The organism is Pseudomonas sp. G34, assembly GCF_031119625.1.
Lineage (GTDB): Bacteria > Pseudomonadota > Gammaproteobacteria > Pseudomonadales > Pseudomonadaceae > Aquipseudomonas.
The window spans coordinates 113205-169485 of record NZ_JAVHZV010000016.1 but is presented as its reverse complement, the minus strand read 5'-3'; the positions used below and the strand labels follow the sequence as shown (position 1 = coordinate 169485).

General features: G+C 64.1%; 48 protein-coding genes and 2 pseudogenes (2 of these 50 only partly in view). 26 read left to right on the top strand and 24 right to left on the bottom strand.

The features are described from left to right. A protein-coding gene (locus QYS36_RS10800) for a transglycosylase domain-containing protein (protein WP_308839479.1) crosses the window boundary here: on the bottom strand, window positions 1–1301 show its beginning. 1810 nt of this gene lie to the left of the window's left edge; only the first 1301 of its 3111 coding nucleotides appear in the window; it begins with the start codon at window positions 1299–1301; its stop codon lies off the left edge, out of view. A gap of 168 nt (window positions 1302–1469) precedes the next feature. Between QYS36_RS10800 and QYS36_RS10795 the strand changes: the two genes are divergently transcribed. Further along, entirely contained in the window at window positions 1470–2291 is an 822-nt protein-coding gene (locus QYS36_RS10795; RefSeq protein WP_308839601.1) for an aldo/keto reductase, read from the top strand. 195 nt (window positions 2292–2486) lie between these two features. On the opposite strand, the gene rapA is transcribed toward QYS36_RS10795, so the two are convergent. Then, the gene (rapA, locus tag QYS36_RS10790; protein ID WP_308839478.1) at window positions 2487–5330 is read right to left on the bottom strand and encodes an RNA polymerase-associated protein RapA; all 2844 of its coding nucleotides are present in this window, start codon (window positions 5328–5330) and stop codon (window positions 2487–2489) included. A gap of 175 nt (window positions 5331–5505) precedes the next feature. On the opposite strand from rapA, the gene QYS36_RS10785 reads away from it, so the two are divergent. From QYS36_RS10785 to QYS36_RS10755, 7 genes are all read left to right on the top strand, one after another. After that, a complete protein-coding gene (locus tag QYS36_RS10785) occupies window positions 5506–5802 on the top strand; it encodes an aspartate-semialdehyde dehydrogenase (RefSeq protein WP_308839477.1) in 297 nt (98 codons plus the stop codon). A 5-nt stretch (window positions 5803–5807) separates the two neighbouring features. Next, a complete protein-coding gene (locus QYS36_RS10780) occupies window positions 5808–6425 on the top strand; it encodes an alpha-ketoglutarate-dependent dioxygenase AlkB (protein WP_308839476.1) in 618 nt (205 codons plus the stop codon). Next, window positions 6422–6583: a hypothetical protein gene (locus tag QYS36_RS10775; RefSeq protein WP_177430838.1), complete on the top strand. Its 162-nt coding sequence runs from the start codon at window positions 6422–6424 to the stop codon at window positions 6581–6583. The genes QYS36_RS10780 and QYS36_RS10775 overlap by 4 nt, the downstream gene beginning before the upstream one ends. Window positions 6584–6937: 354 nt before the next feature. Continuing rightward, window positions 6938–7054 (top strand): cytochrome c oxidase subunit CcoM, encoded by a 117-nt coding sequence (gene ccoM, locus QYS36_RS10770; RefSeq protein ID WP_308839475.1) that lies wholly within the window; start codon window positions 6938–6940, stop codon window positions 7052–7054. A gap of 204 nt (window positions 7055–7258) precedes the next feature. Continuing rightward, window positions 7259–9244: an FUSC family protein gene (locus QYS36_RS10765; protein WP_308839474.1), complete on the top strand. Its 1986-nt coding sequence runs from the start codon at window positions 7259–7261 to the stop codon at window positions 9242–9244. Next, the gene (locus tag QYS36_RS10760; protein WP_027909621.1) at window positions 9231–9434 is read left to right on the top strand and encodes a DUF1656 domain-containing protein; all 204 of its coding nucleotides are present in this window, start codon (window positions 9231–9233) and stop codon (window positions 9432–9434) included. The genes QYS36_RS10765 and QYS36_RS10760 overlap by 14 nt, the downstream gene beginning before the upstream one ends. 191 nt (window positions 9435–9625) lie before the next feature. Beyond that, a complete protein-coding gene (locus tag QYS36_RS10755) occupies window positions 9626–10477 on the top strand; it encodes an efflux RND transporter periplasmic adaptor subunit (protein ID WP_308839473.1) in 852 nt (283 codons plus the stop codon). Window positions 10478–10659: 182 nt separating this feature from the next. Here the strand turns inward: QYS36_RS10755 and codA are convergent, their stop codons facing one another. From codA to QYS36_RS10725, 6 genes are all read right to left on the bottom strand, one after another. Further along, window positions 10660–11895, bottom strand: coding sequence for a cytosine deaminase (codA, locus tag QYS36_RS10750; RefSeq protein WP_308839472.1), 1236 nt, complete (start codon window positions 11893–11895; stop codon window positions 10660–10662). Beyond that, a complete protein-coding gene (locus tag QYS36_RS10745) occupies window positions 11892–13133 on the bottom strand; it encodes a PucR family transcriptional regulator ligand-binding domain-containing protein (RefSeq protein ID WP_308839471.1) in 1242 nt (413 codons plus the stop codon). The genes codA and QYS36_RS10745 overlap by 4 nt, the downstream gene beginning before the upstream one ends. Then, window positions 13130–14401, bottom strand: a complete 1272-nt coding sequence (codB, locus tag QYS36_RS10740) for a cytosine permease (RefSeq protein WP_308839470.1) — start codon at window positions 14399–14401, stop codon at window positions 13130–13132. The genes QYS36_RS10745 and codB overlap by 4 nt, the downstream gene beginning before the upstream one ends. 399 nt (window positions 14402–14800) lie before the next feature. Continuing rightward, complete coding sequence (locus QYS36_RS10735) at window positions 14801–15307, bottom strand: DUF1993 family protein (RefSeq protein WP_074883488.1); 507 nt, start codon at window positions 15305–15307, stop codon at window positions 14801–14803. Window positions 15308–15501: 194 nt separating this feature from the next. After that, window positions 15502–15972 carry a MaoC family dehydratase gene (locus QYS36_RS10730; RefSeq protein WP_308839469.1) on the bottom strand — a complete coding sequence of 157 codons (471 nt, stop codon included), beginning with the start codon at window positions 15970–15972 and terminating at the stop codon, window positions 15502–15504. Continuing rightward, window positions 15969–16931: an alpha/beta hydrolase gene (locus tag QYS36_RS10725; RefSeq protein WP_308839468.1), complete on the bottom strand. Its 963-nt coding sequence runs from the start codon at window positions 16929–16931 to the stop codon at window positions 15969–15971. The genes QYS36_RS10730 and QYS36_RS10725 overlap by 4 nt, the downstream gene beginning before the upstream one ends. A 294-nt stretch (window positions 16932–17225) precedes the next feature. On the opposite strand from QYS36_RS10725, the gene fadD2 reads away from it, so the two are divergent. Next, complete coding sequence (gene fadD2, locus QYS36_RS10720; protein WP_308839467.1) at window positions 17226–18935, top strand: long-chain-fatty-acid--CoA ligase FadD2; 1710 nt, start codon at window positions 17226–17228, stop codon at window positions 18933–18935. Window positions 18936–19411: 476 nt separating this feature from the next. Continuing rightward, a complete protein-coding gene (fadD1, locus tag QYS36_RS10715) occupies window positions 19412–21100 on the top strand; it encodes a long-chain-fatty-acid--CoA ligase FadD1 (protein ID WP_308839466.1) in 1689 nt (562 codons plus the stop codon). Between the two features lie 79 nt (window positions 21101–21179). Here the strand turns inward: fadD1 and QYS36_RS10710 are convergent, their stop codons facing one another. The 5 genes from QYS36_RS10710 to QYS36_RS10690 all read right to left on the bottom strand — a co-directional run bounded on the left by QYS36_RS10710 (window position 21180) and on the right by QYS36_RS10690 (window position 25502). Continuing rightward, window positions 21180–22205: a UV damage endonuclease UvsE gene (locus tag QYS36_RS10710; protein WP_308839465.1), complete on the bottom strand. Its 1026-nt coding sequence runs from the start codon at window positions 22203–22205 to the stop codon at window positions 21180–21182. Window positions 22206–22271: 66 nt separating this feature from the next. Continuing rightward, on the bottom strand, window positions 22272–23039 hold the full coding sequence (gene phnE, locus QYS36_RS10705) for a phosphonate ABC transporter, permease protein PhnE (protein WP_308839464.1): 768 nt from the start codon (window positions 23037–23039) through the stop codon (window positions 22272–22274). Next, window positions 23036–23863: an ABC transporter permease gene (locus tag QYS36_RS10700; RefSeq protein WP_308839463.1), complete on the bottom strand. Its 828-nt coding sequence runs from the start codon at window positions 23861–23863 to the stop codon at window positions 23036–23038. The genes phnE and QYS36_RS10700 overlap by 4 nt, the downstream gene beginning before the upstream one ends. After that, a complete protein-coding gene (locus tag QYS36_RS10695) occupies window positions 23857–24654 on the bottom strand; it encodes an ATP-binding cassette domain-containing protein (protein WP_308839462.1) in 798 nt (265 codons plus the stop codon). Before QYS36_RS10695 ends, QYS36_RS10700 begins: the two co-directional genes overlap by 7 nt. Next, window positions 24651–25502, bottom strand: a complete 852-nt coding sequence (locus QYS36_RS10690) for a putative selenate ABC transporter substrate-binding protein (protein WP_308839461.1) — start codon at window positions 25500–25502, stop codon at window positions 24651–24653. The genes QYS36_RS10695 and QYS36_RS10690 overlap by 4 nt, the downstream gene beginning before the upstream one ends. A gap of 241 nt (window positions 25503–25743) precedes the next feature. Between QYS36_RS10690 and selD the strand changes: the two genes are divergently transcribed. Both selD and mnmH read left to right on the top strand, forming a co-directional pair. Further along, window positions 25744–26778 carry a selenide, water dikinase SelD gene (gene selD, locus QYS36_RS10685; RefSeq protein ID WP_308839460.1) on the top strand — a complete coding sequence of 345 codons (1035 nt, stop codon included), beginning with the start codon at window positions 25744–25746 and terminating at the stop codon, window positions 26776–26778. Further along, entirely contained in the window at window positions 26778–27869 is a 1092-nt protein-coding gene (gene mnmH, locus QYS36_RS10680) for a tRNA 2-selenouridine(34) synthase MnmH (RefSeq protein WP_308839459.1), read from the top strand. Before selD ends, mnmH begins: the two co-directional genes overlap by 1 nt. Before the next feature lie 39 nt (window positions 27870–27908). Here the strand turns inward: mnmH and QYS36_RS10675 are convergent, their stop codons facing one another. Continuing rightward, on the bottom strand, window positions 27909–29069 hold the full coding sequence (locus tag QYS36_RS10675) for a cyanate transporter (RefSeq protein WP_308839458.1): 1161 nt from the start codon (window positions 29067–29069) through the stop codon (window positions 27909–27911). Further along, entirely contained in the window at window positions 29066–29968 is a 903-nt protein-coding gene (locus QYS36_RS10670) for a DMT family transporter (protein ID WP_308839457.1), read from the bottom strand. The genes QYS36_RS10675 and QYS36_RS10670 overlap by 4 nt, the downstream gene beginning before the upstream one ends. A gap of 85 nt (window positions 29969–30053) precedes the next feature. Between QYS36_RS10670 and QYS36_RS10665 the strand changes: the two genes are divergently transcribed. Together QYS36_RS10665 and QYS36_RS10660 are read left to right on the top strand one after the other, a co-directional pair. Then, window positions 30054–30551 carry a MarR family transcriptional regulator gene (locus QYS36_RS10665; RefSeq protein WP_308839456.1) on the top strand — a complete coding sequence of 166 codons (498 nt, stop codon included), beginning with the start codon at window positions 30054–30056 and terminating at the stop codon, window positions 30549–30551. 12 nt (window positions 30552–30563) lie between these two features. After that, window positions 30564–30860, top strand: coding sequence for a hypothetical protein (locus tag QYS36_RS10660; RefSeq protein WP_308839455.1), 297 nt, complete (start codon window positions 30564–30566; stop codon window positions 30858–30860). A 452-nt stretch (window positions 30861–31312) separates the two neighbouring features. Here QYS36_RS10660 and QYS36_RS10655 read toward each other — a convergent pair whose 3' ends face one another. Further along, window positions 31313–32206 carry a LysR family transcriptional regulator gene (locus tag QYS36_RS10655; protein WP_308839454.1) on the bottom strand — a complete coding sequence of 298 codons (894 nt, stop codon included), beginning with the start codon at window positions 32204–32206 and terminating at the stop codon, window positions 31313–31315. A 94-nt stretch (window positions 32207–32300) separates the two neighbouring features. Between QYS36_RS10655 and QYS36_RS10650 the strand changes: the two genes are divergently transcribed. Then, complete coding sequence (locus QYS36_RS10650) at window positions 32301–33470, top strand: MFS transporter (RefSeq protein ID WP_308839453.1); 1170 nt, start codon at window positions 32301–32303, stop codon at window positions 33468–33470. A gap of 111 nt (window positions 33471–33581) precedes the next feature. Here the strand turns inward: QYS36_RS10650 and QYS36_RS10645 are convergent, their stop codons facing one another. The 3 genes from QYS36_RS10645 to QYS36_RS10635 form a co-directional block, all read right to left on the bottom strand. Further along, on the bottom strand, window positions 33582–34133 hold the full coding sequence (locus tag QYS36_RS10645; protein ID WP_308839452.1) for a hypothetical protein: 552 nt from the start codon (window positions 34131–34133) through the stop codon (window positions 33582–33584). A gap of 215 nt (window positions 34134–34348) precedes the next feature. Then, window positions 34349–35722 (bottom strand): heavy metal sensor histidine kinase, encoded by a 1374-nt coding sequence (locus QYS36_RS10640; protein ID WP_308839451.1) that lies wholly within the window; start codon window positions 35720–35722, stop codon window positions 34349–34351. Next, a complete protein-coding gene (locus QYS36_RS10635; protein WP_308839450.1) occupies window positions 35719–36390 on the bottom strand; it encodes a heavy metal response regulator transcription factor in 672 nt (223 codons plus the stop codon). Before QYS36_RS10635 ends, QYS36_RS10640 begins: the two co-directional genes overlap by 4 nt. 146 nt (window positions 36391–36536) lie before the next feature. Here QYS36_RS10635 and QYS36_RS10630 point away from each other — a divergent pair, with 146 nt between their 5' ends. Next, complete coding sequence (locus QYS36_RS10630) at window positions 36537–37040, top strand: heme-binding protein (protein ID WP_374990441.1); 504 nt, start codon at window positions 36537–36539, stop codon at window positions 37038–37040. A gap of 13 nt (window positions 37041–37053) precedes the next feature. Continuing rightward, a complete protein-coding gene (gene uraH, locus QYS36_RS10625) occupies window positions 37054–37464 on the top strand; it encodes a hydroxyisourate hydrolase (protein WP_308839449.1) in 411 nt (136 codons plus the stop codon). A 201-nt stretch (window positions 37465–37665) separates the two neighbouring features. On the opposite strand, the gene QYS36_RS10620 is transcribed toward uraH, so the two are convergent. After that, window positions 37666–39786, bottom strand: coding sequence for a TonB-dependent siderophore receptor (locus QYS36_RS10620; RefSeq protein WP_308839448.1), 2121 nt, complete (start codon window positions 39784–39786; stop codon window positions 37666–37668). A 634-nt stretch (window positions 39787–40420) separates the two neighbouring features. Here QYS36_RS10620 and QYS36_RS10615 point away from each other — a divergent pair. Continuing rightward, window positions 40421–41446: pseudogene (locus QYS36_RS10615) on the top strand (PAS domain-containing protein); the annotation flags it as partial. Continuing rightward, window positions 41435–41719: pseudogene (locus tag QYS36_RS23985) on the top strand (methyl-accepting chemotaxis protein); the annotation flags it as partial. The pseudogenes QYS36_RS10615 and QYS36_RS23985, both read left to right, overlap by 12 nt. Window positions 41720–41733: 14 nt before the next feature. On the opposite strand, the gene QYS36_RS10610 reads toward QYS36_RS23985, so the two are convergent. Then, entirely contained in the window at window positions 41734–42150 is a 417-nt protein-coding gene (locus QYS36_RS10610; protein WP_308839446.1) for a VOC family protein, read from the bottom strand. Between the two features lie 394 nt (window positions 42151–42544). Between QYS36_RS10610 and QYS36_RS10605 the strand changes: the two genes are divergently transcribed. Beyond that, complete coding sequence (locus tag QYS36_RS10605; protein ID WP_308839445.1) at window positions 42545–43033, top strand: ProQ/FinO family protein; 489 nt, start codon at window positions 42545–42547, stop codon at window positions 43031–43033. 235 nt (window positions 43034–43268) lie between these two features. Here QYS36_RS10605 and QYS36_RS10600 read toward each other — a convergent pair whose 3' ends face one another. Further along, window positions 43269–43490 (bottom strand): hypothetical protein, encoded by a 222-nt coding sequence (locus QYS36_RS10600; RefSeq protein ID WP_308839444.1) that lies wholly within the window; start codon window positions 43488–43490, stop codon window positions 43269–43271. Between the two features lie 197 nt (window positions 43491–43687). Between QYS36_RS10600 and QYS36_RS10595 the strand changes: the two genes are divergently transcribed. Continuing rightward, window positions 43688–43906, top strand: coding sequence for a hypothetical protein (locus QYS36_RS10595; RefSeq protein WP_308839443.1), 219 nt, complete (start codon window positions 43688–43690; stop codon window positions 43904–43906). 25 nt (window positions 43907–43931) lie between these two features. Here QYS36_RS10595 and QYS36_RS10590 read toward each other — a convergent pair whose 3' ends face one another. Continuing rightward, a complete protein-coding gene (locus tag QYS36_RS10590) occupies window positions 43932–44714 on the bottom strand; it encodes a LuxR C-terminal-related transcriptional regulator (protein ID WP_308839442.1) in 783 nt (260 codons plus the stop codon). A gap of 139 nt (window positions 44715–44853) precedes the next feature. Between QYS36_RS10590 and QYS36_RS10585 the strand changes: the two genes are divergently transcribed. After that, a complete protein-coding gene (locus QYS36_RS10585; protein WP_308839441.1) occupies window positions 44854–45669 on the top strand; it encodes a carbon-nitrogen hydrolase family protein in 816 nt (271 codons plus the stop codon). A gap of 102 nt (window positions 45670–45771) precedes the next feature. Then, window positions 45772–47094: an APC family permease gene (locus tag QYS36_RS10580; RefSeq protein WP_308839440.1), complete on the top strand. Its 1323-nt coding sequence runs from the start codon at window positions 45772–45774 to the stop codon at window positions 47092–47094. 115 nt (window positions 47095–47209) lie between these two features. Here the strand turns inward: QYS36_RS10580 and QYS36_RS10575 are convergent, their stop codons facing one another. After that, window positions 47210–50017, bottom strand: coding sequence for a TrlF family AAA-like ATPase (locus tag QYS36_RS10575; protein WP_308839439.1), 2808 nt, complete (start codon window positions 50015–50017; stop codon window positions 47210–47212). A gap of 290 nt (window positions 50018–50307) precedes the next feature. Here QYS36_RS10575 and hrpA point away from each other — a divergent pair, with 290 nt between their 5' ends. From hrpA to QYS36_RS10560, 3 genes are all read left to right on the top strand, one after another. After that, a complete protein-coding gene (gene hrpA, locus QYS36_RS10570) occupies window positions 50308–54411 on the top strand; it encodes an ATP-dependent RNA helicase HrpA (protein ID WP_308839438.1) in 4104 nt (1367 codons plus the stop codon). 225 nt (window positions 54412–54636) lie between these two features. Further along, window positions 54637–55509, top strand: a complete 873-nt coding sequence (locus tag QYS36_RS10565) for an ornithine carbamoyltransferase (protein WP_308839437.1) — start codon at window positions 54637–54639, stop codon at window positions 55507–55509. A 93-nt stretch (window positions 55510–55602) separates the two neighbouring features. Continuing rightward, window positions 55603–56281 carry the 5' portion of a serine hydrolase domain-containing protein gene (locus tag QYS36_RS10560; RefSeq protein WP_308839436.1) on the top strand. The gene runs 242 nt beyond the window's last position, so the window shows 679 of its 921 coding nt (coding positions 1–679); it begins with the start codon at window positions 55603–55605; its stop codon lies beyond the right edge, outside the window.

The following is a 56281-nucleotide window of genomic DNA, read 5'->3' as shown; positions in this document are numbered from 1 at the left end:
GCGCGGGCTTGCAGATCGAGACGGTCGAGCTCGTAATAGGACAGATTGAGCAGCCCGGCCAGCCGTGCCCGCGCCATGCTGACGCCCTTGTCACTGTCGATGCGCTGCAGGTTGGGGTCGGTCTGCCAGTCGCGGTAGGTCACCTGCTGGGCCAGTGCCGCATCGCGTAGCCTGCTGTCCAGCACACCGCCGTTGGCCAGCAGGCGCAGGTGGCTGTCCACCAGCGCGGCCAGCTCCGCCCGGCCCTGGGCGAGGTAGTACGAGGGCCGGCGCTGGGCAATCATCAACGACAGCACCTGGCGCAGCGCCAGGCCACGTTCGGCCAGGCCCGCTTCGCTGGCCTGCTCGCTGTCGAGCAGGCCGTTGGTGGTGACGAAATCAACGCCAAACCAGATGCGCAGGCCGTCGGCCAGGCCATGCACTTCGCCATGGCCGGGGGCGGCCGAGAGTGGCACGCTGTTGAGGTAGTCGCGCACGATGTTCTGCCGCGCTTCGAGGGTCTGCGGGCCGCCCTGGTAGGCGCGCACGCTGGCGGAGACCATCTGCCGCAATTTCTCGGCGGGCGCATGGGTGATGCCGTCCGGCGAGTGACGGTATTTTTCCAGCTGGGTGGCCAGGGTGCTGCCGCCGGCGGATTGATCCTGCATGCCTGCGTACTTGCCGACCTGGGACAGCGCCGCCATCACGAAACGTGACCAGTTCACCGCCGGGTTGGCTTCGGCCGGCTCGGCGGCCAGCAACTGGCGGTCCTCGATGAACAGCAGGCTGCCGACCACCAGCGGCGGGATGGCCGCGAAGCTGGTGTAGCGCTGGCGTGGGTTGCGCACGGTATAGAAGGGCGTGCCGCGGCAATCCTCGATGTTCACGCCGGTTTGCGCCTTCTCGGCAAAGGGCGGGAAGAACCCGCGCTGTGTGTAGTCGCTCAGGGCCGGGGAGAAGCGGGCTTGCTGCAGCACCTCGAAACCACGGCTCTGCAGGCGCTCGATGAAGGTCGGCAGGCGGCTGTAGCCCTGGCGCTGATCGAAGGGGCCATTACCGGGATAGACGATGGCGTCGCTGGGGCCGTCCTTGACCTCGTAGGTGAGTGTGGCCGCGTAGCGGCTCAACTCGGTCGACTGGAAATGGGCGGTGCGCAGTTCGAAGACCGCCAGCCCGCTGACTCCCATGAGCCCGAGCAACAGCGTCGAGCCCACCACCCAGCGCACGCGATGCTTGCCGGGCCGGGGTTTGCGCGGCACCGCGGTCGCGACCTTATGTTCGCGAGCAGGCGGTGCGGAGTCGGATCGCCATAGTGCGCCCATGGTTGACTGGCCCTGGCTTGTCCTTTCCTCACAGGGTAGCCGCTCAAGCACGCGCTGTCCGACCGATCGGTCAAAAAAAGCCAGTCTTTACATACGCCTAGGTTTGTATCGTTGGCTTGAACCTGAGCCATGGGGGCGGGTCAGGATGCAATCACTGGAGGAAGCATGATGCGCACACTCGAATTGGCCGGCGTTCAGGTGCCGGTGATAGGCCAGGGCACCTGGCGCATGGGCGAAAACCGCGATCGGCGTAAAGATGAAGTCGCCGCGCTGCGTGAAGGTATCGAGCGCGGTTTGCGTGTGATCGACACGGCGGAGATGTATGGCGAAGGCGGCGCCGAGGAGGTGGTCGGCGAGGCGCTGGCCGGCCAGCGCGATCAGGTATTGCTGGTCAGCAAGGTCTACCCGCACAACGCCAGCCGTACGGGCGTCGCCGCGGCCTGCGAGCGCAGCCTCAAGCGCCTGGGCACCGAGCATATCGACCTGTATCTGCTGCACTGGCGTGGCCAGTACCCGCTGGCGGAAACGGTGGAGGCTTTCGAACGCCTGCGCGAGCAGGGCAAGATCGGCCGCTGGGGCGTGTCCAATTTCGACCTGGATGATCTGCAGGAGCTCGGCGATTCGGCCTGCGCCACCAATCAGGTGCTCTACAACCCCGAGGAGCGTGGCGTGGAGTTCGACCTGTTGCCGTGGCAGCAGCGCCAGAACATGCCGTTGATGGCCTACTGTCCACTGGGGCAGGGCGGTGCGCTGCTGGCCGATGCCGCGCTGCACCAGGTCGCGCAGCGGCACGGGGTGACCAGCGCCCAGGTCGCCCTGGCCTGGGCGCTGCGCCAGCCCAACGTGCTGGTGATCCCCAAGGCCAGTGACCCGCGGCACCTGGCCGAAAACGCCGCGGCCGCCGAGCTGCAGCTCAGCGCCGCCGACCTGCAGGCGATCGACAGCGCCTACCCGGCACCGACGCGCAAGCAGCGGTTGCAGATGGTTTAGGGCGTTTGCAGAAGAGGGCGAGCGAAGTCATTGAAGAGGCGGGGAAACCCTGATGGGTTTCGCCAGCCTCAGTGGGAGCGCGCCATGCGCGCGACAGCTTCGCGGGCATGGCGCGCTCCCACAAGTTAGCTCAATCCCCAGGATGTGGCTGAAACCCATCAAATGGCGATGGGCTCCACCTACCTCCGACTTGTCTCAACCGGCGACCAGCACCCGAATGGCTTCCAGGCGCAGGGCGGCCTTGTCGAGCATGGCCAGGCCTTGCTCACGCTGCTCGCGCAGGGCGTCCACTTCGCTGTCGCGTACACTTGGGTTGACCGCTTGCAGGGCGCTCAGGCGGGCCAGCTCTTCGTCCAGTTCGGCAGCCAGGCGGCGCTTGGCCTCGGTGACGCGTTCGACATGGCGCGGCGCAATCTTGGCTTCGCCAGCGGCGATCTTCGGCGTCAGGGCATCACGCTGGGCCTGCACGAACTTGTTGGCGCTGGCGCGGGGCACCGCTTCGAGCTGGTCGTTGAGGGTATCGAACGAGACCTTCGAGGCCAGGTCGTTGCCGTTGCCGTCGAGCAGGCAGCGCAGCGCGGCCGGCGGCAGGTAGCGGCCCAGCTGCAGATTGCGCGGCGCCACCACCTCGCTGACGTACAGCAGCTCGAGCAGTACGGTGCCGGGCTTGAGGGCCTTGTTCTTGATCAGTGCCACCGAGGTATTGCCCATCGAGCCGGAGCGCACCAGGTCCATGCCGCCCTGCACCATGGGGTGTTCCCAGGTGAGGAACTGCATGTCTTCGCGCGACAGCGCCAGGTCGCGGTCGTAGGTGATGGTCACGCCTTCGTCGTCGCCGAGCGGGAAGCTGGCATCGAGCATCTTCTCGCTGGGGCGCAGGATCAGTGCGTTGTCCGAATGATCTTCGCTGTCGATGCCAAAGGCGTCGAACAGCTGCTCCATGTACATCGGCAGGGCGAACTGATCGTCCTGCTCGAGGATCGCTTCGACCAGCGCCTCGCCTTCACCGGCGCCGCCGGAGTTGAGCTCCAGCAGGCGGTCGCGACCGGCGTGCAGCTCGCCTTCCAGGCGCTTGCGCTCGGTGGTGGCTTCGTCGATCAGCGCCTGCCACTGGCCGTCGTCGGCATTTTCCAGCATCGGCAGCAAGCGGCTGCCGAACTGGTGCTGCAGGGCATTGCCGGTCGGGCAGGTGGCCAGGAAGGCGTTCAGTGCGTGGTGGTACCACTGGAACAGACGCTCTTGCGGGCTGTTTTCCATGTACGGCACGTGCAGCTGGATCTTGTGCTTCTGGCCGATCCGGTCGAGGCGGCCGATACGTTGCTCGAGCAGGTCCGGGTGGGCGGGCAGGTCGAACAGCACCAGGTGGTGGGCGAACTGGAAGTTGCGGCCTTCGGAGCCGATTTCCGAACAGATCAGTACCTGGGCGCCGAACTCTTCGTCGGCGAAGTAGGCGGCAGCGCGGTCACGTTCGAGGATGCTCATGCCTTCGTGGAACACCGTGGCCGGGATACCGGAGCGCACGCGCAGGGCGTCTTCCAGGTCCATGGCGGTTTCGGCGTGGGCGCAGATCACCAGCACCTTGAATTTCTTGAGCATCTTCAGGGTGTCGATCAGCCATTCGACGCGCGGGTCGAAGCGCCACCAGCGCTGGTCTTCCTCGATATCGGCCTGGCCCTGGTAGCTGACTTCCGGGTACAGCTCGGCATGCTCGCCCAGCGGCAGCTCCATGTACTCGTCCGGGCTGGGCAGCGGGTAGGCGTGCAGCTCGCGGTCGGGGAAGCCTTGTACCGCGGCGCGGGTGTTGCGGAACAGCAGGCGGCCGGTGCCGTGGCGGTCGAGCAGCTCGCGTACCAGGCGGGCGCGGGCGTCGCTGTCGCCACCGTCGGCGGCGTCGAGCAGGTCGCGGCTGTCATCGCCCAGGAAGCTGCCGATGGCGTCGCGGGCCTGGGCGCTCAGCTGGCCCTGGTCGAGCAGCTCCTGCACGGCCTCGGCCACCGGTTGGTAGCTGGCGCTCTCGGCGCGGAAGGCTTGCAGGTCATGGAAGCGATTCGGGTCGAGCAGGCGCAGGCGCGCGAAGTGGCTGTCCTGACCGAGCTGTTCCGGGGTGGCGGTGAGCAGCAGCACACCGGGAATCACTTCGGCCAGTTGCTCGACCAGGCTGTATTCGCGGCTGGCCTTTTCCGGGTGCCAGACCAGGTGGTGGGCTTCGTCGACCACCATCAGGTCCCAACCGGCGGCGAACAGCGCGTCCTGGGCCTTTTCGTCCTCGCACAGCCACTCGAGGGCGACCAGTGCCAGTTGTGCATCTTCGAACGGGTTGCTGGCATCGCTTTCGATGAAGCGCTCGGCGTCGAACAGCGCCACTTCCAGGTTGAAGCGTCGGCGCATTTCCACCAGCCACTGGTGCTGGAGGTTTTCCGGCACCAGGATCAGCACCCGGTTGGCGCGGCCGTTGAGCAGCTGGCGATGGATCACCAGGCCGGCTTCGATGGTCTTGCCCAGGCCCACTTCGTCGGCCAGCAGCACGCGCGGGGCGATCCGGTCGGCCACTTCACGGGCGATGTGCAACTGGTGCGCGATGGGTTGCGCACGTACGCCGCCCAGGCCCCACAGCGAGGACTGCACCTGCTTGCTGGTGAATTCCAGGGTGCGGTAACGCAGCGAGAACCACGGCAGCGGGTCGATCTGCCCGGCGAACAGGCGGTCGCTGGCCAGGCGGAACTGGATGAAGTTGGACAGCTGGGTTTCCGGCAGGGTGACGGCCTGGTTCTTGGCGTCGAGGCCGTGATAGACCAGCAGGCCATCGACGTCGTCGACTTCGCGTACGGTCAGTTTCCAGCCTTCGAAGTGGGTGATCTCGTCGCCCGGCGAGAAGCGCACGCGGGTCAACGGCGCATTGCGGGCCGCGTACTGGCGGGTTTCGCCGGTGGCGGGGTAGAGCACGGTGAGCATGCGGCCGTCCTGCATGAGGATGGTGCCCAAGCCCAGTTCCGCTTCGCTGTCGCTGATCCAGCGTTGCCCCGGTTGATACTCCGCCATGCTGCCTGTCTCCACCTGTAAAAAAGCCGGCTATGTTACCGCAGGGCTAGGCTGAGCCAAAGGTGCATCACAGCTGTTTTGGCACTTACCGACGCCGGTCCGGTCAGACAGTGTAGTAACGCAGCCGTAAAGTCGCCCGCCGCGCTGCCGATAAAGCTGCAAAGAGAGGTCATCTATGTTGCCGCCGATTCCTCACAGCCTGGTTCCGGTTACCGCCCAGCAGGACGTGGTCAAGCCGCGCCCGGAGATCGCGCCGGTGACGCCGACTGCCGAGACGGCCCAGGAGGATGCGGTCGGCCTGGAAAAACGCCATCCCCAGGAAGTGGAAGAACGTTTGCGTGAGGAGCAGCGCCGCCGCCAGCGGCGTGGTTACACGGCCGCCGAGTTGGCCGAGGGCGAAGTCGACGAGGCGGATGAACCGGCCATCGACCAATTGCCGCGCCAGGGTCTCTGGGTGGACGTCGAGGTTTGACGCGCGTGGAGGCTCGGCAGGGCGGATTGTTCGACCAGGCGGCGCTGCAACTGGCGGATGCCGAACTCAGCTATCGGCCTGCCTGGATCGACAGCGCCACGGCCGATCACTGGCTGCAAACGCTGGTCGAGCAAACGCCCTGGCAACAACCCGAGGTGCAGCTGTTCGGCCGTCATCATCCGGTGCCACGCCTGCTGGCCTGGTATGGCGACAGCCACGCCAGTTACCGTTATTCCGGCATGACCCACCAACCATTGCCCTGGACACCCTTGCTCGCCGAGATTCGCCAGCGCCTGGTCGACGCACTCGGCCAGCCGCTCAATGGCGCGCTGCTCAACTACTACCGCGACGGCCAGGACTCCATGGGCTGGCACAGCGACGACGAGCGCGAGCTGGGAACCGAGCCGCTGGTGGCGTCTTTGAGCCTGGGCGGCGCGCGGCGCTTCGACTTGCGCCGCAAGGGGCACACGCGTATCGAACATTCGCTGCAGCTCGAGCACGGCTCGCTACTGGTCATGAGCGGCCAGACGCAGCATCATTGGCAGCACCAGGTGGCCAAGACGCGCAAGCCCTGTGCCCCTCGCCTGAACCTGACGTTTCGTCTCATCCGGACGCCGCTATGAGCAATGATGTGAAACTGATCGACTTCGCCGCAGAGCGCGACAAGCGCATTCATGACCTGCGCGACAAGAAGCTCGAAGAGATGCGCAATGCCTTCGAGCAAGCCCTGCCGCTGCCCAAGGGCAAGAAGAAGCCCAAGAGCAAACCGAAGAAACGCTAGGAACCTGCTCAGCGTCCTTGAGCTGGATTTCATCGATTTCGGCTGCAAAGTGGTGTTAGTGATCCGGTCGCGATCTCGTGGGAGGGGCCGGGCGGTGACCCGCTTTAGCCGCGAGCCCTTCGCACATCAAAAGCTCGCGGCTGAAGCCGCTCCTACCAATAGAACACGCTGCTCAGCGCATTGCTGCGTATCTGTCTGCGCGGCCCCAGACCTGTCTAAATTATTGATGCAGATCAGTCGCTGTCTGGCGCTGACGTTCGCTCGTGCCTGGCACTTGACCTGGGTCAATGGCGGGCTGCGCGTGGCTGTTAAGGTAGCCCCATACCCGAGCAACAACAGATGCAAGGAGGCAGCATGTTCCTGGATGTGGTGGTTCTGGCCGGTATCGGCACTGTTGGCCTGATGATTCTGTTTGGCGTCGGGTTCACCTATTTCGTCTGGAAGGATGCGACCAAGAAAAAGCCGCAGTGATATCCAGGCTCACGAGCACGCAAGGCATTGGGGCGACTTCGGTCGCCCTTTTTTTCGTCTGCATTTCGGTGTCCTGCTGGACCTGAGACGCAGGCGATGGCTGGACAGTACATGCTTAGCTAGCTAATAATTCGCCCCCTGCACGGAGGCGGAACCCTTTGGCTGCGGCTATGTTCAGAGCTGAGACGTTTTCAGGTAAGCACCGTGCGTGATTCTTTGCTGGCGTTCATTGCGCCGAGCACTCAAGCCCTGCAGTTTGCGATCAAGACCCTGCTTGGCGGCGGTCTGGCGTTGTGGCTCGCCCTGCGTTTGGGCCTCGAGCAGCCGCAGTGGGCGTTCATGACCGCCTTTATCGTCGCCCAGCCGCTCTCCGGCATGGTGGTGCAGAAGGGCCTGGCGCGCCTGCTCGGCACCCTGGTCGGCACCTTCATGGCAGTGGTGATGATGGCGTTGTTCGCGCAGATGCCGCTGCTGTTCGTGCTGGCTTTCGCGCTGTGGCTGGGCCTGTGTACGGCGGCCTCGACCATGCTGCGCAGCGCCTGGTCCTATGCCTTCGTGCTGGCCGGTTACACGGTGGCGATCATCGGCTTGCCGGCGATTGGCAAGCCCCAGGTGATCTTCGATGAGGCCATCGCCCGTTCCACGGAAATCTGCCTGGGTATCGTCTGCGCCACCCTGAGCAGCGCACTGCTGTGGCCGCAGCGGGTCGAGCGGCAGCTGGCGCAACAGGCGCGCGATGCCTGGCAGACCGGCCTCAAGGCGGCGCGCCAGGCGCTGACCGGCGAGGAGGAGGCGCGCCAGGGCCTGCTCGAAGCCTTGGCACGTATCGTTGCCGTGGACGCCCAGCGTGAGCACGCCTGGTTCGAGGGCGAGCGCGGTCGCCAGCGCGCCATCGCGCTACGGGTGCTGAGCCGTGATCTGCTGGGCGTGCTGCGCCTGGCGCGTGGCGTGGCGCGCCAGTGGCGGCAGTTGAGCAGCCTCGAGGCCGAGGCCGTAGCGCCCTGGCTGCAGGAGGTGGACGAGCGCCTGCAGGATGACGCGAGTGACCGGGCGCAGCTGATCGAGCGCCTGCGCCAGGCTGCAGCGGACGACGAGCTCAACGGCGGCCAGCAGCTGTGCCTGGAGCGTATGGCGGTACTGCTCATGCGCATCGAGGACGCCAGCCGTGCGCTGCTCGCCGTCGAGCAAGGCAAGGCGCCGGCGGATGCACCGCGGGCGCTGTCCTGGCATTACGACTGGCAAAGCGCGCTGGTATTCGGCTCCCGCAGCGCGCTGGCATTCCTGACCCTGGCGAGCTTCTGGCTGGCCACCGGCTGGACCCATGCCACTGGCGCCATGCTGCTGGCCTGCGTGGTCTGCAGCCTGTTCGCGCGGCTCGAGGCGGCGCCGCAGATCGGCATGATGTTTTTGCGCGGCATTCTCTACGCGTTGCCGGTGGCGTTTTTCGTCGGGCAGATTCTGATGCCGCAGATCGACGGTTTCGTGATGCTCTGCATGGTGCTCGGCGTGCCGCTGTTCTTCGGGGTGCTGGGCATGGCCAAGCCGCCGATTGCCGCCACTTCGACCGCCTTCTGTCTGCATTTCATCGTGCTGTGCCTACCCGCGCCAGGTGTCGGCTACAACGTCGAATTCTTCCTCAACGAGGCGCCGGGCATGCTCATGGGCGTGGCCGTGGCGGTGATGGCCTTTCGGCTGGTGGTGCTGCGCAACCCGGTGTGGCACGGCCGGCGCCTGGTGCATGCCATGCTGGTCGACCTCGGCCGGCTGACCCGTCGCGATCTGGGCCGTGCGGAAAACTGGTTTGGTGGGCGCATGGCCGATCGCCTGCTGCAGTTGGCGCGGCATTACCCGGCGCGCCCGGATCAGGCGCGCAGCCGCTGGGACGAGGGCGTGGCCGGCCTCGACCTGGGCGACGAACTGCTGCACCTGCGTGCCTGCCTGGCCAGGGCCGATGCCGGCCTGGCGCGCTCGCAGCGGCGCTTTCTGCAGCGCCTCGATGATGCGCTGCAGCGCGGCCCTGCGCCGGGCCGCGAGGACGACCTCGACGCACCGGTGGCCGAGCTGCAGCAAGCCCTGCGCGCCTGCACGCCGAGCATCGACAAACGCCTGGCCGAGGCCGCGCTGTTGCAATTGCAAAATGGCTGGCGCCACTGGTGTCAGCTCAGAGGAGATACATATGGGCTTGCATGAATGGTCGCTGGGCGGCGTATTGCTGAGCCCCATGGCGGCCTACGCGGTATTGGCGCTGTTGCTCACCGGCGTGGTACGCCTGGGCCTGCAGCGCGTGGGACTGGCGCAGTGGATCTGGCACGAAGCGCTGTTCGACTGTGCCCTGTTCGTTTGCGTCCTGGCGGCCGTGATAGCTGTCCTGGCGACTTAAAAGCTTGCCAGCATCTGCTGCGCGTCGGCCCTGCTGCGTTAAAACCAGGGTCGGAATGCTCATTTACAAACTCGTAAACTCGCTTTCTCGCCTGCTTTGACCAGCCGGAGGCTGTTACTAACGTAGCGCCTTGCATGGCTCTAGCTCGCGAGATGCTGAACAAGCTTTGCGGAGATATTAAGGAGAGCGACATGCGTTCGACCATTCGCGTCGGCATTACCCTGGCTGTGGTGGTAGCGGCGATCTTCGCTGGTGCCTGGATCTGGCAGCACTACATGTATTCGCCATGGACCCGCGACGCCCGCGTGCGCGCCGATGTGGTGACCATCGCCCCGGACGTGTCCGGCTGGGTGCTCGAACTCAAGGTGCGCGACAACCAGCAGGTCAAGGCCGGCGATCTGTTGATGTCCATCGACCGTGATCGCTACCAGGCCGCACTGGAAAAGGCCCAGGCCGTGGTGGATATCCGCAAGCAGCAGCTCAACCTGCGCGAGCACGAAGCCTCCCGGCGTGCGCGGCTTGGCAGCCAGGCGATCAGCGCCGAGCTGCGTGAGAACGCGCAGATCAACGCCGAGATGGCCCGAAGTGAATACCGTGAGGCCCAGGCCGATTTGCGTATCGCCCAGCTCAACCTGGCGCGCAGCGAAGTGCGCGCACCGCGTGATGGTCAGATCACCAACCTGAGGCTGGCCCAGGGCAACTACGTCACGGCCGGGCAGGCGGTGATGGCCCTGGTGGATACCGGCTCGTTCTACGTGCAGGCGTATTTCGAGGAAACCAAGCTGCCGCGCATTCAGGTCGGCGCGCCGGTGGAGGTCTGGTTGATGGGCGGTGAACAGGAGATTCGCGGCCAGGTGGACAGCATCAGCCGCGGCATCACCGACCGCAACGCCAGCCCGGACGGCCAGTTGCTGGCCAATGTCGAACCCACCTTCAACTGGGTGCGCCTGGCCCAGCGCATCCCCGTGCGCATCAGGCTCGACGCCCTGCCCGAAAACGTCCAGCTCAGCGCCGGCATGACCGCCAGCGTGCGGGTGGAGTAGGGCGCTTTCGCAGTTGTAGGAGCGGCTTCGGCCGCGAGGTCTTCATGGGGGGCGCGGCTAGAGCTTCTCCCACGTTTTAGCGTCAGTTCGTAGGGCGGACAACGCGAAGCTTGTCCACCGCTTGGACTGACGCAATGGTGGATGAAAAAAGCGTCATCCACCCTACGGCCAAATGCACCTGATCAGGCGCGCTCTATCTGTGCCGGGGTGCGGCGCATCAGCACTTCGCCGTGGCGTACCGATACCAGGGCATGGCCCTGGGTGCGGATCATCTCGTAATCGTCGGGTGCCGAGAGAATCAGCAGGTTGGCCGGGCGACCCACTTCCACACCGTAACGTTCACCCAGGTGCAGGGTGCGGGCGCTGTTGTCGGTGATCAGGTCGAGGCCGCGCTTGAGGTCTTCATAGCCGAGCATGTGGCAGATATGCAGGCCGGCTTCGAGGATGCGCAGGATGTTGCCGTTGCCCAGCGGGTACCAGGGGTCGACGATGGAATCCTGGCCGAAGCAGATGTTCATGCCGGCCCGGTCGATCTCCGCCACGCGGGTCAGGCCGCGGCGTTTCGGGTAGGTATCGAAGCGGCCCTGCAGGTGGATGCTCTCGGTCGGGCAGGAGATGAAGTTGATCCCGGACATCTTCAGCAGGCGAAACAGCTTGGAGCAGTAGGCGTTGTCGTAGGAGCCCATGGCGGTGGTGTGGCTGGCGGTGACGCGCTCGCCCATGCCGCGCACGCGGGCCTCTTCGGCCAGCACTTCGAGAAAACGCGACTGCGGGTCGTCGGTCTCGTCGCAGTGCACGTCCACCAGGCAGCCGGTGCGCTCGGCCAGGTCCATCAGGAACTTGATCGATGAAACGCCCTGGTCGCGGGTGTTCTCGAAGTGCGGAATGCCGCCGACCACATCGGCACCCAGGGCCACGGCCTGTTCCATCAGCGCCCGGCCATTGGCGTAGGACTCGATGCCCTCCTGGGGAAAGGCGACGATCTGCAGGTCGATCAGGTGGCGGGTTTCCTCGCGCACCTCGATCATCGCCTTTAACGCGCCCAGGCTCGGGTCGGTGACGTCGACGTGGGTGCGCACGTGCTGGATGCCGTGGTCGACCAGCATGTCGATGGTCTTCTTGGCGCGGGTCTTGGTGTCTTCATGGGTGACCAGCGCCTTGCGCTCGGCCCAGCGTTCGATGCCCTCGAACAGCGTGCCGCTCATGTTCCAGGCCGGCTCGCCGGCGGTCAGCGTCGCGTCGAGGTGGATGTGCGGCTCGACGAAGGGCGCCACCACCAGGTTGCTGGCGGCGTCGAGGTCGCCTTCCGTCGCGGTGACGGCAGCCGGCTGCGCGCTGATGGCGGCAATCTGCGCGCCGTCCAGGGCGATATGGAAAAGACCTTCGCGGCCACGCAGGCGGGCGTTGACGATGTTCATGGGGTACTCCTTGGCAGGCTATGAGACGACAGGCGACGGATCAGCAGGGCAATGCTGATATTCAGCCGGTCGTGAGGATCATCGAACGAGCAGCCGGTCAGCGCTTCGATACGTTGTACACGGTAGCTCAGGGTGTTGCGGTGTACGCCCAGGCGTTGTGCAGCCAGGGCGAGGTTGGCGTTGTCATGGAACCAGGCTTCCAGGGTCGGCATCAGTACCGGCTCGTGGCGTGAATCATCGCCGATCAGCGGGCCCAGGGTGCGCTCGACGAAACGCTCGAGCAGGCTGCGGTCGCGGATCGCGCCGAGCAGTTCGATCACCCCCAGTTCGTTGAAGCTGCACAGCCCCAGGCGCTCGGGAAAGGCCTGGGCGGCGACCAGCGCCTGGCGGGCCTGGCCCAAGGCGCGGGCGAACTGCTCGGGGCGATGGTTGCCGCTGCTGAGGCCGAGCACTGCGCGTTGCGGCTGCAGGCGCTCGTCCAATTCACCAAGCAATTCGCTCAGCAACCTGCGATTGCGTTGTTCGTCCTGGCTGCCACTGCAAGGCAACAGGGCGATCCAGTGTTCGCCCTGGCCGATCAGTGGCAGCGCATCGCCCAGTTGCTGCAGGCCGTGCTCCAAGCGTTGCTGCAGGCATTGGCGATTGTCGCGCAGCAGGCGCTCGCCATTGTCGGCTGCTGCACCGTCGAACAGCTGCTCGCTGTTCTGCAAGCGCAGCAGGGCGACCTGGCGCGGTATAGCGAGCGGCAAGTCCAGGCTGGCCGCGCGCTGCAGGAGGATATCGAGGGATTGATAGTCGCCCTCCAGCAGTTGCTCGAGCACGTGCTGGCGCGAGCTGCCGAGCATCTGCTGTTGCACCAGGGCGGTGCCGATGGCCTGGGTGACCACCACCATCTTCAGCCCGTAGGGCTGTTCCAGCAGCGGCAGACCGAGGCGCTCGGCTTCGGCCACTACTGCGGCGGGGATGCTGTGGATGTACTCGGCGCCGGTGAGGATCACCAGCCCGGCGGTGGCCCGCTCGACCGCCTGGCGCACCAGAAGCAGCAGGTTGGCTTCGTCGCGGGGGTGGTTGATGCCGGTGACGAACACCAGCTCGCCGCCCATTACCCAGTCGGCGATATCGGCGTTCTCGGCCACGTAGGGCCAGCGCACCGGGTTGCCCAGCGCCGCCTGGCCGGCGCGCAGGCGCAGCGCCTGCAGGCCGGGCAGGGCGAGGATATCGGCAACGTTCAAGGTCATGCGCGAGCGATCTGACTACGCGTGGCGAAGACTTTCTTGGCTTCGAACAGGACGATGTACAGCACGGCGGCAACGATGATGCCGACCAGCGGCGCGACCCAGGGCGAGAAGTAGGCGCACAGCGCACCGATGCCGTAGGCACCCAGGCCGACCCAGTTGAAGGCAGGAATGCGCGCCTCGGCGAGCAGCGGGTAGCGGCCCTTATGGCCGTAGAAGTAGTCCGCCATGATCACGCCGCCAATCGGCGGGATGATCGAGCCGAGCAGGATCAGGAAGGGAATCAGCATCTCGTACATGCCGCCGATGGCCAGCAGGGTGCCGATGGCCGCGCCGGCGATGGTGACGGTCTTGCGGCGCTCGGTGCGCAGCAGGTTGCAGCCAGCGGCGGCGAAGTTGTAGATGGTGTTGTCCTGGGTGGTCCACAGGTTGAGAAACAGCATCACCACCGCGGCGATGGACAGGCCCTGCAGCACCAGTACTTCGACGATGTCCGGCTGCTGGTAGACGATGGCGCCGTAGGCTCCGGCGACGATCATCAGGCCGTTGCCGATGAAGAAGCCGAACAGGCTCGACAGTACCGCAACGCGGCCGCTGCTGGCGAAACGGGTCCAGTTGGTGGCTTGGGTCGCACCGCTGACGAAGGTGCCGAATACCAGGGTGATGGCCACGCTCAGGCTCATGGTTTCCTTGGGCTCGACCGCCAGCAGGCCGGCCAGGCCGCCGATGTCGCGCGTGGCGATCCACAGCGAGGCCACCAGCAGCACCAGCATGGCCGGCACGGCGACGCGCGAGAGCAGATCCAGGCCTTTGTAGCCGATGAAGGCGGTGAGGCAGAAGCCGAAGCCGAACAGCACCATCAGCGCGATGGTCAGGCCTTCGGGCAGGCCGAGAATCTTCACCAGCACGATGGCGATGGTTGCCGTGCCCCAGGCATACCAGCCAATCTGGGTGAAACCGAGCAGCACGTCGGACAGCTTGCTGCCGGCCTCGCCGAAGCAGAAGCGGCCCATCAGCACCGAGTTGAGGCCGCTGCGGCAGGCGATCAGGCCGAGGACGGCGGCATAGGTGCCGAGCAGCAGGTTGCCGATCACCGCGGCCCAGATCAGCGTCTTGAAATCGAACGCCATGCCGAGCTTGCCGCCGGCGAACATGGTGGCGGTGAAGAAGGTGAAGCCGAACAGCAGGATGGTGGTGGAGAACAGCCCCTTGCGGGCGCCGGTCGGCACTTCGCTCAAGGGATAGTCGCTGTCGGTGGTGGGGTGGGTCATGGCCTGGCTCCACAGGGTGAGGGAAGCCATGGCTATAGCAGGCGACGTGCCAACGGATCAGTTCGGCAGCTCGTACAGTGCGGGTTGTGCAATGTGCACAATGAAATGCCGATTTTCAGCTTTTTTGCGGATTATCTTTGTGAGAGACAACCAGGCTTGACCTGTCTTGGTGCGCTGCGCACAGGGTATGCACCAGCAGGTCACGGCGCGCCTCAGTAGGCTTTTGCCTGCCAAGTGGGGCAAGCGGCCGGTCGCGATCTACTTGTGGGAGCGGGCCATGCCCGCGAAAAATCACGGGCATGGACCAGGCGTCCCAGCCCGTTCCCACAATCAATCACCGGATCTGCGCGGGCGTCTTGTCGCCGTCGCTTCACAGGGTTTACTGAAGACCGTGAGCGCTTAGCGGGTGCCGAGAAAGTCGCGCTTGCCCAGTTCCACGCCGTTGTGGCGCAGGATGGCGTAGGTGGTGGTGATGTGGAAATACAGGTTCGGCAGCACGTGATCGAGCAGGAAGGCCTGACCCTGGAAGTGGGTTTCCTTGTCGCGGCGCTTGAGGGTCACGGTGCGGTCTTCGCTGCCGTCGAGCTGCGCGGCGCTGATGCCCTGCACGAATTCCAGGGTCTTGGCGATACGCGCCTGCAGCTCGGCGAAGCTGGTCTCGTCATCGGCATGGCTCGGCGCCTCGACGCCGGCCAGCAGGGCCGCACCGGCTTTGACGGTGTCACAGGCGATCTGCACCTGGCGGCTGAGCGGGAACATGTCCGGCGCCAGGCGCGAGCCGAGCAGCACGCTCTGCTCGATCTTGCGCGCTTCGGCATTGGCGGCGGCGATGCCGAGGATGGTCGACAGGTTGGTCAACTGGCGGGTGAACACCGGGATGGAAATGGAATGCATGGACAGTGGCATGGTTTGCTCCAGATTGGATCAGATTGGTGGCGCAGGCCTAGAACCTGTTCACTATCTATGGCCTCAGTGGCCTTTTGTAGGGTGGACGACGCTTCATCCGTCCACCGTTTCGCACTTGTAATGGTGGACAAAAAAGCGTTGTCCACCCTACGTCCAGCTAGAGATCGTGAACAGGTTCTAAGGCTGCAAAAAAATCAGCCGATGCTGATCGGCGGCAGGGTGGCCAGCTCGACGGTAAGGGCCTTGCGTGGCGCGATGATTTCAGCTTCGCCGTCGACCACCAGGTCGTCGTGCTGGTTGAACACGCGGGTGGCGATGCGCACGCGGAATTTCGGCAGCTTCTCGAGAATTTCCAGGCGTACGGTCAGGGTGTCGCCGAGTTTGACCGGCTTCTGGAAACTCATCTGCTGGCCCACGTAGATGGTGCCCGGGCCGGGCAGGGTGCAGGCCACTGCCGCACTGATCAGCGCGCCGCTGAACATGCCGTGGGCGATGCGCTCCTTGAACATGGTGGTGGCAGCGTATTCGGCGTCCAGGTGCACCGGGTTGTGGTCACCGGAAACGGCAGCGAACAGCAGGATGTCGCGTTCTTCCACGGTCTTGCTATAGCTGGCGGTCTGGCCGACTTCGAGGGCTTCGTAAGGCGTGTTGCTGCTTTGCGTCATGGATGGGGTTCCTGAGAATGTAATGGTCGCTGCTGGGGCTGCGAGAGCACCTGTTCCAGCCAGTCGATCAGGTCGCGGGTGACCTCGTCATGGTTCAGCTCGTTGAGCAGTTCGTGGCGGGCCTGTGGATAGCGTTTCAATGTCGTGCGGCTGTGTCCGGCCTGGGTCAGCGCATCGGCCAGGCGTTGCAGACCGTCGCCCTGGCTGACCGGGTCCTGGTCGCCACCGATGATCAGGATCGGCAACTGCGGGGCGATCTGTTTCAGCGAGGCGCGCGGGGTGATGCGCTGCAGCCCCTCCAGCAGGTCGAGCCACAACTGGTTGGTGCAGCGAAAACCGCACAGGGGGTCAGCAATGTAGCGGTCGACTTCGCCGTTGTCACGGCTGAGCCAGTCGAACGGCGTGCGCGCCGGTGCAAAGGCCTTGTTGAAGGCGCCGAACGAGAGCCGCTCGAGCAGCGCACTACGCCCGGTCGCGCCCTGGCGCCAGCGCTCGAAGCGGGCAACCAGCGCTGCCGCCCGGTAAGTGCCCGGCTTGCCGTAGTTGGAGCCGCTGAGGATGGCGCCCTGCACGCTGCTGCTGTGGTGCATCAGGTAGGCGGTGGTGATGAAGCTGCCCATGCTGTGGCCAAACAGGATGATCGGCGTTTGCGGCCGCTGGTGGCGAATATGGTGATTGAGCGTGGAGAGGTCGCCGACCACATGATTCCAGCCGTTCTCGTCGGCGAAATGGCCGAGCAGGCCGTGTTGCGCCGTCTGCCCGTGGCCGCGGTGGTCGAGTGCGTAGAGCTCGAAGCCGGCGGCGACCAGTGCCTCGCCAAAACGTGCATAGCGGCCACTGTGCTCGGCCATGCCGTGGGCGAGCATCACCACGGCCCTGGGCTCTTGCCGGGCGTGCCAGTGGTTGACGTACAGCGGCACGCCATCACTGCTGTCGAGCCAGACGCTGTGGTGCTGCATGGCAAAGTCCCTTTGCAGGCCGTTGAAAAACGTAGGCGAGGCCGCCGATGCGAGGCAGAAACAGGCGAAAAGGCGGAGTTTACAAGCTGTAAATGAGCATGTTGAGCCTGTTCTAACGATACAACGGCAACCCAGGTAGTTTTGCAACAGCCTGATAGCCGGCGGATACCGAGCATTGTAGACCCTGCAGGTGCTGAAATTCACGGTATTGATTGTGGCTTTGCCAGGCCGTGGCCGGCTGCTAAGTTCGTTCGAGTGACCTCACGCACCGTCGGAAAACAAGGGATAACAACAATGCAGCCCGATTTCTGGAACGACAAACGCGCCCCTGGCGTGGCCAACGACATCGACATGGACGCCTACCAGTCGGTGGTCGAGGTATTCGAACGCTCCTGCAAGACCTTCGCCGACCGCCCCGCGTTCAGCAATCTGGGCAGAACGCTGACCTACGGCGAGCTGGACAGGCTGTCCGCCGCCTTCGCCGCCTACCTGCAGCAGCGCACCGACCTCAAGCCCGGTGACCGCATCGCCGTGCAGATGCCCAACGTGCTGCAGTACCCGATTGCCGTGTTCGGGGCGATGCGCGCCGGGTTGATCGTGGTCAACACCAACCCGCTGTACACCGCCCGCGAGATGCGCCACCAGTTCAAGGATGCCGGGGTGCGGGCCCTGGTGTACCTGAACATGTTCGGCAAGCTGGTGCAGGAGGTGCTGCCCGACAGCCCGATCGAGTACCTGATCGAAGCACGCATGGGCGACATGCTGCCCAGCCTCAAGGGCTGGCTGGTCAACACCGTGGTGAAGAGGGTCAAGAAGATGGTGCCCGCCTACCACCTGCCCCAGGCGCTGGCGTTCAAGCAAGTACTGGCCGATGGCGCGCGGCTCGGCCTGCGCCCGGTCAGTGTGGCGCAAGGCGATATCGCCGTGCTGCAGTACACCGGCGGCACCACCGGGGTGGCCAAGGGCACCATGCTCACCCACGCCAACCTGATCGCCAACATGCTGCAGGCCAACGCCTGCATGCTGCAGCACGGCCCCGACGGCACGCCGCTGATGAAGCCTGGCCAGGAGGTGATGATCGCGCCGCTGCCGCTGTACCACATCTATGCCTTCACCATGAATTGCATGTGCATGATGGTCAACGGCAACCACAACGTGCTGATCACCAACCCGCGGGACATTCCCGGTTTCGTCAAGGAACTGGGCAAGTGGCAGTTTTCCGCCCTGCTGGGCCTCAACACCCTGTTCGTGGCGCTGATGGATCACCCGGATTTCGACAAGCTCGACTTCAGCCACCTCAAGGTCACCAACTCCGGCGGCACGGCGCTGGTCAAGGCCACTGCCGAGCGCTGGCAGCGCCTGACCGGCTGCACAGTGGTGGAGGGCTACGGGCTCACCGAAACCTCGCCGATCGCCAGCGCCAACCCCAGTGGCGACCTGGCGCGCCTTGGCACCGTTGGCATTCCGGTGCCGGGCACGGCGTTCAAGGTCATCGATGATGACGGCAACGAACTGCCCCTGGGCGAGCGCGGCGAGCTGTGCATCAAGGGCCCGCAGGTGATGAAGGGTTACTGGAATCGCCCGGAGGCCACCGCCGAGGCGCTGGACGCCGAGGGCTGGTTCAAGTCCGGCGATATCGCGGTGATCGACGAAGACGGCTTCGTGCGCATCGTCGACCGCAAGAAGGACATGATCATCGTCTCCGGCTTCAACGTGTACCCCAACGAGATCGAGGACGTGGTGATGGCCCACAGCAAGGTGGCCAGTTGCGCAGCCATCGGCGTGCCGGACGAGAAATCCGGCGAGGCGGTGAAGCTGTTCGTGGTCAAGCGCGACGAAAGCCTCACCGCCGAGGAGCTCAAGGCCTACTGCAAGGAAAACTTCACCGCCTACAAGGTGCCGCGGCAGATCGTGTTCAGGGAGTCGCTGCCCATGACCAACGTCGGCAAGATCCTGCGCCGCGAACTGCGCGATGAAGAGTTGAAGGCGCTTGGCAAGACCTAGCCCGCTGCATGATTCGACCACAAGGGCCCTGCATTGCGGGGCCTTTTGCTTGGTGGCAGATGGCGCCTTCTCGAACGGGTAGCCTGGTGTTGAGCGCAGCGCTACCCAGGGCCGCTTCCGGGGGACGCTGCGCTCGACCCCGGCTACAGGCGTGAGCGCCTCACGCCACTAAGCTCGGCGACCACCCGCCGGCCGCAAAGTCCTTCTGCAGGAAAGCACGCAGGCGTCTATCATGGGCGTTGCCTGCCGTTCGACGTCGCCTGCCAGTCAATTTCGCGCGTTAAACAGCTTGTGACCATTATTTTGTAATTGGTCACTTTCGATACTGGTCAGCCTTTTCAAGCTGTGGTCGGTATCCGGCAACTCTGCTAATCTCGGCCCGCTTTGCGCTCCTCAGGGGCGAACAGCCAGGCATACATACAACAAACAACCGCCTTTGGCGGTGACGATAAGCTGTTGCTTAGGAGTGGGTGTCCATGACCGAAAACTTCTGGACGGACAAATATCCCGAGGGGGTCGCGGCCGAGATCGATCCCGACCAGTACCCCAACGTTCAGGCGGTGCTGAAGCAGTCCTGCCAGCGTTTCGCCGACAAGCCCGCGTTTACCAACCTGGGCAAGACGATCAACTACGGCCAGCTGTACGAGTTGGCCGGCCACTTCGCGGCCTACCTGCAGCAGCACACCGATCTCAAGCCCGGCGACCGCATCGCCGTGCAACTGCCCAACGTTCTGCAATACCCGGTGGTGGTGTTCGGCGCCATGCGTGCCGGCCTGGTGGTGGTCAACACCAACCCGCTGTACACCGCGCGGGAAATGGAACACCAGTTCAACGACTCCGGCGCCAAGGCGCTGGTGTGCCTGGCCAACATGGCGCACCTGGCCGAGCAGGTGGTGCCCAAGACCGGCGTGAAGACGGTGATCGTCACCGAGGTCGGCGACCTGCTGCCGCCGCTCAAGCGTTTGCTGGTCAATGCCGTGGTCAAGTACGTGAAGAAGATGGTGCCGGCCTACAACCTGCCGGCTGCCATCAAGTTTACCGACGCCCTGAGCCAGGGCCGTGGCAAGGCGGTCAGCGAAGCCAACCCAGGCGCCGAGGACGTTGCCGTGCTGCAGTACACCGGCGGCACCACCGGCGTCGCCAAGGGCGCCATGCTCACCCACCGCAACCTGATCGCCAACATGCTGCAGTGCCGCGAGCTGATGGGCTCGAACCTGGGCGAGGGCAGCGAAATCATCGTCGCGCCGCTGCCGCTGTACCACATCTACGCCTTCACCTTTCACTGCATGGCGATGATGCACTGCGGCAACCACAACATCCTGATCACCAACCCGCGTGACCTGCCGGCGCTGGTCAAGGATCTGTCCAGGTTCCAGTTCAGCGGTTTCGTCGGCCTCAACACCCTGTTCGTGGCGCTGAGCAACCACGAGGGCTTCCAGAAGCTCGACTTCTCCAAGCTCAAGGTCACCCTGTCCGGCGGCATGGCGCTGCAGCAGGCGGCCGCCGAGCGCTGGAAGCAGGTCACCGGCTGCGCCATTTGCGAAGGCTACGGCCTGACCGAAACCAGCCCGGTGGCCTCGGTCAACCCGGTCACCTGCAACCAGATGGGCACCATCGGCATCCCGGTACCGTCGACCCTGTTCAAGGTCATCGATGACCAGGGCAACGACCTGGCCATGGGCGAAACCGGCGAGCTGTGCATCAAGGGCCCGCAGGTGATGAAGGGCTACTGGCAGCGCCAGGAAGCCACCGATGAAGTGATCGATGCCAACGGCTGGTTCAAGACCGGCGACATCGGCATCATCCAGCCCGACGGCTATATCCGTATCGTCGACCGCAAGAAGGACATGATTCTGGTGTCCGGCTTCAACGTCTACCCGAACGAGCTGGAAGAAGTGCTGGTGACCCTGCCGGGCGTGCTGCAGTGCGCGGCCATCGGCGTGCCGGACGAGCGCTCGGGCGAGTCGATCAAGGTGTTCGTGGTGGTCAAGCCGGGCATGACCCTGACCAAGGAACAGGTCATGCAGCACATGCACGACAACCTCACCGGCTACAAACGACCCAAGCAGGTCGAGTTCCGAGAGAGCCTGCCGACCACCAACGTCGGCAAGATCCTGCGCCGCGAGCTGCGTGACGAAGAGCTGAAGAAACTCGGCAAGAAGTAAGCGTCGCGCTGTACCAGAAGGCCCTGCGTTGCAGGGCCTTCTGCGTTGTGGGGATCGGGCAGTTTCCACTCCCTACCCGTCAGGCGCTCTTCAGGTAGCGCTCGTAGAACTCCAGGGTCGCCAGGTTCTTGTCCTTGGCTTCGAACATGATGTCGAAGCGATCGAGAAACTGCAGCACGTACCCGTTGGTCCAGTGGTTCCACATCCGCGCGCTGTGGCCGTACAGCTCGCGCTTGGGCGCAACCTTGAGCACCTCGGGCATCTCCAGCTTCTGCTCGGTGCTCAGGCCCAGCTCCTGCAGGCGCTCCTGGGGTTGCGACAGGTGCATGGTCGGTCGCACACCGCGCCAGCTGTCGATGATCCGCGCCACGCGCTCGCTGTGCGGGTCGATGTAGGCGTCCTCGTGAATCCAGCAATGGTGCACGTCGAGCACCACGGGGGCGAGATCGGCCAGTGCCAGGCAGGCATCCACGCCGTAGGTCTTTTCGTCGTTCTCGAAGGTGATGCACTGGCGCGCTTCATGGGACAGCCGCGGCCACACCGCGCGGATGCCATCGCCACCGAGCTTGCCGGCGATATGCAGGTTGCACTTGAAGTCCTGGAAGGTGCGGCCGTAGCCCATCATGCGGATCATGTCGGCGTGGTACTCGAACTCGGCGAGGCTGTTCTCCACCACGTCCGGGCGGTCCGAGCCCAGCACGCAGTACTGGCCGGGGTGCATGGACAGGCGGATGTTGGTGGCGCGCGCCACCTCGCCAATCGCCGCGAACCCGTCGATCAGGCGTTGCTCCATTTCGGGCCGCTGATAGAAGGCGGCAACCTTCGAGTGGCTGTAGAACGGCAGCAGGTCACTGCTCAGGCGCAGCATCTGCAGGGGCTTGGGCAGGGTGGCAACGTAGGTGAGCAGGCGCAGCTGGGCCTGCAGGTTGTGCTCGACGATCTCGCCCAGCTTGGCGTAGGCCACCGCCTGGCTGACGCTGTCCATCCAGCGCAGGGTGGTGGTGCGCGGGTTGTAGGCCGCCTCGATGGTTTTCAGCTCGCCGGCCGGCAGGCTGCGGTCGGGGTGGCGGTACTGGCAGGCGAAGCCAATGCGGGGTACGGACATGGACGAGTCTCGAAATCAGGGCTGCAGAGCGCATCTGACCGCGGGCATGGCCGTGGCGCTCCCGGATTAATTGCGCACCCAGCGCTGCCGCGTCCAGCCGCTGAAGGCGTCCACCGCCAGCACCAGCAGCAACATGGCGAGGATCACAGTGGCGGCCTGGGCTTCCTGGAACAGGCTAAGGCTGACATAGAGCATCTGCCCCAGACCGCCGGCGCCGACGAAACCCATGATCGCCGCCATGCGGATGTTGTTCTCCCAGCGGTACAGGCTGTAGGCCAGCAATTGCGGCCACAGCGCCGGCAGGGTGGCGTAGCAGAACGCGGCCCAGGCGCCGCCGCCCTGCAGGCGAATGGCATTGGCCGGCTCCGGTGGGGTGTTCTCCAGGGCTTCGGCGAACAGCCGGCCGAGCACGCCCGCGGTGTGCAGCGCCAGCGCCAGGGTGCCGGCATTCGGCCCCAGGCCGGCAGCCAGCACCATCAGTACCGCCCACACCAGTTCGGGAATCGCGCGCAGGGCGTTGAGCAGCAGCCGTGTGGCAGCCTGGGCGAGGGCGCCCAGGCGACCGGCCGCCGGCAGCGCCAACAGCAGGCCGAGGATGGCGGCAAGCAGGGTACCGATGGCCGACATGGCCAGGGTTTCCAGGGCGCCGTGGGCGGTGGCCTGCAGGTGGCTGGCGCTGAAGTCGGGGCTGAGAAAGCGCGCCGCGTAGCTGCCCATCTGCCCGAGGCTGTCGGCGCCGAACAGGCCGGCCAGGTCCAGCCCGAGATAGACGAACGAGCCGACCACCGCCGCAGCGATGCCCAGCAGAAGTAGCAGGTTGCCCAGGCGCCTCATGTGAACCTCGCGCGCAGCAGGCGGCTGAGTTGGTCAGCCAGCAGCACCAGCACCAGGAAGGTCAGCAGCATGCTGGCCACTTCGGCGCCGGCGAACATGCGCATCGACAGGTCGATCTGCTGGCCCAGGCCACCGGCACCGACGAAGCCCATTACCACCGAGGCGCGCACCGCGCATTCCCAGCGGTACACCGTGTAGGAAGTCAGCTCCGCGGCGGCGGCCGGCAGCACACCATAGGCGAAGGCGGCCAGGCGCCCGCTGCCGCTGTGCAGCAGGGCGTACACCGGGCGCTGGTCTACCGACTCGAAGATTTCCGCGTAGACCTTGCCGAGCATGCCTGCATAAGTGATGGCGATGGCCAGCACCCCGGCGGTCGGCCCCAGGCCAACGGCGCGCACGAACAATAGCGCCCAGACGATTTCCGGCACGCTGCGCAGCACGATCAGCACACCGCGCACCGGCCAGCGCAGCCACCTGCCGAGCACACTCGGTTGGCCGCCGCGCGAAGCCGCCGTGAGCGACAGGGCGCGGCTGGCCAGCAGGCTCGCCGGCACCGCCAGCAGCAGCGCCAGGGCCATGCCGGCGGTGGCGATGGCCAGGGTCTGCAGGGTGGCGTCCAGCAGCAGGGTGAGGAAGTCGCCGTCATGGGCCGGCGGCCAGAAGTCCTTGAGGAAGCCGCCCATGGACTGGGCGCTATCCGGGCGCAGCAGCACGCCCAGGTCCAGCTCGGCCAGGCGCATGCCCGGCCACAGCAGGGCGATGGCCAGCAGCGCCAACGCCAGGCGGGGCAGGGCAGCGGGGTCGCGATAATCGCGGTTCAGCATCGCGCAGCCCAGGCCCCCGGCAGGGGCTCAGCAACGTGGGCCGGGCTCAGTTGCTCGTTGGCGTACAGGGCCTGCAGGCGTTCGGGGTCGACCTCACTGGCTGGCAGGTCGAAAGCGATACGCCCGTCACGCACGCCGACGATGCGTGGAAAGTGCGCCAGGGCCAGCTCCACCGTGTGCAGGCTGGCGACCAGTGTCACCCCGCCAGCCGCGGCATGGTTGACCAGCAGCGACAGGGTGTGGTCGGCCAGGCGCGGATCCATCGCCGACACCGGCTCGTCGGCGAGCAGCAGTTGCGGGCCCTGATATAGCGCGCGGGCGATGCCGACGCGCTGCAGCTGGCCGCCGGAGAGCTGGCCGCAGCGGGCGAACAGCTTGTCGCCCAGGTCCAGCTTGTCGAGCTGCGCCCGGGCGCCGGGAATGTCCAGTGGGTGCAGCAGGTTGACCAGGCTCCTGGCCAGGCTCCACTGGCCCAGCCGGCCGGCCAGCACGGCGGTGACCACCCGCTGGCGCAGCGGCAACGGCGGCGCCTGGTGGATCAGGCCGATGCGCGTACGCAGGCGTTGGCGCTGGCGGCCGGACAGCTGCCACGGGCGTTCGCCCAGCACCTGCAGCTCGCCCTCGCTGGGCGCCAGGGCGGTGGCCAGCAGGTTGAGCAGGCTCGACTTGCCAGCGCCGGACGGGCCGATGATCGCCACCCGTTCACCCTGTGCGACCTGCAGGTCGATGCCTTGCAGCGCCTGCACGCCATTGCCGTGCGTGAGCCCGACGGCGGTCAGGCACAGGCTCATTTCAGCAGGTCGGCAGCGCGGGCAGCCTCTTCGATGCCCTTGTAGTTCTCCGGCTTGGTCTCGATGAAGCGGCTGGCCGCCTGCAGGTCGAGAATCGCCTTGTGCTCCGGGTTGGCCGGGTCGAGGGCCAGGAACGCCTGCTTGATCTTCTCGGCCAGCGCCGGGTCGAGGGTGCCGCGCACCGTCCAGTTGTAGTCGAAGTAGGTCGGCGTGGTGGCGAATACCTTGACCTTGGTGGTGTCGACCTTGCCGCTGTTGACCAGCTTGTCCCACACGCTGGAGTTCAGCACCCCGGCGTCGACCTTGCCGGCCTGGACCCAGGCCGCGGTGGCGTCATGGGCGCCGGAGTAGGCGACGCGGCTGAAATAGCTTTCCGGCTTGATGCCGTCCTGCAGCATGAAGTAACGCGGCATCAGGCTGCCGGAGGTGGACGAAATCGAGCCGAAGGCGAAGGTCTTGCCCTTCAGGTCCTTGAGCGATTTGACCTGCGGGTCGGCGCTGATGAAGGTACTGGTGAAGGCGGCATCCTGCTCGCGCTGCACCAGGGGCATCGCGTTGCCGGTCTTCAGGTTCACCTGCACGAAGGTGAAGCCGCCCAGCCAGGCCATGTCCAGGCGATCGGTGGCCAGGGCCTCGACCACGGCCGGGTAGTCGGCCACCGGCACGAACTCGACCTTCATGCCCAGCTGTTGCTCCAGGTAGGCGCCCAGCGGCTTGAACTTGCGCAGCAGCTCGGTGGGGGCTTCATCGGGAATCGCCGAGACGCGCAGGGTTTCGGCGGCATGGGCGGTGAGGGCGGCGGCGGACAGGGCAAGGCCGGCGACCAGCGACAGGGTGCGCTTGAGCATGGAGTTCTCCGGTTCAATAGCGGAAAAAACGGCAGCAGGCGCCATGGCGGGCGCTGCAAGGGAATAGCGCGGCGATTATAGGAGGCGGCGCGAGAAAGACCAGCTTTGCCGGGGCCTGTCGTCGTTTCATCGTGCAACCTGGGCGGCCCGAAGACGCGCGGCCGTGAATGAAATGGCCACAGCCCCTATAATCCGCCGCCTGGTTTTCCGTTGATGAGAGTCCGTTGATGAGAGCGTTGCCATGAGTGAGCCGATCCGCCTGACCCAGTACAGCCACGGTGCCGGCTGCGGCTGCAAGATTTCCCCCAAGGTGCTGGAGGTGATCCTGGCGGGCAGCGGCGCCCAGAACCTCGACCCCAAGCTGTGGGTGGGCAATGCCTCGCGTGATGACGCGGCGGTGTATGCGCTCGACGAAGAGCGCGGCGTGGTGTCGACCACCGACTTCTTCATGCCCATCGTCGATGACCCCTTCGACTTCGGCCGCATCGCCGCCACCAACGCGATCAGCGATATCTACGCCATGGGCGGCGACCCGCTGATGGCCATCGCCATCCTCGGTTGGCCGGTCAACCTGCTGCCGCCGGAAGTCGCCCGCGAGGTGATCCGTGGTGGCCGCGCGGTGTGCGACGCCGCCGGCATCCCGCTGGCTGGCGGGCACTCCATCGACGCCCCCGAGCCGATCTTCGGCCTGGCGGTGACCGGTGTGGTGAACAAGCAGCACATGAAGCGCAACGACACCGCCAGGGCCGGCGACACCCTGTACCTGACCAAGCCGCTGGGCATCGGCATCCTCACCACCGCCGAGAAGAAGGCCAAGCTGCGCGCCGAGGATGTCGGCCTGGCCCGCGACTGGATGTGCACCCTGAACAAGCCGGGCAGCCGTTTCGGCAAGCTGGCCGGGGTCAACGCGATGACCGACGTCACCGGCTTCGGGCTGCTCGGCCACCTGGTGGAAATGGCCGACGGTGCCAGCCTCACCGCGCGCCTGGACTACGCCGCGGTGCCGCGCCTGCCGGGCGTTGAGCATTACCTGGCCGAAGGCTGCGTGCCCGGCGGCACGCTGCGCAACTTCGACAGCTACGGCGAGCGCATCGCGGCCCTGAGCGACAGCCAGCGCGACCTGCTCTGCGACCCGCAGACCAGCGGCGGCCTGCTGATCGCCGTCAGCGAGCAGGGCGAGGCCGAGTTTCTCGCCGTGGCCGCCGAACTGGGCCTGCACCTGGCGCCCATCGGCGTGCTGGTGGAGCGACAGCGTCACGCCGTCGAGGTGTTCTGATGCGCGAAGACGCCCGCGACTTCCGTGCCTTGTTTCTCGACGGCGTGCCGATGATGGATACCCGTGCACCGGTGGAATTCACCAAGGGTGCGTTTCCCGGCGTGGTCAACCTGCCGCTGATGACCGACCTGGAACGCCAGAAGGTCGGTACCTGCTACAAGCAGCACGGCCAGGAGGCCGCCATCAAGCTGGGTCACCAACTGGTCGGCGGGCAGACCAAGGCCGAGCGGGTCGAGGCCTGGGCGGCCTTCGCCCGCGCCAACCCGAACGGCTACCTGTACTGCTTTCGCGGCGGCCTGCGCTCGCAGATCGTCCAGCAGTGGCTACGCGAGGCGGGCATCGATTACCCGCGCATCACCGGCGGCTACAAGGCGATGCGCACCTTTCTACTCGACACCCTGGAAGAGGCCGTGGCGCAGTGCCGTTTCGTGGTGGTCGGCGGCATGACCGGCACCGGCAAGACCGACGTGCTGGCCCAGCTGCCCGATGCCCTGGACCTGGAAGGCCACGCCAACCACCGCGGCTCCAGCTTCGGCAAGCGCGCCACCGGCCAGCCGGCACAGATCGATTTCGAGAATGCCCTGGCCGTGGACATCCTGCGCAAGCGCGCGGCGGGCATCGAGCGCTTCGTACTCGAAGACGAGGGGCGCATCGTCGGCAGCTGCAATGTGCCGTTGTCGCTGTATCACGGCATGCAGGGCTACCCGCTGGTGTGGCTGGAAGACAGCTTCGAGGGGCGTGTGGAGCGCATCCTGCGCGACTACGTGATCGACCTGTGCGCCGAATTCATCGCCACCAATGGTGAAAACCAGGGCTTCGAGCTGTTCGCCGCGCGCCTGCTGCAGAGCCTGGACAACATCCACAAGCGCCTGGGCGGCGAACGCCACCAGCGCCTGCGGGCGATCATGGTCGACGCGCTCGCGGCCCAGCAAGCCAGCGGCGACGTGGCACTGCACCGCGACTGGATCGCCGGGTTGCTGCGCGAGTACTACGACCCCATGTACGCCTACCAGCGCGACAGCAAGGCCGAGCGCATCGTCTTCGCCGGCGACGAAGCCGCCGTGGTCGCCTACCTGCGCGAAGCACAGTAACCCCTCAGCCACGGGCGTACCGGTCCGCTCTAAGTCGTGTCAGTGGGTATGGAAATGCCCGCTGCCCGGCTTGAAACGCGTTGCCATGAGCATCAGCACCAGCGTGGCGGCGGCCATCATCAGCCAGCTCAGGCGCAGGTCGTTGGTGTACTGGCGCAGCAGGCCGGCGAGCAGGGGCGAGGTGGCGGCAATCAGGTAGCCGCCACCCTGCACGAAGGCCAGCAGGTCGCCGGTCTGGCGTGGGTCATCGAGGTGATCCTGGGCGACCACCAGCGACAGCGGAAACAGCGCGCCGATCCCGATGCCGATCAGCACGCAGATCACCACCACCAGTGCCAGCGGCGCAAGCACCAGGGCGATCAGCCCGAGCAACAGGCACACCAGCACGACAGCCAATAGCACCCGGCGGTCCGGGCAGCGCGCCAGCAGGCTCGAGGCCACCAGGCCGGCTGCCACTTCACAGAGCGTCAGGGCGGCCAGCAGCAGGCCGCTGGCCTCGGCGCTCCAGCCCAGCGAGGTGTAGTAGGGCGGCAGCCAGGCCAGCACCAGCGTATAACCCGCCGTGCCGACCCCGAAAAAGGCCATCAGCAGCCAGGCGCGCGGCGAGCGCCAGGGGTTGAGCGATGCTGCGGCGCTGCCGGTCCGGGCGTCATCCGCTGGTGCGGCGCGGCGCCATACCAGGCAGGCGACGATGGCCGGCACCGCCCAGGCCGCCAGCGCCCAGGCCCAGCCCAGCCACTGCGCCAGCCAGGGGGTGAGCGCCGCACCAAAGGCCGCGCCGCCCATGATCGCGCAGCTGTAGAAGCCGATCAGCCGGCCCGCGTCATGGCTGAAGCGCGCCTTGATCAAACCCGGCAGCAACGCCTGCACGAAGGCGATGCCGGCGCCGGCCAGCAGGGCGCTGATCAGCAACGGCGTGGCGCTGGGCAGCAAACCACGGGCCAGGCAGGCCAGGGCGATCAGCAGGGCGCCAAGCCAGATGCCGCGTCGCTCGCCGAGCCGCTCGCGTAGAAAGGTGGCGGCCAGGGCGCCAAGGCCCATGATCACGATCGGCAGGCTGGTCAGCAGGCTGGCGCCCACGTGCCCCAGCTGGGTGTCCAGCTGGATGCGGTCGAGCAGCGGGCCCACCGCCGCGAGCACCGGGCGCAGGTTCAGGCCCAAGAGGATGATCGCCAGCAATAGCAGGGTTTGCCGTTTCATTGCGCCTTCTCCTGGGCGCCGCGCCAGGCCACCAGCAATACCCCGACGACGATGCACAGCGCCGCCAGCGCCAGGCTCAGGCTGGCCTGTTCGCCAAGCAGGCCGATGGCCATGGCCGCGCCGGTGATCGCCGCCACCGAGCCGATCTGGCTGAGAAAAACCGTACCCGCCAGCTTCTGCAGGATGAAGAACAGCGCATAGACTGCCGCGAACAACAGCATCTGCACCAGCATCAGGCCGACGGCCATGGCGCTGCTCAGCTGGGGCGAGAAGTCCACACCGAGCAGCGCCGTGAGCCCCAGCAGCACCGCGCCGCCCAGCAGCATGCCGGGCGCCAGCGACAGCGGTGTGGCGCCACTGGGCCAGTAGCGGGCGCGGTAGATATTGCCCAGGGCCAGGAACACCGGCACGCACAGCGCGGCCACTACCCACAGGGCCGGGCTGTCGCCACCGTGCAGTTTGCCCAGGGCCAGCAGCAGGCTGCCGGACAGGCCGATGCAGATGCCCAGCAGGCGAATCCGGCTGAGCGCCTCCATGCGCAGCGCCAGGGCCAGCAGGTAGGTGAACAGCGGCGGGAAGGCCAGGCACATCGAGGCGAAACCGGCGCCGACATGGCCGATGGCGCTGAACAGCAAGCCGTTCGGCACGGCGATGCTGAGCAGGCCTGAGGCGAGGTAATAGCGTTGTTGCGGCAGGCTCATGCCTGGCCGCTCGCCACGCCACCAGGCGAACAGCAACAGCAGCAGGCCGCCGCCAAGCAGGCCCCACAACAGATAGGCCATCGGCTGCCAGCCAGCGCTGCCGGCCAGCTTGACCAGAATGCTGGTGAGCCCCATCAGCGCGCCGACGGTGAACAGCAGGGCCAGGGCCAAAACGGGTCGATGCGCGGTGCCCGACATGCAGGTGCCTCCTTGGACTGGATACGCTAGGATGCAAACATTCTTTTTGAAAAGTATCTTGATAGCAAGATAAATCGAGGCCGACATGCACGATCGAGCACACCTGGCCGCCGAACAGTGGCGTGAGCAACGCCCGGATCTGGACGGCTTTGCCATGGCGGTGATTGGCCGCCTCGGCGAGCTGAGCCAGGTGATCAGCCGTGATCACCTGTTGCCGTTCTTCGCCGCGCACGGCTTGCAGGCCGGTGAATTCGACCTGCTCGCCACCCTGCGCCGCGCCGGCGAGCCCTACGCGCTGATGCCCACGGCGCTGTACGAAAGCGCAATGATCTCCTCCGGCGGCATGACCAGCCGCATCGACCGCCTGGAAAAAGCCGGGCTGATCGAACGGCGCAAGCATCCCTCCGACCGCCGCGGCATCCTGGTGGCGCTGACGCCAGCGGGCTTTGAACTGATCGACAACATGCTCACCGCCCACGTTGCTAACCTGCAGCGCGTTCTGGCCGCCCTCAGTGACGAGGAAAAACAGCAGTTGCATGCGCTCACCGGCAAGCTGCTGGCCAACCTGCAACCAGGTGAATGAAAGGAATCAATCATGTCGCTTACGGCATTGATCATCGGCGTGCTCGCCCAGATCACCTTCGCGGGCCTGCAAGGCCTGATCGTGGTGTTCTCCGCTGCGGCCATCGCCAACCAAAGCGAACTGACGCCGTTCCAGGACCGCCTGCTGGCGACCCTGATGCTGCTGCTCCCCGGGATCTCCCTGGCCACCGCCGGTCTGCTGGTGGTCGGCTACCTGAACTCGACGGCGTGGTTGTCCAACCTCTGGCACCTGCTGCCAGTGGTGGCGTTCGGGCTGTATCTGCTGTTTGCGTTTAGCTTGAGTCGCTGAGCGGCAGGGCACTGGGAGCCCGTCCGGCTGGAGCTTGGTTGTGGCGCTGAATCATTAGAGCGTGCTCCACCATACGGTCTGTGGGAACGGGCCATGCCCGTGATTTCGCGCCCATGGCGCGCTCCCACAATAGGTGCTGTACCCGTCAGCCAGATAGCGTGAATCGGTTATCGCCCGCCGGGGTTGTAGGTTTCGCGCAGCAAGTAGGGTGGACGACGCTTTATTCGTCCACCATGGGGTGGTTGTGGCGCTGAATCATTAGAGCGTGATCCACCGTACGGTCTGTGGGAACGGGCCATGCCGGTGATTTCGCGCGCATGGCGCGCTCCCACAAGGGTGGTGCAGCCATCAGCCGAATCGCTCGGCTCAAGGCGCTCCGCCCGCTCCCGTATGGGCCGATGCGTCCTAGAAGGCATTCTCACGCGAAGCGTGAGGAACGGTCAGTTCTGCGCTTACAGCCGATGATGCTCGAGCAGAAAATCCACGAACAACCGCACCCGCGCCGGCATGGTCGGGCCGCCGACGAATACCGCGTGAATCGGTTCTCGCTCGCCGGGGTTGTAGGTTTCGAGCAGCTGCACCAGGTCGCCGCGCCCGATGTCGTCATTGACGGTAAAGGCGCCAATCCGGGCGATGCCGGCGCCGACCCGGGCCAGTTGCGCCAGGGCCTCGCCGCTGCTGCATTCGATGTTGCCGCAGACCTTCAGGGAGAACACCTCGCCGTCGCGCAAGAACGGCCAGTTGGGCTCGGCGCGGCGGAAGTTGAAGCGCAGGCAGTTGTGCTGTAGCAGGTCTTCCGGTGCCTGGGGCGTGCCGTGGCGCGCCAGGTAATCAGGCGAGGCCACCACCACCTGGCCGGTGTCGCCGATCTTGCGGGCGGTCAGCGGGCTGTCCGGCAGTGGGCCGAAACGCACCGCCACATCGGCCTGGCCGCCAAGAATATCCACCACCTCATCGCCCAGGGTCAGGTCGACGACGATATTCGGGTAGCGCGCACTGAAGGCCGCCACCAGCGGCACGATGGCTTGCCTGCCGTGCCCGAGCGCGGCGCTGACCCGGATGCGCCCCTTGGGCACGCTCTGGTCGGTGATGGCGTCCTCGACCTCGGCCAGGTCGGCGAGGATGCGCCGGGCGCCGCGCAGATACGCCTCGCCTTCGGCCGTGAAGGTGATCGCTCGCGTGGTGCGCAGCAGCAAACGGGTGCCCAGGCGCTGCTCGGTGCGGGCGATGATGCGGCTGACCGCCGAGGGCGTCATGCCCAGGGTGCGCGCCGCCGCCGACAGGCTGCCTTCCTGCGCCACACGCACCAGCACCTCCATCTCGCCTGATCGGCCGCCTACGTCCATTTGTGCCTCTGCAGCAAAGGTGTTTGCCAGGAAAGCGGTCTACCGCCCGTGAGATCGGGATCGTAGCATTTGCGGCATAGATAAGGAGCCTCTCATGCGTATCAATCCACCCCTCGTCGCGCTCGCCACCGGTGCCTTCGGCATCGGCGTTACCGAGTTCGCCCCCATGGGCATGTTGCCCGGCATCGCCAGTGACCTTGGCGTGTCGATTCCCGCCGCTGGCCTGTTGGTCAGCGCCTATGCCATCGGTGTGCTGATCGGCGCGCCGCTGATGACCCTGACCACCGGCAAGATTCCCCGGCGCTACCTGCTGATCGGGCTGATGGCCATCTTCACCCTTGGCAACCTGATGTCCGCCCTGGCCACCGACTACACCAGCCTGCTGGTCGCCCGGGTAGTCACCTCGCTCAACCACGGCGCCTTCTTTGGCGTCGGCTCGGTGGTCGCTGCCAGCCTGGTCGCACCGGACAAACGCGCCGGCGCGGTGGCGGCGATGTTCATGGGCCTGACCCTGGCGACCATCGGCGGCGTGCCGCTGGCTGCCTGGTTCGGTGAGCTGCTCGGTTGGCGCACGGCGTTCTGGGGCATTGCCGGCCTGGGGGTGATCACCATGCTCGCGCTGTGGTTCGCCTTGCCCAACGTCGAGCTGCCGAAGAGCGATGGCGTGCTCGCCGAAATCCGCGTGTTGGGCCGTGGCCCGGTGCTGGCGGCGCTGGCACTGACCGTGGTCGGCTCCAGTGCGATGTTCACCGTGTTCACCTACATCGCACCGATCCTCAGCACCCAGACCCATGCCTCCACGGGCTTCATCACCGCCATGCTGGTGCTCTACGGCGTGGGCCTGACCCTGGGCAACATGTGGGGCGGCAAGGCGGCGGACCGCTCCATCGACCGCACCCTGATCGCCTCGCTGAGTGCGCTGATCCTGGTGCTGCTTGCCTTTACCGTGCTGATGCGTTGGCCGCTGCCGGCCGCCGTGGCCATCCTCATCTGGGGCATCGCCAGCTTTGCCATCGTGCCGCCTTTGCAGATGCGCGTGATGGAAGCCGCCAAGGCCGCCCCCAACCTGGCCTCGGCGGTGAATATCGGCGCCTTCAACCTGGGCAATGCCATCGGCGCAGCCGTGGGCGGCGCGGTGATCAGCGCCGGGCTGGGCTACCCGGCGATCTCCCTGGCCGGTGCCGCGATGGCAGCATTGGGGCTGCTGATGGTGCTGGGGTTTGCCTGGCGCGCCAGAGTGCCGGCTGCGGCGGTGTGCCGGTGATTTGGGGGAGAGGCTGCTAGGGCGTACCAGTCGGCAGCGAAGCAGTACGCCGTTTGTACTGGCCGGCGGACTGTTCGCTGGCGCTACGAGCGGCCGGCGTTCCGGTTCGCTCTACGTGCCGGTTGTTTTACCACGCTCGGTTTCCTCGCCAATGCAGATCTTCGGCGATTTGAAGCCCATGGCAATCCAGGCGCCTAACAGCTTTGCATAGAATCGCCAGGTTTGCAGGGGGCCCGCTGGAACAGCATCGTCGAGCGCCGCCTGGTCTGTTCGGTCGCCGGTCATCGTACGCAGTTGCGGCTTTGGCCGTGTCTCTTCGGGCCATAGGCTCGAATACAGGCTGAGCCAGTGGCCGCTCTGGAATTCGAGAAAGACCGGGCTGTTGCAGCACCGGCTGATTACCCGGCGTGTTGGGGCTTTGGGCCCGAGCCGGAACGCCTCCAGAAGATGCTGACCACGCAGGATTTGGACCCTGTCCTTGCGATAGAGCACGAACTGCGTGCCCGCATTGCCCTCGAGCATCGGCCGCGCAAGCGGCAGCTGCTCAAGGCGTGCCGCCGCTTCGCGGCAACTGGTGCAATGGCATTCGGTGGAGATGAATGGCGCACCATCGAGCTCGATGGCAACCTGTGCGCACTCGCATGTCACAACGCTCTTGGCCAAGCGGCTACTCCTTGAAGTTGGCTTTGATGCCCTCTGAACCCCCGAATCAGCAGGTGTCGTCGAGGCGCAAAGCCATTCCCTCGTCATCGATTGTTTCGAGCCTGATAAGCATCCTATCGCCGGGCCACGAGGAAGCCCAGCGCCGTTCGGCGAGGCGACTGCCTTCGCGACAGCAGGCGGGCGCCGTTACAAGGCGAGGCGGGCAGAGCGTTCAATCACTCAGCTAAATCTATCGGGAAAAACAGCATGAAATCCGTACCTGAATGGCTACTGGTAACACTGACTTTTCCCCCATGGGCTTGCATGATTGAGCGCACGATGGCCAACCCAAGCCCACCCGAATCATCGGGCTGGTTGCGCGAAGGGTCACAGCGATAAAACCGCTCGAAAAGATGCGGCAGGTGTTCGGCAGCAATCACCTCACCCTGGTTATGCACACTGACTTCAAGCCCTTTGGGAGTGTGTAAGGAACGGATCGTCACCGGTGTATCAGGCGCGCCATAACGCAGCGCATTTGCTAGCAGGTTGGCCAGCGCCCGCCGCAGCAGCTCGGGGTCAGCGTTCAGCGTGTCGTTGGCCGTATTGATCAGTTCGATGCCGCGCTCCTGCGCCATCCCTTCGAAATATTCGCAGAGCTGCCCAACCAGGCTCTGCAGATCAACAGATTCGCGTTTTATCGACGACCCAGGCTGCTCGGTACGGGCCAGAAACAGCATGCTGTCGATCATCCGGGCCAGGCGTTCGTACTCCTCCTGATTGGAGGCCAGCAGATTCTGGTATTCCTCGGTCGAGCGACTGCGATCAAGCGCCTGCTGGGTTTGTCCCATCAGGTTGCTCAGTGGCGTGCGCATCTCGTGCGCGAGGTCTTCAGAGAAGCGCGAAAGCTGGGCGAAGCCCTGTTCAAGGCGTTCAAGCATTTGATTGAGTGCATGGCTCAGCGCAGTCAACTCGCTGACATCCTGGAACGGCTCCAGGCGTACATGCAGGTGCTGCACATCAATGGTGGCGGCGCGTTTCGCCAGTTGACGCACAGGCTTAAGACCACGCTGGCTCACCAGCCAGCCGAGCAGAAACGCCAACAACGCACCCACCGTCACGGCCAGCAGAACTTTCCAGCGATAGGCACTGAGCATCTGCTCGCGTTCGCCGAGGTACTTGCCGGCAATCAGGGTAAGGCGGCTCTCGGCACTCGGTATATCGACCCAGGCAAGGCGTAGCGCTGGATTGTCCGCACTATCTGCAAGCCTTGGCGCGGACGTCGATGAGAGGCTCGGTAATGGCAGGGCCAGCGGGTTGATTTCGATCAGGCGCTGCCCTGTGTTGTCGAGAATCCACAGCAGGCTATCGCGATTACCCAGCATGTTTTCGTATAGCTGGGGGCGGGTGCGCAGTGAGTCGATACTCTCACTGTCACCGATAAGCGCCTGCATGCGTTGCAGCCGGCCAAGCAGCGCCTGGTCATCACGCCAGGCGATTTCGCGCTGCAACGACTGATACAGGTAGAGCCCCACCGAGCCCAGCAGCAGCGAGCTGACCAGGGCGAACATCAGTGCCAGGCGCAGGCTCAATGTGCGCGGCCAAAGACTCATGTCTGGGCCTCCAGCATGTAGCCCATGCCACGCACGGTGTGAATCAGCTTGATCGGATACGGGTCATCAACCTTGGCCCGCAGGCGCCGAATAGCGACGTCCACGACATTGGTATCGCTATCAAAATTCATCTGCCAGACGTGCGAGGCAATCAGCGCTCGTGACAGAACCTCACCCTCGCGGCTGAGCAAAAGGTGCAGCAGCGCGAACTCCTTGTTGGTGAGTGTCAAGCGCTCGCCACTGCGAGTGACCCTGCGTTTCAGCAAATCCAGATGCAGATCGGCCACCTGAAACTGCTCCACTTCTCGGGGTGGCCCGCGGCGCAACAAGGTGCGCACGCGAGCCAGCAACTCTGCGTAGGAGAACGGTTTGATCAGGTAATCATCGGCCCCCAGTTCCAGCCCTTTGACGCGGTCTTCGATGGCATCTCGCGCCGTCAGAAAGAGCACAGGCGTTTGCGATTTTCGCCGGATGATCTGCAGCAATTGCCAGCCGTCCAGCCCAGGCAGCATGACGTCGAGGATGATCAGATCAAACTCGCTTTCCTGCGCCAGGTGCTGACCATCCAGTCCATTCAAGGCGACCTCGACCAGATAGCCGGACTCACCCAGGCCCTTGCGCAGGTAATCCGCCGTCTTCACTTCGTCTTCAACAACCAGGATACGCATCAAGTCCTCCAGCACAGGCACATAGCCTAGGCCGATAAGCCACTTCGTCCCATTACAAATTGGTAATGCGCCGGCAATCAGTCTGAGCGCAACGCATGTGCAGTATGCCCGGCAACTGCTCAGCCGAGCTTTGAACGGGAGGACTTATGCACATCGGAAAAAGCTTCGCCACGTCATTACTGGCCCTGGCCATGGGTTCAAGTGCCGCGTGGGCCGATATCCCACAGGTTGCCCAGCGTGCGGATGTCACCCTGGCGATGGCCAATCAACTTCTGGACGCGACCTTGGCAGCCTGTCATGCAGACGGCCGTACCGGGGTAGCGGCCGTCGTCGACCGCGGCGGCAACCTGGTGGCCGTGCAGCGCGATGACGATGTCGGGCCACACAACACCCTGGCCGCGCAGCGCAAGGCCTTTACCGCCCTGTCAACGAAAACGGCCACCGGCCTGCTGGCAGAGCGTGCGCGCAGCAATCCAGAGGCTGAAAACCTCAACACCCTCGATGAGCTGCTGCTGTTGGGCGGTGGCGTACCGCTGAAGGTGGGTGATCAGGTCATCGGTGCCATTGGCGTTGCTGGAGCCGGGGGTGGCCAGATCGATGAGGGCTGCGCGCTGAAAGCCATCGCACAAGTTTTACCCACCCTCAAGTAATCAGGAGATCACCATGAACGCACTGAAAACTCTTTTCGCAGGTGCTGTATTGAGCGCACTTTCCTCTGCCGTTTTTGCGGCGGGTAACCCACTGAGCGTCCATGTGCTGAATCTGCAGGATGGTCTTCCCTCGGCAGGCGTGAATGTGACCCTGGAAAAGCAGGACGGGGAGCACTGGAGCAAGCTGAACACCGGCACCACCAATGAGCAGGGTCGCATCACGGCACTGTATCCGGAAGGCAAAGCGCTGGAGAAAGGGACTTATCGCGTCACCTTCAAAACCGGTGAGTGGTTCAAGAACCATCAGGCGGCAACTTTCTTTCCCGAGGTCCCAGTGATTTTCGCAGCGGATGGCAGTGTGCCTCACTACCATATTCCGCTGTTGCTCAGCCCTTATGGCTTCTCAACGTATCGCGGTAACTAAATCATTGGGTTGGCTTTGCCCCCGTTTTGCGGGGTAAAGCTTTAGCTTCGAGCAAAACTGTTGGAGAGTACCTGTCGATGTAAGCATTGGGTGACCGCCGATAGCAGCCACTCACCAGTCTCTCACGCAAGGCAACGCCAAAACTGCTTTGGCTCCCCGCACCTCTTACCCCAAACCAGCCGCTTTGATTTCTCGCACTCTCTACAACGCCGTACGCATCACCAGCGCGAAGCTTCGCGGTTCGCCGTAGGTGTTATAGGTATTGAGGTTGCCGACCCGTGCGTAGTAATGGCGGTCGAAGAGGTTATTGCCCATCAGGGCCACCGAGGTCTTGCTACTGAATTCATAACCTACCTGGGCACTGGCCAGGGCATAGCCGCCCTGGCTGCGTAGCGGGGTATCACTGCTGCCATCGGTGCCGCTGCTGATATGCAGGCCGCCACCCACGAACAGGCCTTTGAGGCCGCCGTCCAGCAGGCGGTATTTGGCGTATGTCTTCAGGGAGTGGCGTGGCTCATAGAGCGAGAACTTCTCGCCCGGCGAGAAGCGGTCCTCCAGGTACTGGCTGGTCAGGTAGCTGTAGCCGATGGAGAGGTTGAGGCTGTCGTTGGGCTTGCCGCTGATTTCCATTTCCCAGCCTTCCACCTGCACTTCGCCAGCCGAGACGAAGAAGCCTGGGTTGTTGAGGTCGCTCATGGCCCGGTTCGTGTCGTTGGTGCGGAAAAGCGCAACGGAGGCGTCGACGGCGCCGTCAAGAAACGAGGCCTTCAAGCCGGTTTCCCATTGCGCGCCGATTCGCGGTTCCAGGCTGGTGCCGCCGACCGTTTGCTGCGCCTGCGGGATGAAGAGGTCCGAGTAGCTGACGTAGCCATTGAGGTTATCGGTGAAGGCGTAGATCACCGCGCCGTAGGGGGTGAACTCGCCGGTTTCCTTGCGCGAGGCGTTCCACGCGCTGGGGGTGGAGGGCGCGACGCTACGGCTGCGGTATTCGAAGTTGCTGCTGCGGCCGCCGAGCACCACCGTCAGTGGCTCGGCCAGGGACAGGCGCAACTGCCCGTAGATGCCGTGCTGGGTGGTTTCGTTCTCGGAACCATTGGTAAACACGAAGTCGGGTTCCGGAACTACGTCCGGATCGTTTACCGGCACCCCAAAGAACGGCGCCGCATTGACGCTGCGCGAGCGGTTCGACTGCTGATCCCGGTTGTAGCCCAGGGTGGCGTGGTGGTTTCGGCCCAGCGCGGAGAAGGGGCCGGTAAGGTACAGGTCGAAGGCGTTGCGTTCGGTGTCGGTGTCATTCTTGCGACGGTTATAGCGGGCGATCATGCCGCTATCTGGGTCAACGCCTGCGCCTGCTCCCGGTGCGGGAAAGGCATCCTTCCAGAATTTGTCCTGGGTGCGGTTGAGCAGCTTGCTCTTGAGCTGCCAGCCGTTGGCGAAGGCGTGCTCGAGATCCAGTGCAATTTCCGTGGTCTCGTAGGCGAAGCGTGCCCACTCGGGGTACACGTGGGTCGAGCGCGGCACGTCGAGAAAGCGGCCGTCGGTGTAGGCCGGCAGGCCCATGCTCGGCGAGTCCATGTGGTCTTCCTGATGGCTGCCGGTCAACGACACCACGGTGTCCGGGGTGAGCTGGTAATCGAGCGTGGCATAGCCGAGCCACTTGTCCTTGTGGCTTACATCCCAGAAGTAATCCTGCTCCTGCCAGGCGGCGACCACGCGGCTACGCAGGCGGCCATCTGCATCCAGCGGTGCACCGGCGTCGACCATGACCCGGTGGTTGTTCCAGGAGCCGGCCGAGGTGGTCAGCGACACAGCGGGCTCGTACAGTCCACGTTTACGCACCATGTTGACCAGCCCGCCGCCACTGCCCGAGCCCATGAACAACGCGGCCGGCCCGCGCAGTACCTCCACGCGCTCGTAGATGGCCATGTCGTATTCCTGGATGCCCGAGCCGCCGCCATAGACCGGTACGCCGTCGTAGGCCATGTCCAGGCTGTAGCCGCGGGAGTAGTACTGCTGGGTGATGGAGTCCCACGGTGCCACGGATACCCCGGTCACTTCGTTGAGCACCTCGCCGATGGTAGTGAGGTTCTGGTCATCCATGCGCGTGCGGGTAATGGCGCTGACCGACTGCGGAATGTCGATCGGTGCCAGAGCGCCCTTGGTGCCCACCGTCACCGCTTCGGCCTTGTAGCTGGCGCGGTCATCCACTGCCTCGGTGACCTTGATAGCCGGCAGGGTACGGGTTGAGGTTTCAGCCCAGGCCTCTGCTGTCAGGGATGCCAGAGCGGTAAAGGCGAGGAGGCGGTAGGGAGGCTGGTTCATCGCTAGGGGCGCCAGAGAAAGGGGCGCAGAGATTAATGGAGGTGTTACTTTATAACATACTATAGATGTAACCATTTGTGTCCATGAGCTGCCTGCATGCATTCAGTCAGGAGCGCGGAAACTGTCGCCCCAGCTATCAATGGAGTTGCGCGCTGCTCAGGCGCCTGCTCGATTGCAGCTCGCTGTCACATACCGCAGGAAGCAGAGCGTGGGTGGAGCGCTGCGCTAATGGCCAGGTTCGCCGCGGGCAGTCCGGCAATGAGCGGCGAGCATAAATCGATGCATGAGCCCTGCTTGGTTTCCAGGCGAGGGGCGGGGAGAGCCTTGCGTCAACGCAGCCAGAGAGTGACGCGAAAGCAACGTCGCGGCATCCCCGGTGCAGGGCATTCAGCCGTTCACAGATGCTCTTCTCGCAGGCGCCAGGCCGCGTTGTCAGCAGACCGCAGGTCGTAGGCGCCGCGTGCAGATGCCGATATCATAATGATGGCAAAAAAGGCGCAACCTTTCTCGCGCTGTGCCAGTCCTACCCAGCGCTGACGACTCATCCCCGCGAGTACGCCGTCGCCAGCCTGCTGAAAAGCATACCGTCCGCCATGGATTCGGCATTTCTCGCATTTCTTCTGAGTACCGAACCATGCTCCATCTCTTTCGTCCGCGCAGCGAGCTCCAGGCTCTCAAGCAACTGACCGCTTCGCTGCCGGTCGCCGCCCAGGGTACAGCCAGCCGTGGGTCTGCCAACTGGGCAGATGTGCAGCGTGAATGGACCGCACGCGAACAGAAGGCCGTGCAGAACGACACCCGCATCGCCGAACTCGAGCGCGAGCTGGAAGGCGCACGGCTGATGCTGGCGGAAGCCGACGCCAGCGCGCGCGCTTCGGAAACCCGCTTCGATCTGGTCAACCGCGCCTCCAGTGAAGGCCTGTGGGATATGGAGGTGATCGCCGGTGACCCGGTCAACCCGCGCAACCGCTTCTGGTGGTCACAGCAATTCAGGGAAATGCTCGGCTTTCGCAATGAGCAGGACTTTCCCAACGTGCTGGCCAGCTGGGCCGACCGCCTGCACCCCGAAGACAAGGCGGCGACCCTGGATGCCTTCGCCCGCCACCTGAACGACAAATCCGGCATGACCCCTTACCGGGTCAGAAATCGCCTGGCCATGAAGGATGGCAGCTACCGCTGGTTCTTCGCCCAGGGCGAAACCCTGCGCGACGGCCGTGGCGTGCCGCTACGGGTCGCCGGCGCGCTGCGCGATATCCAAGATGAACTGCAGCGTGAGCAGGAGCACGATGTGATCATCACCCGCTTCGAGCTGGCCCGGGAGATGCTCTCGGACGGCCTGTGGGACATGGAGGTGATCGCCGGGGATCCGGTCAACCCGAAGAACCCCTTCTGGTGGTCGCCGCAGTTCCGTCGCCTGCTGGGCTTCGAGACGGTCGAGGAGTTCCCCGATGTGCTGGACAGCTGGGCATCGCGTCTGCACCCGGAAGACAAGGCCTACAGCCTCGAAGCGTTCCAGGCGCACCTGAACGACCGTAGCGGCAAGACGCCCTTCGATATCGAGTACCGCTTGAAGATGAAGAGCGGTGAATACCGCTGGTTCCGGGCACGCGGGCAGACCAAGCGCGACGCCTCGGGCGCGCCGCTGCGGGTGGTCGGTGCACTGGTGGACGTTGATCTGCAACATCAGCAGAACGCCATGCGCGAGACCGAGGCGGCCCACCAGCGCAGCCTGGAAGCCAACATCGCCAAGCTCACCCAGATCGTCGGCACCATCCAGAGCATCGCCAGCCAGACCAACCTGCTGGCGCTGAACGCGGCGATCGAGGCGGCCCGGGCAGGCGAGGCGGGCAGAGGTTTTGCGGTGGTGGCCGATGAGGTGCGCAAGCTGGCGACCCGAACCACCGAAGCCACCGAGCAGGCCGCCGAGATGATGCGCACCTAAAGCTCTCACCAGGGGCGGGTAGGCTCGGACGCACTGGTGCAGAAGAGCGCTACCTTGTTCCCGTCAGGGTCTCGCAGGTAGCCCACGAAGAAGTTGGCACTGTAAGCGTCGCGAAAACCGGGGGCTCCCTCGTCCGCGCCGCCGTGCCGCAGGCCCTCTGCATGCAGGCTTCGCACTTGCTCGTGTGTAGCGGCGCGGAAGGCAACCATGGTGCCATTGCCGACCGTCGCCGGTTGCCCGTCGTACGGAATGGTGACGTGAAAGGCGCCTGGGCCATTCTCCTGATCTTCGATGCCGGGAATCGAGTAGCACAGCTGCTTCTCCCAACGCTCCATTTCGTATCCCAGCGCAATCAGGATCGCGTTATAGAACGCTTTTGCAGCGTCCAGATCGTTCGTGCCGATCATGGTGTAGCTCAGCATGATGTGAATCTCCAGCGCTATGGGCCAGGGTCTGGCCCCCTGTGTTGCTCAAGGTGATTGCAACCTTGCGCCGTGACGAGCCGCTCTGATGCGCCTCCCCATAAGCACCCTCTCGGGTCGTCTGCAGAAGGGCAAGATTAGTCCAATTCAGCGCAATGGTGACCTGCGCTTCGCAGGTTCGGATAGGCGAAATAGAGCTGTTGGCTCGGGCTGAAGCGCGGCACCGCCCCTCAGGCTTCCGTCAGTTTGCAGGCTCCCCCTGAGCATCAATGCCGCCATCCTTGATAGCGCTCTAGCGGCGAAAACCGACAGTAAATGCCGCCGCGGGCTGCCCTCGAGGGCTGCATGGGATAAGCTTGCGCCGATGATCAACCACCAAGCTGTGAACTGAACGATGGGTTTTGAGCAATTAGCGGATCTGCGTGACCGCCTGCGGGCTGAAAAAGAGCAGGTGAAAACCGAGACTACCAAGCAGCGCAAGCGGCCTGCTGCCTCGCCCCGAAAGCCTCAGGAACAGGATCCTGCCCTGGAGGCGATCTGGCGGTTGCAGAAGCACTTCCCGCTGGCCTTCCCGGTCAACCCGGCGCCGAAGGTGCCGCTCAAGGAGGGCATTCTCAAGGATGCCGAACAGCATCTGGAGAAACTGGGTATCTCCCAGGAGCAGCTCAAGCTCGGCCTGGCCTCCTGGTGCCGGGGCGGTCGCTATTGGGCAAGCATGGTCGAAGACGCCCCGCGCCTGGACCTGAATGGCCAGCCGGCTGGCACGGTGACGGCTGCCCAGGCGCTGCATGCCAAGCAGCAGGCCAGGCGCCAGCGCAGCCAGATGCGTCGGGCTCAGGCAAAGCCGAAAGAGCCGGTCGTTACCGCAGGTGAGGGTGCCTGACCGCGGGGCGAGCCGAGCGCAAAGCCTGCCCGCAATAGCGAAATAAAGCGAACCGCTGCGGTGAGTGGTGTCGACTCCGTTCAGGGATGCATCGCCGCCTGCCTTGAGCCCCGGTAATGCCCGTCGGCAACCACCAGTACCTCGAGGTGTTCCTCAGGGAGCGGCGGCTTTCAACGCGTAGCGTGATAGCGGCCCGTTCGTCGCCGCCGGTGGCTTCGCTGTCGGGACGGGTTGACTAGGCGCCGCCGTGGCCCAGCACCTTGGCTTCGCGGGCGATGGCCAGGACGTTGGCCTTGGACTGTTTGCACAGGTGCGCGTCGATGGCGCGGATGACTTCTTCGGTGATGGTCGAGTTCTGCGCCGCCACCAGCGCTTCGAGGCGCGGGGCCATGCCGACCGGAAGACACTTGAGGATGTTGGCGGCAAGATCCTTGCCGGGGTGTTCGCTCAGATTCATTGTTATGTCTTCCGTGGAGACTGGCTGCGGGCACAGAAAAAGTGTGAACGCGATCCAATTCCGAGACGGCGTGTTGCAAATGGTTCCGGTTTTATTTTGCATATCCTCGAAACATGAACCACCCTGCATTAACGCCGCGAGACAGTGGCGACTTTGCGTCCTTGTGTGCCTGTCGAAATCCATGGAAAGGGTTATCTATGAGCGCCAAACCTACCAATCGCCAACTTGCTGATTACCTGGGCCTCTCGGAAGAGGAGGTCGGCAGTTACCGGCTCGATTCCATCCGCGAGGGCAGCCACTGGCGGGTCGCCTTCGCCGACGAAACGCCGAAGCGCCTGCGCAGCAAACTGCCGGCCTGCCTGATGGTGGTAGTACCGGGCAGTTGCCAGCCGGACACGTCGTCTCGCCATCCTTGATCACCGTGCTGCAGGCCTGGCCGGCCTAGCCGCGCTGGGCCTGCAGGAACAGCGCGAACAGCTCCGACTGCGACTTGATGCCCAGCTTGCTGTACAGGTGCTTGCGGTGCACCTTGACGGTCTCCGCCGAAATGGCCAGCTTGCGGGCCACCTCCTTGCTGGAGTGGCCGGCGAGCATCAGGCGCACCACTTCCAGTTCACGGCCGGTCAGCGCCGTTTCCACCTGATGCGCCATTCGTTCCAGGCGTTCCTGCCAGGGCGGCGCCGCGGCCGGCTCGCTCGGCTCCGGCTCGAAACTCAGGCGCTGGCGCATCAGCGCCGCCACCCAGGGCTGCAGCAGCGAGAGCAGAGCGATCTGCTCCGGCAGGAAGCGTTGCCGTGAGCCCAGTGACAGGCACAGGGTGCGCGCGCCGGGCAGGGCGACGTTGAACTGCACTTCGTCGGCCACCACGTTGAGGCTGAAGTAGCGCTGGTAGTAGTCCGTTTGCTCGAAGCATTCCGGGGCGACGTCGCTGAGTCGCACCAAGCCTTCACGCGTGCTTTCGCGGCTGGCGATATAGAAGGGGTCGAGCAGGTAGAGGCCGTGCAGGTAATCCTGGAACAGCAGATCCGGCGCGCCATCGTCGCCCGGGCTTTCGGCCAGCACCTGGGGGCGCCCCTCGCTGAAGATCAACGCCACCCAGCTGTCGTGGTGCACGTACTGCGCCAGGGTGCGGGCCAGGGTGCGCCAGAACGGCGGGCTGTGCAGCGCGTCGATGAGCTCGGCCACGCTGCGATGGAAGGCGATGTCGTGCAAGGTCATGGTCATCTGTCTACCCCTGTGGGGTTACCCCGCGTGCGTGATTTCGCCTCTGTGGCTCAGCCTCCATACTCGAACCCCGGCGGATCGGTGTCGGCATTCTGTGTGCCCCCTCCGCGTGATGCAACAACAAGAACGGAGCCCCGTCATGCAAGTCGAACTCGCTCAGCTCACCGGTCGTGACGGTGATACGGCCCACAACCTCGCCCAGGCCCTGGAGGCCATCGCCGCGTGCCAGGCCGGCACCCGCCTGCTGGTGTTCCCGGAAACCTACCTGACCGGTTTCCCGACCCCGGACAACATCGCCGCGCTGGCCGAGCCCCTGAATGGCCCGAGCCTGACCGCCATCGGCCGGGCCGCTGCGGCCCGTGGGCTGGCGGTGGCGATCGGCATTGCCGAGAACGACGGCGGCAGCTTCTACAACACCACGGTGCTGATGGACGGGACGAACATACTGCTCAAGTACCGCAAGACCCACCTGTGGGCCTCGGATCGCGGCGTGTTCACCCCAGGCGACCGCTACGCCACGACGCTGCTCGATGGCGTGCGCGTCGGCCTGCTGGTGTGCTTCGACATCGAGTTCCCGGAGAGCGCCCGGGCCCTGGGCGAGCTGGGCGCCGAATTGCTGATCGTCACCAACGGCAACATGGATCCCTACGGGCCGACGCACCGCACCGCGATCATGGCCCGGGCCATGGAAAACCAGGCCTATGCGGTGATGAGCAACCGGGTGGGCGAGGGCGACGGCGGCCTGGTGTTCGCCGGCGGCAGCGCGGTGGTCGACCCCAACGGCAGCCTGCTGCTGGAGGCCGGCCGCGAGCCGTGCCGGCAGAGCATCGCCCTGGACCTCCAGCGCCTGGCCGAGGCGCGCCGTGATTACCGCTACCTGGAAGAGCGGCGCATGTCGCTGCCGGGTGAGCGCGTCGAGCATGCCAGTGGCCTGCGTGAGCTGCTGATCCCCTGATTGACCTGCCGGGCGCCATAGAAGCGCCCGCTGCGGCTCTGCCGCGTGTTTTTGCCGACTTCGGCTCTGCCATAACAACATATAAAACTGGAGTAGCAAGTAATGGCTCGTCTGCAACGATCCCTGTCTCTGGGCGCGGTGGTGCTGTTCGGCATCGCCTACATGACGCCGATCATCGTGCTCGGCACCTTCGGCATTCTCGCCGAGATCACCCGCGGCGCCGTGCCGGCCGCCTACGTGGCCGCCTCGCTGGCGATGTTCTTCACCGCCCTCAGCTATGCACGCATGGCCCGGCTGTTCCCGGTCGCCGGCTCGGCCTACAGCTACGTGCGCCGCAGCATCAGTGATCACCTGGGCTTCATCGCCGGCTGGGCGGTGCTGCTCGACTACCTGTTCCTGCCCATGGCCATCTGGCTGATCGGCGCGGCCTACCTGCACTCGGCTTTTCCCGGCTTGCCGCAGCCCCTATGGGTGCTGACCTTCATCGTGGTCACCAGCCTGATCAACGTGGTGGGCCTGCGCCTGGCCAAGGGCATCAATGGCGTGCTGATGCTGGTGCAGTTTCTGGTGCTGCTGGCCTTCGTGGCGCTCTGCGTGCACTACGTGCTGGGCGATGCCAGCAAACCGTTATGGTCACTCGAACCCTTTATCGGCGAGGGCATGAACCTGCCCTTGGTGATGGCGGGGGCGGCGGTGGCCTGCTACTCGTTCCTGGGCTTCGACGCGGTGAGTACCCTGACCGAGGAAACCCATGACCCGGAGCGCACCATCCCCCGGGCGATCCTGCTGATCACCTTGATCGGCGGGCTGATCTTCGTGGCCACCGCCTACTTCGTGCAGCTGGCCCACCCCTCTCTGGTGTTCCAGAGCAGTGACGCGGCGGCCTACGAGATCGCCCGCAATATCGGCGGCGACCTGTTCGTGTCGGTGTTCCTGATCGGCCTGATCGTGGGTCAGTTCACCTCGGGCCTGGCGGCCCAGGCCAGCGCCTCGCGGCTGATGTTCGCCATGGGCCGCGACGGCGTGCTGCCGCGCGCACTGCTGGCCACCCTGAGCCCGCGTTTCGGCACGCCGGTGGGCGCCATCCTGGTGTGCGCCGTGGTGGCGCTGCTGGCCCTGAAGCTGGACGTGACCACCTCCACCTCGTTCATCAACTTCGGCGCCTTCCTGGCCTTCAGCCTGGTCAACCTCTCGGTGATCGTCCACTTCGCCCGCCAACCCCAGGCGCGCGGCCCGCTGCAGCTGCTGCTGTACCTGCTGTGCCCATTGATCGGCCTGCTGGCCACGCTGTGGCTGATGGCCAGCCTCGACCGCCTGGCGATCATGCTCGGCTGCGCCTGGCTGGTACTCGGCGGCCTCTACCTGACCTGGCTGACCGGCGGCTTCCGCCGCCAGCCACCGCAGTTGCAGTTCGAGGCGGAGTAAAGTGTGAGCGCTACGAGCCGCCCCGATAGGTGGCTCGCAGAGCGCGCGCGACCAGCATCGGGGCAAATCGCACTTTCCGGACACCTGCGCGTTACATAGAGCTCTTTAATCCGAGTTAGAAGTGATATTTATCAAGCCGACGTTTAAAGGCTTCTTCCGATCCTTCCATGATGTCCAGCACCGCAGTGGCTGTATCAGCTCTGTCCAAACCGCCTGACGCAAGTCTTACGCCTAGCCCTTGTTCCACTTCTAAGGCATACACTAGGTCGGTGTCGGCATTCACGGGCAGATTGGCGTTGTGAGTAGCTAATATAAGTTGACGCTGGTTTTTGACCTTACGGAGTAACGGCACGAGCTCACGGTATATGAATTTGGAGTCCAGTTCATCCTCAGGCTGGTCAATCACAATCGGCCCCTCACCCTTGGCCAGAAGGAGATTTAGCACGGCGGTGTTGCGCTGACCTTCCGACAGGGCCTTGGTCTGCACACTACCGACCAATGTCGTATCGGCCCGGTAAAGCTCAATGTCTACACGCTCCTGGACACGGGTAAGTCGAGCGTTTCGCCAAGCGTCTTTTTGGGAAATGAGGTAGGGCTTCAGCTCATCTTGGTATTCCAGCAGAGATAGTGGGAAGTCTCTCCGCTTAGCTAGCACCTCACGGATGTGAACCCAGGGCGAGTCTGCCCCTTGCGGATGCCGGGAAAAGCTCTCAAATAACTGCTTTCCGATATGTTCCCAGGCTCTCCCAAGGCGGCTACGACCGTCCGGTGCCATTTCGTTCCATGCTTGAATGAAGCCCGATTCATCTGCCATTTTCTGAATAATGACGCGTATTGAGCCTTGTGCTCTGGCATTGATGTCAAGAGCGGCTTGGTGGCGAATATTGAATTGTTGCTCCCATAGAATATCCATGTCCCTCATTGCGGTGTTCAAACGCTCGCGCTGCGGGGAAAGAGCTCCTAGCCGCTCCTCCTTCTGCTGTAGCGATTGCATTTTTGCTTGGCGAGCCCTATCGATTTCTTGCAGTCGTGCCACGTCTTGGGGCTGCAGGCCTCGCTCTCTACATGCCATAAGAAAAACATCCTTTGTGCCCTCTAGCTCCTTCGAAATTCGATCCCAACCGTCACCATGTTGAAAGAGCTTGGTCGCTTCTTGCCGGAGCTGAACTGCCAGTTCGACTGCCTTCGTCCGATACATCTCCCTTATCCTCGCTGCATCCCTAGTTAGCTCATTGAACCACTCTGACCTAGGCCAGACTTCTACCTGGCCGTTGTTGAGTGCGCCTTGAGAAGATAAATCGTCGGCTAGTAAGGAGAACCGCTTGATGTCTTCATTAATCTGAGTTTGTACCTGCTCAAAGTAACGTCGGGCAGCCTCTGCGTACTGGTATTGCTGCGCTTCCGTTTGAACCTCACTCCTAGCCTGCCACTGTCGATTTAATTCTTGGAGCTCCTGTTTGAGTGCGCTGATCTCGTCGGTCAGAGCTTGAATTTGATCGACGCCTGCAAAAAGCTGATGGATCTCGGCACGGAGTGTACTTTCCTGGCCCTTTAAAGCCTGGAGTTCAACTGAACAAGCCTCGTCAATCATAGCCAGCAAGCTATCGCCGCCATCCACGTCCGTGAGTTCGCTGAGCTGCTGTTGGCTATAGAACTGCACTGGTAGCTGCCGCAGAAAAATTTCAAGATCGTGTGCTTCTCCTTGTATTAATACGTGACCGTCCCTTGGTCTCAGCGAGATAACATCCATCTGGCCAGGAATACTCTCCCAGCCGACCTGAACCTCTGCTTCTTCGGTAAAAGTTGCCCGTACACGATCGAATTTCGCCTTGGTAGAGGCGGAGAAAGCACTTCCTTGGTCACGACCGAATGCGAACCGCAGTAGCTCAAGAACTGTGGATTTCCCGGTGCCCCGTCCGCCGATCAAAGTGTTGAGGTTTGGTGAGAAAAAGATCTCTTGATCAGCGAGGAACTTGAAGCCGCTACATTTCAGAAAAACGATCCTGGGATGAGTCTGCTGATCCGAAGGACGTGCCGGTTGGAGTCGAAGCCGCGATTTGCCATCGAGAAAGGCTTGGCGCAGTGAATTGATCGATGGCTTAGAGGACTTAACCCAGGTGTGGCGATATCCCAGAGCATTTGCGAGAGGAACCCCATTTGCGTCTGTTTTTAGCGACTTTGCGTCCGAGGACTGAACGTATGCGGGCTGTCGCCCACCGCGCGACCAATTTCTATCTCTCCCCTCCAAGATCGAGCTGTATCTTGGAGGCATTGGGTAAGTTGTTACCTCTACCGCCAGCAGGCCAGGTAGCTTGTAGTCATCCATGTTTCGGCCGGCTGCAAGCAAACCATCCTCTTGGTCAGCGTGTGCCGCAATCACAATACCGCCATGATCTTTCTGAACGACATCCAGCAAGGTCTTGAGACTGACAGGCTCGTCTCCGCGACGTAAGGCGTTGGGCATTCCGCCTCTGAACCGCTGATTTTCGGCTAATCCCAATTTAATGAGGATCATATTTACGCGCCGCAGGTGACTCACTTTCGTAGCAGGCTCAAACAAGCACAGCACGTGGTAACCGAGATCTACCTCAAATCCAGGGAAAACGGAGAGCGGGGGTTTACCTAGTTCTTTGGCAACGGTTTTGTTCTGCTCGACGAGGTGTGTGAGAAACCAGTCACGGGGTTCAGTTTTTTCTGAAAAGTTGTGGTCGGTGATACCGATAGCATCGAGCTCTAGCTCGTGGCACCGCATCAGGAAACGTTTGGCCTTGTTTTGGATATCACTTTCATCGGGCTCACCATTTCGCAATGGTCGACGTGGATTTTGTAGGCGCAGATCGTCGTCCGCCCAGTGCCTATTGTCCTCCGGTGTCTGGACTTGGAAGTCCACTTTGAGCCAACGCATACCTTGATATCCGACCACCTATGCCTCCTTGCTTTGTAGAGTCGTAACCCTGCTTGTGATCAACAAACCCGAGTGCTTCCCCCGCAATGTAAGCAAAGCACTTCGATATCAAAGTGACTCTACACTGTCTTTGGAGCAGCTGGACAACAGAAAGGAGCAGATTTATTTACTGGCAGGCTGACCGCTTCTAATCAAAAGCCATTGCTTGCTAACTCATTCGCTCTCCGCCTTCCATCGACAGCTCACCCTGCACGCCTCAGCCTGTAATCTGCGACAATCGCCCCTTTTCCGCGACCTTCCCGAGCCTGATGACCGACGCCTCCTTCGATATCGCCGCCCTGCAGAAGAACCTCGACCACGCCATGATCGCCGACCGCCATCGTTTGCGCCGGCAGTTGCACGAGCTGCAGAAAAAGCCCGATGCGGCCAAGCAGGCGCAGTGGCTGGAGCGTTTTCAGGCGTCGTGCGCCAAGGTCGAGTCGCGGCGCTTGAGCGTGCCGGTGATGCGTTATGACGACGCCTTGCCGATTGCCGCCAAGCGCGACGAGATCAAGGCGGCGTTGGAAAAGCATCAGGTGCTGGTGATCGCCGGCGAAACCGGCTCGGGCAAGACCACTCAGTTGCCGAAGATCTGCCTGGAAATCGGTCGCGGCCAGCACGGCCTGATCGGTCACACCCAGCCACGACGGCTGGCGGCGCGCAGCGTGGCCACGCGGGTGGCCGAGGAGATCGGCACGCCGCTCGGTGAGCTGGTCGGCTATCAGGTGCGCTTCGAGGATCAGAGCAAGGACAGTTCGCTGATCAAGCTGATGACCGACGGCATTCTGCTCGCCGAGACCCAGCACGACCGCTACCTGGAAAAGTACGACACCATCATCGTCGACGAGGCCCACGAACGCAGCCTCAATATCGACTTCCTGCTCGGCTACCTGAAAACCCTGCTGCCGCGCCGCCCCGATCTCAAGGTGATCATCACCTCGGCGACCATCGACCTGGAGCGCTTTTCCAAGCACTTCGGTGGCGACGGGCTGCCGGATGCGCCTATCGTCGAGGTGTCCGGGCGCACCTATCCGGTGGAAACCTGGTACCGCCCGCTGGCCGCCGAGGTGGACGAGGAGGGCGAAAGCCTGCTCGACGACCTGACCGTCGACCAGGCCATTCTCGCTGCGCTGGATGAAATCGCCGCCCATGAGAAGAGCGTCGGCCAGCGCCCCGGCGATGTGCTGATCTTCCTGCCCGGCGAGCGCGAGATTCGTGATGCTGCCGAGGTACTGCGTAAGGCCAACCTGCGCTTTACCGAAGTGCTGCCGCTGTATGCGCGGCTGACGCCGGCCGAGCAGCAGAAGATCTTCGCGCCCATGGCCGGGCGCAAGATCGTGCTGGCCACCAACGTGGCGGAAACCTCGCTGACGGTGCCCGGCATTCGCTACGTGATCGACAGCGGCACGGCGCGCATCAGCCGCTACAGCTACCGCGCCAAGGTGCAGCGCCTGCCCACCGAGGCGATTTCCCAGGCCAGTGCCAACCAGCGCAAGGGCCGTTGCGGGCGGGTCGAGCCGGGCATCTGCGTGCGCCTGTACAGCGAGGAGGATTTCCTCGGCCGGCCGAGCTTCACCGATCCGGAAATCCTGCGTACCAACCTGGCGGCGGTGATCCTGCAGATGCTCCATCTGCGCCTGGGCAGCATCGAAGATTTCCCCTTTATCGAGCCACCGGATGGCAAGGCCATCAGCGATGGTTTCAACCTCTTGCAGGAGCTTTCGGCGGTCAATCGAGAAGGCCAGCTGACGCCACTGGGTCGCCAGCTGGCGCGCCTGCCCATCGACCCGCGCCTGGGCCGCATGGTGCTCGAAGCGGCCAAGCTCGGCAGCCTGCCGGAACTGCTGATCGTCGCCAGTGCGCTGTCGGTGCAGGACCCGCGTGAGCGGCCGATGGACCGCCAGCAGGCGGCCGATCAGGCTCACGCGCAGTGGAAGGATGTCGATTCCGACTTCGCTGCGCTGATCAACCTGTGGCGCGGCTTCGAGGAAAAACGCCAGGAGCTGGGCTCCAACCCGCTGCGCACCTGGTGCAAGAAGAACTTCCTCAACTACATGCGCCTGCGCGAATGGCGCGATGCCCATCGCCAGCTGGTGCTGCTCGCCAAGGACCTGCAGCTGGCACCCGGCACGTCATCAGCTTCCCAAGCTCATGACGTGGGTAGGGTGGACAACGCCGCAGGCTTGTCCACCAAGGTGGACGGCTCCGGCCGTCCACCCTACGAAAAGGGCGAGCGTGTGGCGCCGACCACCGACACCAAGGTCAATGTGATCCTGCGCGAGCAGGCCGAGGCCAGTGAAGCCGCGCAGCGCGCCAAGGGTTACGCGGCGGTGCACAAGGCGATTCTCAGCGGCCTGCTCAGCCAGATCGGCCAGAAAGCCGAGGAGGGCGACTTCCTCGGTGCCCGCCAGCGGCGCTTCTGGGTGCATCCGTCGTCGGTGATCGGCCGCAAGAAGCCCAACTGGATCATGGCCGCCGAGCTGGTCGAGACCACCAAGCTGTTCGCCCGCCAGGTGGCGAAGATCGAGCCGGACTGGATCGAACCGCTGGCCGGCCACCTGATCAAGAAAAACCACCTCGAGCCGCACTGGGAGAAGAAGCGTGGCCAGGTGGTGGCGTACGAGCAGGTCACCCTGTACGGCATGATCGTGGTCGGCCGCCGCCCGGTGCATTACGGGCCCATCGATCCCGTGGCGTCCCGTGAGCTGTTTATCCGTGAAGGCCTGGTGCGCGGCGAAATCAACAGCCGCGCCAAGTGCCTGAACGCCAACCGCGTGCTGCTGGAAAAGCTCGACGAGCTGGAAGCCAAGGCGCGCCGCCGCGACATCCTGGCCGACGAGGAAACCCTGTTCGCCTACTACGAGGCGCGCATTCCAGGGGATATCTACCAGACCGCTACCTTCGAGAGCTGGTACAAGCGCGAAAGCGCCAAGGACCCGCAACTGCTGATGATGCGTGAGGAGGACGTGCTGGCCCGCGAGGCGCTGGAAGTCACCGCCGCGCAGTACCCGGACACCCTGCATGTCGGTGAGCTGCAATTGCCGCTGACCTACCACTTCGAGCCCAATCACCCGCGTGACGGCGTGACCCTGCGCGTACCGGCGCCGCTGTTGCCGCAATTGCCGGGCGAGCGCCTGGAGTGGCTTGTGCCGGGGCTGATCGAGGCCAAGGCCATCGATCTGGTGCGCGGCCTGCCCAAGGCCGTACGCAAGAACTTCGTGCCGGTGCCGGACTTCGTCGGCGCCGCCCTGAGCAAGCTCACCTTCGGCCAGGGCAGCCTGCCGGAAAGCCTGGCCCGCGAGCTGCAACGCATGACCGGCGCGCGGATCGACAACGAGGCGTGGGTCGAGGCCACCCGGCAGTTGGAAACCCACCTGAAGATGAACATCGAGGTGGTCGACACCCACGGCAAGCCGCTCGGCGAAGGCCGCGACCTGGCGGAGCTGACCGCGCGCTTCGCCGAGGCCAGCCAGGCCGCGTTGGCCGTCCCGCAAGCGGACAAGGTGCAGAAACCGGTGGAAGCCAAGGGCTTCGCCCAGGTTGCCGAGAAGACCCAGCAGAAGGTTGCCGGGCTGTCGATGACCGTATTCCCGGCGCTGGTGGAAGAAGGTGGCGTGGTCAAGGAAGGCCGCTTTCCGACCCAGGCGGAAGCCGAGTTCCAGCACCGCCGTGCGTTGCAGCGCCTGTTGCTGCAACAGCTGGCCGAGCCCGCCAAGTTCCTGCGCGGCAAGCTGCCGGGGCTGACCGAGCTGGGCCTGCTGCACCGCGAGCTGGGGCGCGTCGATGCACTGGTCGAAGACATTCTGCTGGCCAGCCTGGACAGCTGCATCCTCGACGGTGAGCAGCCGTTGCCCCGTGACGGCGCAGCCCTGGCCGCCCTGGCCGAGAAGAAGCGCGGCGCCTGGACCGAGCACGCCGAGAAGCTGGCGCGCCTGACCCTGGACATTCTCAAGCTGTGGCACGGCCTGCAGAAGCGCTTCAAGGGCAAGATCGACCTGGCCCAGGCCGTGGCGCTCAACGATATCAAGGCGCAGCTGGGCAACCTGGTGTACCCCGGTTTCGTGCGTGAAACTCCGGCCGAATGGCTTAAGGAAGTGCCGCGCTACCTCAAGGCCATCGAACAACGCTTCGACAAGATCGCCGCGCAACTGCAACGCGACCGGGTGTGGAGCGGCGAGCTGGCGGGTTACTGGGAGCAATACCAGGCGCGCCTTGGCAAACACCTGCAGGAAGGCAAACGCGACGCCGAACTGCAGACCTACCGCTGGATGCTCGAGGAATACCGCGTATCCCTCTGGGCCCAGCAGCTGGGTACCAAAATGGCCGTGTCGGACAAGCGCCTGAGCAAGCAGTGGAGCCAGGTGGAAGGCTGATGGGCTGACACGTTTGTAGCCCGGGTCGAGCATAGCGACACCGGGCTACGAAGCAGTCCTGCTTTGGCCTTTGTGGGAGCGCGCCATGCGCGCGAGATCACGGGCATGGCCCGTTCCCACAGGGGTAAGAAGTCCCATGAGATATGCGTGCGAGGTCTTAGGCGCGGCCGTCCACCTGGCCAACATCGCCTGTAATAAGCCCTCTGAAATTGCCGAGGAAGGGATATGGACGTGAAACCGTACAAGGATTTTCTCGAACTTCATGCGTTGCCTGCAGAAGTCATCCATGCGCTTGTCGACCGGGCGTGTGAGCTGGCGCAGTACTGGCGTGAGCGCAACATGCCGTCCACGCTGCGCGATAAGCGAGTGGGTTTGATAATCGACGATACGGGTTGGCGTAATACCACGGCCTTCGATCTGGGTGCGCAGGCCATGGGCGCTATCTGCGTTCAGATTCCGATCAGCCTCGGTTCGCGAGAGTCGATAGCGGATCTGGCGGGCTATCTGGACAACTGGTTCGATCTTCTCGTGGTACGCACAAAAGAACTCACGGCGTTGCAAGCGCTCGCCAGTGCAGCAGCCGCTCCGATCATCAATGCACGTACCCATGCCAACCATCCGTGCGAAACGCTGGGCGACCTGGCCTATATCAAGCATGTGAAAGGAACGCTGGAAGGTTTGAAGGTCGTTGTCATCGCCCCGGATGCGAACATTCTTCGCTCCTGGGTCGAGGCTTCCATCGCGCTGCCTATCCAGATCGTCCAGGTTTATCCGCAAGCCTGGCACTTCACGGATGCACAGTTGCTGAACGCCAATTTCGAAATCAGCTCGGATATCGCCCACGTGTTGGATGCTGACGTTATCGTCACCGACTGCCTGCCGAAAAATGCCCCGCAAGAGCAATTGCTGGACTACCAGGTATCGGCAGCGCTTCTTGATAAAGCCCGTAAGGATCTGCTCTTTCTAGCGTGCCCGCCGGTAACTCGCGGAGGCGAGGTGACCGCCGATGCGATGCTGCACAAGAGCTGTCGAAGTGTCGAAGCAAAGGCTTTTTTGCTTCATGCCCAGAATGCGCTGATGGAGTGGGCGGTTTCATAGGCGTCTCATGAGCTTTTCAGTCATCAGGGCAAGCGCCTCTGCTTCACGTTGCGCTATTGCGAACCGCGTTTCGCCATGCCACGGAGATAAGTGATGTCAGCGTTTTCACATGCATTGGTCATCGATGGCCAGCTTGTCTCAGCGGACAAGTCTGGGCCGCTCGTGCCCTGGTGGAGCTTCAGCAAAACCGTGCTGGCGGCGACTGCGCTGACCCTGGTGCGCGATGGGTTGGTGTCGCTTGATGAGGTCATGCCTGGCGGCCCCTTCACGCTGCGGCAACTGCTGAAGCACGAAGCCGGCCTGGCTGACTACGGTGAGCTTGCTGACTACCACGCCGCCGTTGCCCGTGGCGACCAGCCCTGGCCCGCCAACGAGATGCTCGAGCGCCTCGACGCGACGCGTCTGCGTTATCAACCTGGAGTTGGTTGGGGTTATTCCAATGTCGGCTATCTGTATATCGCCCGGCTGATCGAGACACTCACCGACACTCCGCTTGCGCAGGCCATCGAGCAGCGAGTATTGCAGCCTCTTGGCGTGCCAGGTGTTCGCCTGGCCAAGACGCCGGCGGATCTGCGCGGCGTCGATATGAGCAGTGCCGCCGCTTATCACCCCGGCTGGGTTTATCATGGCCTGCTGGTTGGCCGTGTATGCGATGCAGCGCTGCTGCTGGACCGGCTGCTGGACACGAACTTGCTACCGGAAATGCTGCGGGCCGAGATGCAGGCGCGGCGTGTATTGGGTGGCCCGCTTGCAGGGCGCCCATGGCTGGTAG

What these genes read in the sequence shown, in the direction of transcription:
- QYS36_RS10795 (WP_308839601.1), top strand. Translation starts at nt 1,470, where the DNA reads ATGCGCACACTCGAATTGGCCGGCGTTCAGGTGCCGGTGATAGGCCAG.
- rapA (WP_308839478.1), bottom strand. Translation starts at nt 5,330, where the DNA reads ATGGCGGAGTATCAACCGGGGCAACGCTGGATCAGCGACAGCGAAGCG.
- QYS36_RS10785 (WP_308839477.1), top strand. Translation starts at nt 5,506, where the DNA reads ATGTTGCCGCCGATTCCTCACAGCCTGGTTCCGGTTACCGCCCAGCAG.
- QYS36_RS10775 (WP_177430838.1), top strand. Translation starts at nt 6,422, where the DNA reads ATGAGCAATGATGTGAAACTGATCGACTTCGCCGCAGAGCGCGACAAG.
- ccoM (WP_308839475.1), top strand. Translation starts at nt 6,938, where the DNA reads ATGTTCCTGGATGTGGTGGTTCTGGCCGGTATCGGCACTGTTGGCCTG.
- QYS36_RS10760 (WP_027909621.1), top strand. Translation starts at nt 9,231, where the DNA reads ATGGGCTTGCATGAATGGTCGCTGGGCGGCGTATTGCTGAGCCCCATG.
- QYS36_RS10755 (WP_308839473.1), top strand. Translation starts at nt 9,626, where the DNA reads ATGCGTTCGACCATTCGCGTCGGCATTACCCTGGCTGTGGTGGTAGCG.
- codA (WP_308839472.1), bottom strand. Translation starts at nt 11,895, where the DNA reads ATGAACATCGTCAACGCCCGCCTGCGTGGCCGCGAAGGTCTTTTCCAT.
- QYS36_RS10745 (WP_308839471.1), bottom strand. Translation starts at nt 13,133, where the DNA reads ATGACCTTGAACGTTGCCGATATCCTCGCCCTGCCCGGCCTGCAGGCG.
- codB (WP_308839470.1), bottom strand. Translation starts at nt 14,401, where the DNA reads ATGACCCACCCCACCACCGACAGCGACTATCCCTTGAGCGAAGTGCCG.
- QYS36_RS10735 (WP_074883488.1), bottom strand. Translation starts at nt 15,307, where the DNA reads ATGCCACTGTCCATGCATTCCATTTCCATCCCGGTGTTCACCCGCCAG.
- QYS36_RS10730 (WP_308839469.1), bottom strand. Translation starts at nt 15,972, where the DNA reads ATGACGCAAAGCAGCAACACGCCTTACGAAGCCCTCGAAGTCGGCCAG.
- QYS36_RS10725 (WP_308839468.1), bottom strand. Translation starts at nt 16,931, where the DNA reads ATGCAGCACCACAGCGTCTGGCTCGACAGCAGTGATGGCGTGCCGCTG.
- fadD2 (WP_308839467.1), top strand. Translation starts at nt 17,226, where the DNA reads ATGCAGCCCGATTTCTGGAACGACAAACGCGCCCCTGGCGTGGCCAAC.
- fadD1 (WP_308839466.1), top strand. Translation starts at nt 19,412, where the DNA reads ATGACCGAAAACTTCTGGACGGACAAATATCCCGAGGGGGTCGCGGCC.
- QYS36_RS10710 (WP_308839465.1), bottom strand. Translation starts at nt 22,205, where the DNA reads ATGTCCGTACCCCGCATTGGCTTCGCCTGCCAGTACCGCCACCCCGAC.
- phnE (WP_308839464.1), bottom strand. Translation starts at nt 23,039, where the DNA reads ATGAGGCGCCTGGGCAACCTGCTACTTCTGCTGGGCATCGCTGCGGCG.
- QYS36_RS10700 (WP_308839463.1), bottom strand. Translation starts at nt 23,863, where the DNA reads ATGCTGAACCGCGATTATCGCGACCCCGCTGCCCTGCCCCGCCTGGCG.
- QYS36_RS10695 (WP_308839462.1), bottom strand. Translation starts at nt 24,654, where the DNA reads ATGAGCCTGTGCCTGACCGCCGTCGGGCTCACGCACGGCAATGGCGTG.
- QYS36_RS10690 (WP_308839461.1), bottom strand. Translation starts at nt 25,502, where the DNA reads ATGCTCAAGCGCACCCTGTCGCTGGTCGCCGGCCTTGCCCTGTCCGCC.
- selD (WP_308839460.1), top strand. Translation starts at nt 25,744, where the DNA reads ATGAGTGAGCCGATCCGCCTGACCCAGTACAGCCACGGTGCCGGCTGC.
- mnmH (WP_308839459.1), top strand. Translation starts at nt 26,778, where the DNA reads ATGCGCGAAGACGCCCGCGACTTCCGTGCCTTGTTTCTCGACGGCGTG.
- QYS36_RS10675 (WP_308839458.1), bottom strand. Translation starts at nt 29,069, where the DNA reads ATGAAACGGCAAACCCTGCTATTGCTGGCGATCATCCTCTTGGGCCTG.
- QYS36_RS10670 (WP_308839457.1), bottom strand. Translation starts at nt 29,968, where the DNA reads ATGTCGGGCACCGCGCATCGACCCGTTTTGGCCCTGGCCCTGCTGTTC.
- QYS36_RS10665 (WP_308839456.1), top strand. Translation starts at nt 30,054, where the DNA reads ATGCACGATCGAGCACACCTGGCCGCCGAACAGTGGCGTGAGCAACGC.
- QYS36_RS10660 (WP_308839455.1), top strand. Translation starts at nt 30,564, where the DNA reads ATGTCGCTTACGGCATTGATCATCGGCGTGCTCGCCCAGATCACCTTC.
- QYS36_RS10655 (WP_308839454.1), bottom strand. Translation starts at nt 32,206, where the DNA reads ATGGACGTAGGCGGCCGATCAGGCGAGATGGAGGTGCTGGTGCGTGTG.
- QYS36_RS10650 (WP_308839453.1), top strand. Translation starts at nt 32,301, where the DNA reads ATGCGTATCAATCCACCCCTCGTCGCGCTCGCCACCGGTGCCTTCGGC.
- QYS36_RS10640 (WP_308839451.1), bottom strand. Translation starts at nt 35,722, where the DNA reads ATGAGTCTTTGGCCGCGCACATTGAGCCTGCGCCTGGCACTGATGTTC.
- QYS36_RS10635 (WP_308839450.1), bottom strand. Translation starts at nt 36,390, where the DNA reads ATGCGTATCCTGGTTGTTGAAGACGAAGTGAAGACGGCGGATTACCTG.
- QYS36_RS10630 (WP_374990441.1), top strand. Translation starts at nt 36,537, where the DNA reads ATGCACATCGGAAAAAGCTTCGCCACGTCATTACTGGCCCTGGCCATG.
- uraH (WP_308839449.1), top strand. Translation starts at nt 37,054, where the DNA reads ATGAACGCACTGAAAACTCTTTTCGCAGGTGCTGTATTGAGCGCACTT.
- QYS36_RS10620 (WP_308839448.1), bottom strand. Translation starts at nt 39,786, where the DNA reads ATGAACCAGCCTCCCTACCGCCTCCTCGCCTTTACCGCTCTGGCATCC.
- QYS36_RS10610 (WP_308839446.1), bottom strand. Translation starts at nt 42,150, where the DNA reads ATGCTGAGCTACACCATGATCGGCACGAACGATCTGGACGCTGCAAAA.
- QYS36_RS10605 (WP_308839445.1), top strand. Translation starts at nt 42,545, where the DNA reads ATGGGTTTTGAGCAATTAGCGGATCTGCGTGACCGCCTGCGGGCTGAA.
- QYS36_RS10600 (WP_308839444.1), bottom strand. Translation starts at nt 43,490, where the DNA reads ATGAATCTGAGCGAACACCCCGGCAAGGATCTTGCCGCCAACATCCTC.
- QYS36_RS10595 (WP_308839443.1), top strand. Translation starts at nt 43,688, where the DNA reads ATGAGCGCCAAACCTACCAATCGCCAACTTGCTGATTACCTGGGCCTC.
- QYS36_RS10590 (WP_308839442.1), bottom strand. Translation starts at nt 44,714, where the DNA reads ATGACCATGACCTTGCACGACATCGCCTTCCATCGCAGCGTGGCCGAG.
- QYS36_RS10585 (WP_308839441.1), top strand. Translation starts at nt 44,854, where the DNA reads ATGCAAGTCGAACTCGCTCAGCTCACCGGTCGTGACGGTGATACGGCC.
- QYS36_RS10580 (WP_308839440.1), top strand. Translation starts at nt 45,772, where the DNA reads ATGGCTCGTCTGCAACGATCCCTGTCTCTGGGCGCGGTGGTGCTGTTC.
- hrpA (WP_308839438.1), top strand. Translation starts at nt 50,308, where the DNA reads ATGACCGACGCCTCCTTCGATATCGCCGCCCTGCAGAAGAACCTCGAC.
- QYS36_RS10565 (WP_308839437.1), top strand. Translation starts at nt 54,637, where the DNA reads ATGGACGTGAAACCGTACAAGGATTTTCTCGAACTTCATGCGTTGCCT.